The organism is Litchfieldia sinesaloumensis, assembly GCF_900156865.1.
GTDB lineage: Bacteria > Bacillota > Bacilli > Bacillales > Bacillaceae_L > Ferdinandcohnia > Ferdinandcohnia sinesaloumensis.
Window position 1 is genome coordinate 15,318 of sequence record NZ_LT732529.1, and the last position, 57,671, is coordinate 72,988.

The window sequence follows — 57,671 nt, forward strand, 5'->3', positions numbered from 1 at the left end:
AAGCATGGTGACATGTGCAGCTGACTGATACTAATCGATCGAGGACTTAACCAAAAAAGAAAAGCGTAGGCGACTGTACTGCCTCGACAAGCGCTGGAACTTCTGACCGAAAAGTCGATAGACTTTGACAGAAGAAGTGAAGTGACATCGAGAGGCTAGGAGCCGGAGCTAGACAAATCACTTCATGAATGTGCGTATGTTATCTAGTTTTGAAGGAATGAAAATTTCTTCTTGAAATATTTTTTAAAGATAGTATAATAATACTTGTCTTTACTTTATCTAGTGACGATGGCGAGAAGGTCACACCCGTTCCCATACCGAACACGGAAGTTAAGCTTCTCAGCGCCGATGGTAGTTGGGGCATTGCCCCTGTGAGAGTAGGACGTCGCTAGGTTTTGAAATGTTCCGCAGTAGCTCAGTGGTAGAGCTATCGGCTGTTAACCGATCGGTCGTAGGTTCGAATCCTACCTGCGGAGCCATTTGGAGAGCTGTCCGAGTGGTCGAAGGAGCACGATTGGAAATCGTGTAGGCGGTCAACACTGTCTCAAGGGTTCGAATCCCTTGCTCTCCGCCACTATAATATATTTAAAGCAGCAAGTTGGCCCGTTGGTCAAGCGGTTAAGACACCGCCCTTTCACGGCGGTAACACGGGTTCGAATCCCGTACGGGTCACCATTATGGAGGATTAGCTCAGCTGGGAGAGCACCTGCCTTACAAGCAGGGGGTCGGCGGTTCGATCCCGTCATCCTCCACCATTTGAATAACACTTAATATTATTATCGCGGGGTGGAGCAACGAGCGTTGCATCATTGAAATACTGCGAGTTGTCCCGACACATAACCTCCTTGAATTAGCTTTCAGAGGAAGGGACAGTCTGTTGCTAATAAAGCGCATGACAAAAACTATATATTTCTCATTATCGCGGGGTGGAGCAGTCTGGTAGCTCGTCGGGCTCATAACCCGAAGGTCGTAGGTTCAAATCCTGCCCCCGCAACCAAAAAAAGTTGTTGACTACAACTTGATAATATAGTAAGATAATATTTGTCTTGAAAAAGATAGCATCTAAAATGGTCCCGTGGTGTAGCGGTTAACATGCCTGCCTGTCACGCAGGAGATCGCCGGTTCGATTCCGGTCGGGACCGCCATTATAATATTAATGTGGCTCAGTAGCTCAGTCGGTAGAGCAAAGGACTGAAAATCCTTGTGTCGGCGGTTCGATTCCGTCCTGAGCCACCATATTTTTGCCGGTGTAGCTCAGTTGGTAGAGCAACTGACTTGTAATCAGTAGGTCGTGGGTTCGACTCCTATCGCCGGCACCATTCTTAATTTAATAGTGGAGGGGTAGCGAAGTGGCTAAACGCGGCGGACTGTAAATCCGCTCCCTCCGGGTTCGGCGGTTCGAATCCGTCCCCCTCCACCATTATTTCTTATTTGTAACAATTTATTCTAATATATATATTATATATCATAGGGGTATAGTTTAAAGGTAGAACGAAGGTCTCCAAAACCTTTGGTGTGGGTTCGATTCCTACTACCCCTGCCAATATGATTATGGCGATTGTGGCGAAGTGGTTAACGCATCGGATTGTGGTTCCGACATTCGTGGGTTCGATTCCCATCAGTCGCCCTTTTTTTATTTCATCAATCATTGGGCTATAGCCAAGTGGTAAGGCAACGGACTTTGACTCCGTCATTCGTAGGTTCGAATCCTGCTAGCCCAGCCATTATTTTTTTAAAATTATTTATAATGCGGAAGTAGTTCAGTGGTAGAACACCACCTTGCCAAGGTGGGGGTCGCGGGTTCGAATCCCGTCTTCCGCTCCAATGGCGGCATAGCCAAGTGGTAAGGCAGAGGTCTGCAAAACCTTTACCACCGGTTCGAATCCGGTTGCCGCCTCCATTATTTTATATTGAATGTAAGTGCTTTTTTATAATGTGCCGGGGTGGCGGAACTGGCAGACGCACAGGACTTAAAATCCTGCGATAGGTGACTATCGTACCGGTTCGATTCCGGTCCTCGGCATCTTTGGATGCTTTTTTATTTTTATTATACATGCCTGAGTGGTGGAATGGCAGACACGGTGGACTCAAAATCCACTGCCAGCGATGGCGTGCCGGTTCGAGTCCGGCCTCAGGTATCATAATTGTCGCTCATCTATGAGATGGAAAAACGATTCTTACACTTTGTAAGGATCGTTTTTTATTGTTTCGGAAATTATGGAATCCTACCTTTAATTAATTTATTACATCTTGCTCCATCGCCTAGCCCTCGAGTTTATAAGCCAATCCGTATTCCTTCGACAATTTAATCAGATTAATGTCCTGAAATGTTCCCCAATCGTTGATACTATACTACGTTGGGGGGACAGTCTCTTTTTGGGAATTATTTATTAGATTCATAGTGGTTTTTGTAAAATTTTAGTGTGTTCGAAGGGGTGAATTGTCAGTATTCTATATTTATTCATTTTAACCTTCTAAATTGGAAGTAGAATTAGTAGAATTGAAAAGGAAGCAGAGTGAGGTCTCGTGTAGGTAGTTGGCTACAATAAAAGTATAGCAAGGAGTATGATGATGAAAACTATTGAAACGACTTATGTTACCATCACAGATTCATATGTTAAAAGAGCTCAAAGTCATCTAGTACATTATCTATTACGTTTGGAAACGGAAAAATTTTTATTTGAGGTTTTTAAGGTCGCTACGCTCAGCCCATTAACGGATGAAGGGTATCAAGGGTGGGAGAGAAGTGATGATATTAACTTTCGAGGACACTTCTTTGGACATTTTATGTCAGCGCTTTCCTTGGCTTATCATGCAGAGAAAAGGGATTCGTTGAAGACTCAATTAGTAGAAAAAATGGTGGTTGCAGTAGCTGGGTTGGCACGTGCACAAGAACATTATGCTTTATATAATCCACAAAGTGCTGGTTATATTTCAGCTTTTCGGGAGGCAGCACTTGATAAAGTAGAAGGAAAGACGATATTGCCGGAAGACCAAGAGAATGTGCTTGTACCATGGTATAACCTGCACAAAATCCTAGGTGGGTTATTAGATATACATAAGTCACTAAAGGGAATAAAAGAAGATACGAGTCAAACGGCATTACAGGTTGCTAGCCAATTTGGAGATTACATTTACAATCGTATGAAGCGTTTAGTAGATAAAAAAAGAATGTTGAAAACTGAATACGGCGGAATGAACGATGCGCTATATCATTTGTTTGAACTTACGAAAAAGAAGGAGCATATGGTAGCTGCTACTTATTTTGATGAGGATGACCTAATTGAAAAACTAGCAAATTATGAAAATACCTTACCAGGAAAACATGCTAATACTACCATACCTAAATTAATAGGGGCATTAAAAAGGTATCAAGTTTTTCAAGACCCTTCATCTTATGAGCTGCTCTCCGAAGAGGAAAGAGAGAAACTAACAGTTTATTTTGAGGCTGCGAAGAACTTCTGGGATATCGTGATTAATGAACATACCTATTGTACCGGCGGTAATAGTCAAAGTGAGCATTTCCATGAACCCCATTCACTATATTATGATGCGGAAATCCGTAGTGGAGATTGCACATGTGAAACATGTAATTCTCACAATATGCTAAAACTAACCCGTAATTTATATGCTCTCACCAAGAACCCGAAATATTTGGATTACTACGAACGTACCTATTTTAATTCAATTCTGGCTTCTCAACATCCTGAAACCGGAATGATGATGTACTTTCAGCCAATGGGAGCTGGCTATAATAAAGTATATAACCATCCTTATGATGATTTTTGGTGCTGTACAGGAACGGGTATAGAAAGCTTCGCAAAGCTAGCGGATACTTATTACTTTCAAGAAAATGACCGTATCTTTGTTAATCAGTATATCTCAAATGAAGTGAACATACCTGATACTACGATTTGTCTTGTTCAAAACTCTAATCGAAAACAATTTTTGTCCACGTTCACTATCAGTACAGAAGATGGAGACTCTAATAAGCCAATCTATCTTGCATTGCGCATTCCGTCATGGACAAATGGATTTGAGTTGTTGCATAACGATGAATTGGCTGATTACGAATGGAAAGACGGATTTGTATATCTAAAACAGGCAGTTGGAGAAAATGATACCGTAGTTATTACATTTGCTCCCTCCTTGAACATGGTGTCCACATTTGATAACCCTAATTATGTGGCCTTTGAATACGGTCCATATGTATTGGCAGGTGGTTTAGGAAAGCAAAATATCTCTTCTGATAATCCTACGGGCATTATTGTTCGTGTAGGTACGAAAGAAGGTCAATTGCCTGATACATTAACAACGACCGTCAATAATTGGCGAAATCAATTTGCGGAACATATGCAGCCTATCGAACTTGAAGATAAGCTGATCGCCTTTCAAGTGAACAATATAAAAGAAAACATTATTTTTAGTCCTTATTATGAAATGCACGGAGAGCGCTACGGAATTTATTTTAACTTGTTAGATACAGATTCTAAAGTTGGTCAAAATGCATTGTTACAGAAAAAAGATAGATTAAAGGAGGAAGAGCTTATCTTAGCTGAATTACACAATTTTGATGATAATAACAGTGAATATGCTAAAAAAATCGCATACGCTCACTCTGAGGCCAATGCCTATAAGGGGAGACGCTTTCGCATGGCGTATGCTAATGGGTGGTTCAGCTATGAGTTTACTCTTGAAACCGCTGGGGACGTTTATTTGAAACTAGATTTCCACCGTCAAGACATAGGAAAACGGATGGACCTGATTTTGAACAGTCAAGAGATATGTTCAATCGTTGTGAATGAATTTACGGAAGGTGAATTCTTTTCCCAACAGATCTTATTGGATAAGGCGATTTTATCAAATGAGGGGAAAGTGGAAATAACCTTCAAAGCATCCGAGGAAGAAACACCAAGAGTCTTTGGAATTACCTTTTTTAAAAACAATCAATAATGAGAGTAGCATTTTAATATTGGGGTGCCTGTACCCCCCAGCCCGGTTAGGTAAATATACAGCTTAATAGTGATATATAAATTTAAGGTACAATTATTAATCCTAACTTTATGGTCAATATGAAAAGTCAATGCTTTGAGCAATCAGAGTGTTGACTTTTTTATTCATACAATATTAATAATCCAAAACACTCTGTAAATACTACCAATATGCTATAGTAAGAAAGCCTTCTAAGAAATAATCGGCATTATTATAAGAAAAGAGACGTGATTAGCCTTGCTGAATTTTTTACAACTTGGGATTCGAAAAGAGATTAACCATACATTAAAGTCATTAGGTATAGGAACTCCTACTTCTATACAAGAACGAACAATACCATCCGTACTTGAGGGAAAGGATGTTATTGCAAAAGCACAAACTGGAACAGGAAAGACATTGGCTTTTGTTCTTCCGATTCTTGAAAAGATTGATGTGAACAACTCGGATGTTCAAGCACTTATTTTAACGCCTACCAGAGAATTAGCTCTGCAAATTTCAAAGGAAATTAAGAAAATGATTGAGAACCTTGAGGGTGTCAAAGTGTTATCTGTATACGGTGGTCAGGATGTGGCGAATCAATTAAAAAAGTTAAAAGGTGCTCAGCATATTGTCGTTGCAACGCCTGGTCGGTTATTAGATCATATTCGCCGTGGAACAATTGATCTTTCAACGGTTGAGAGGCTTGTGATAGATGAGGCTGACCAAATGTTACTGATGGGTTTTCTTCCAGAGGTAGACGACATCATTAGTGAAACGTTCCCTTCTAGACAAACCATGCTGTTTTCAGCAACAATGCCTACCGAAATTCAAAGTCTTGCTAAAAAATATATGGTCAAGCCAGAGTTCATAGAGATAAAAGCCAAAAAAGTAACGGTTGAAGAGATAAAACAAGTTGTGATTGAAACAACTGATCGGAGAAAACAAGCCACTTTATTTCATTTAATCGACGAACACCGTCCATTTTTAGCGATTATCTTCTGTCGTACAAAGGCTCGTGCCAATAAGCTATACGAAGCATTAATCGCCAACGGATATGAAGCTGACGAGTTACATGGTGACTTACCACAGTCCAAGCGTGAGAAAGCGATGAAGCGATTTCGTGAAGCGAAAACACAGTTTCTAGTGGCAACAGACGTTGCTGCAAGGGGACTTGATGTAGAAGGGGTTACACATGTCTATAACTATGATATTCCTCATGATGTGGAAAGTTATGTTCACCGGATTGGACGAACGGGCCGTGCAGGTGGCGACGGGGTTGCCTTTACATTAATAGATCCTAAGGATATGGAGTTCCTCCGAATGATTGAAAAAGGAATCAATCAAAAACTGGACATACAAGTGATTAAAGGAGTCAGTATCCCTGATCGTGATGATTACCAGAGAGCAAGTGAGCAAATAAAAGAAAATAAACGTTCTGAAGGTAATAGAAGAGATGGAAGGAAGACTGCACCGTATTCTTCAAATAGAAAGCCTAATGATAGACGTTCAAAAAGCAATTCTAGCGATACGACTAAAGGTAGAAGACGATCTCGTTAAGAGTAATGATACAAATAGAGTGCCTTATACTTAAAATTAGGTAAGGAACCATTTCAGCGCCAAATTCAGGAGGATACACCTATGTTACATAAACAAATGGGAAAATACATTTCAACAGAGTTAATGAATAACCCATCGAAAAAAAAGATTGAACTTTATCAAGAGGAAAAAGAGTACATTGAAAAATATGAATTGATTCCAGATGACATTACATTCATTGAAAAAGATCCTACTACACGTTTCCTTGAAGCCTACATTGAAAGATGTGACAAAGAAACAGAAGAAATGCTCTCTAAAGAATCATTTCGTTTTTTAGAAAATTCGATTGTTTATCTTCAAAAACACAAGAACGAATTTCTATACTTTGAGTCTCAGTGGTTTGAAAAAATCGGTGTTGATGGGATTTCGTTTGAAGTGAATGATGTATTTGGAACATACTTCGTCATGGTAGGATTGAAGTTGCCGAAAAAAAATGGGCCATCTCTTAAAGAAAACTTAACTAAAGAATTAGATGGAGATGTAGCTAAATATGAATTGATGTTTAATCAAAATGATGGTTTATGGGACTTGAATTTCGCATTGAATTATGTGAATGGATTCAATGAGCAGATGTCATTAGAGGAAGCATTTCGGTTAATTTATCGATTTCTATTTAATCTAGTAGAAAGTGTAGAAGAAAGAAGCAAGAACGTGAATTAACTGTTATATCGCATTACTATCCATCGTATGATACCATTTATTTCTATACAAAAAAGGGGACGTGATTGAACATGATAAAAATTAACATACCTAATCCAGATATTACGATTACACAACGGAAACAAATTCCGAAAGAAAGTGAACCAGAAATCAAGTCTGTTTATGGATTTATTGATTTCCATCTTATACCTAGAGATAAAGGTGGTATTTTCTTATTTTTTGATAAAAATGATGAGCTTCTGTTTGTTGGAAAAGCGCGGAAACTACGTCAAAGAATTAAAAAACATTTCGAAGATACTGTTTCACCTATTAAGAATCACAGAGATCAGGTACATAAAATTGATATTTGTATAGTAGAAGATCCAATGGAACGAGAAATCTATGAGACATACGCCATTAATAAACTCAAGTCTAAATATAACGTTGAAAAAGTGTTTTATTAAAAAGGATGTATTAATCCTGGTGCCAGCCCCCTAGTACGGTAATCATTTATCTATCGGGGGTCTGGCACAATTTTTTCTTTTTATTAATAACCGTAATCCCAATCGATTGTCTCTTCATACCAAACAACTTTATCAATGGGGTCAAGTTTAACTTCTTTGTCATTAATGGTACATTTCAACTGTTTAGAATCTCCATGACTTACAAGCTCTTCATATATAACATGCTCAACGTCTTCTAATACTGTAACAGAGTGATTCTTATTGATTAATAATGCTGTACCTTTCATTACGTACACCTTCCTTGGAAGATTTATTTTTCAATCAATTACAGTATAGCTCCTTTACGTAATATAAAGATATTTTTGTGAATTAATTCACAAATCCTTCATATTTCTGTTTGAAATGTTGTAACAATCTAAGCGGCTGCGCTAAATCTAGTTATTAAAAATATTCTGTTGTGGATAGAAATGGTACTATTGTCATGTAGAGTCCATAAAATGAAGTGGAGGTGTAGTTATGAAGGAAATTCTTACTACATATATGGCTAAATATACATCGCTAAATGAGACTGAACAACATGCTATTCTTGATGCTTTAATTATAGAGACATTTGAAAAGGGGAGCCATTTGATTAAACAGGGAGATTCTCCAAAAGAAATATGTTTCTTTGTATTGAAAGGATGTGTTAGGAAATATCAAATTGCTGAGTATGGAAAAGAGATAACAACCCACTTTTTTACTGAAGAGGAAGCTATTTTGTTATTTGATGCTGAAAAACCTGAACAGGAATCCCCATTTTCATTAACCTGTGTAGAGGACTGTGTATTGGTTGTTGGTGACTTAAAGTCTGAACACGAAATGTATAAGAAGTATACAGAGCTTGAAACCATGTCACGGCGTATGATGGAAAACTATCTTTCCCAAACTCAACAAGAATTCGCAACCTTCATTCACTCTTCTCCAGAAGAACGCTATAAAACACTTATCAATAATCGACCTGATCTTCTCAAACGTGTTCCTCAACATCAATTGGCAAGCTACCTTGGTATGACGCCAGAGTCCTTAAGTAGAATTAAAAAGCGTATTCAATTATAAACTTTATTATTTTACACACATCTTAACTTAAGTCAATGCTACCTCTACATTTTTGAATTACAATCATGAAAAAGGATGATAGGAGGGGTGAGATGAAGGCAATTATCTCTGAACGGTATGGGTCCCCCGATACACTTATACTAAGTGAGGTCCCTGTACCTACACCTAAGGAAAATCAAGTTTTAGTAAGAGTTCGTGCATCTTCGATTAATTTTGGTAATTATGTCTTATTATCTGGAAAACCGCGGCTAGCCCGGTTGGTATTTGGGTTGATGAAACCGAAATATCCTATTCCTGGTGGGGACATGGCTGGAATCGTGGAGGCTGTAGGTGCTAACGTGACCCGATTTCATACGGGAGATGAGGTGTTTGGAGACTTATCTAGCAGTGGATTTGGTGCTTTTGCAGAATATGTTGTTGTCGATGAAAAGATATTGGCTTTGAAACCAACTAATCTATTATTTACAGAAGCAGCTGCCGTGCCCATGGCGGCTACCACCGCTTTACAAGCAATAAGGGATAAAGGGAAACTAAAGATAGGACAGAAAGTATTAATTCAAGGTGCTTCAGGTGGTGTAGGGACATTTGCGATACAAATCACGAAGGCGTCTGGTGCGGAAGTGACCGCTGTGGTGAGTACTAGAAACGTAGAAATCGCAAAGTCCATTGGTGCTGACAAAGTAATTGATTATAAAAAAGTAGACATTAAGAACCATCATCAGACTTATGATTTGATTCTTGGAGTGAATGGCAGCCAATCAATTACAACCTATAAAAGAATGCTAAAAGAGAACGGTGTATTTATTCATGTAGGTGGCGAAAGTAGTCAAATGTATCAGACAATGGTACAAAGATCTTGGTTATCCATGACTGGGAAAAAGAAATTTTCTACCTTTTTGCAAAGGGCGAACCAAAAGGATTTAGAGTTGATGAAAGAGCTTATTGAGGAGGGGAAAATAAAGCCAGTTATTGATAGCGTCTATTCTTTGAGTGATGTTCCAGATGCATTTCGATATTTTGAACAAGGACATTCTCAGGGGAAAGTGATAATAGAGATCTAAATGAATTAGTGCTTTACAAATCCGATAGAATAAATGAAAGATTATTAGAAATGTAAAAGGCCATAGCTCAGAGTATTGAGCTATGGCTATAGGGAACAGTTCAATCCCATTATGGTTCTTATCTTTTCCTCACTGGAATCCAAACCTCACTATAGGCGTAGCCTTCTCTATCTTTATCCATTTTGGTAAAAGAAAATGAAGGGACATTTATGACTTCATAGTCGGAAGAGGGAAGCCATTCAGAATATGTTTTTGCCATGGTTTCTTGTAGTGTAGATGGGAAGGGTCCTTCATTTGGGAAGATTGCCCATGTACATGCTTCAACTGATACTTTATCTAATTGGTCACTAATTTGATTTTCAGTTGTTAATACACCAATCATGTGTGTTAAGTCGCCTTCTTCTTTTACAAAATTGGCGTCAGCGTTGTACGATGCATTGACGATTTCATATGGTTCTATATTTTGAAGTGCTCGCATTTCTTCTTTTTGTTCGTCTGTAATGCTTTGAGCAAGCTTTACGATCTCGTTATTGACTCCTTCAAATTGCATCGGTACACGTTTACTTACTCCGACTAGATGAAATGCCGGTTTATCTTCGATTCTACATTCCATGGAAATTCCTCCTTTAACTGTGATGACGAATGAAAGTTTGGGAAAGGATTTGCTTACCCCTTTTTTAATGACATCCGAGGGCAAGAAACCACACCATTTTTTAAAGGCTCTAGTAAAGCCATCCACAGATTGATACCCATATTTAAAAGCGACTTCCGTTACTTTTTCTCCGTTCAATAAATCCTTATTCGCTTCTGCCAATTTCCTGTTTTTGATGTATTCACTTAGGTTCAATCCTGACAGATAAAAAAAGATTTTTCTAAAGTGATAGTCGGAAACCCCTGCATACTCGGAAATGCTTTCAAGAGGTAGGTCATCTGTTAAATGAGTTTCAATATAGTCGATCACCAGGTTTAATTCTTTTAACAAGTTATCCCTCCTTGTCATGTTTATATCATAGCAAAGCTGCTTTATTCGTACTCGACTTTATTAACATAAAATAGGTCGGAATTAAGGTCCAGACCCCATTGTACTGGTGTGGTACAGCACTTGGGGTTAGGCACTAGAGATTGCGTAATTTCTACTTTGAAAAATTCTGTAAAACGCTTACGTATAATGTATAGTTAGTTTAGGTACGATGGTTAACATCTAACCCGTAACCCGTAATGGGAGATGAAAGGGGAATTATTATTGGGTAGAATTATTTTAACGACAGAAAGTGGTGCGGATTTACCTTTAGAATGGACGAACAAACACTCTGTTCAAGTGGTTCCGATGCACGTTGTCATGGGTGATAAGGATTATTTAGATGGGGCGTTGCCAGTACAGGATATATATGAATATTATGAGCGAACCAAGAAAATTCCATCCACAACAGCAACAAATGTTTATGAATATGAGGAATTTTTTAAACAGATAAAAACAGATTATCCCGGTTGTATCATTATCCATATTGGTTATACATCTAAGGCATCTTCTTCATTCCAAAATGCCATTATTGCAACAGAAGAGTTAAATGATATTTACCTAATTGATGCGTTGAACGTTACAGGAGGACTAGCTACTATTGTGATGTATGCAGTAGGTTTAGTAGAGAATGAACCTACGATTGACCCAGAAATATTAGTGGGAAAAATCGAAGCTATTGTACTAAAATCCAGACTAGCATTTGTTCCTGGCAGTCTAGAATTTTTAAAAGCGGGTGGAAGAGTTAGTAACCTTGCTTATCTCGGAGGAGCTTTGTTAAAAATAAAGCCATGTATTGAATTAATAGATGGAAAACTCACGTCTACTAAAAAGTATCGTGGGAATATGAGTACCGTCACAGAAAAACTTATCCAAGATTATTTAACTCAATACGACATTGATAAAGGACAAATTTATTTAGTGTATTCCGTGGGCTTGGATGAAAAGATTAAAGCAAGAATGACCGACGTCGCAAAAGAACATGGATTTGAAAATATCAGTTGGATTCAAGCCGGCGCGATGATCTCTACTCATGCTGGACCAGGTGGATTTGGAATTGCCGGATTAGAAAGATAGAAAGATAAGCAGGGTATGGTCCTTTTGATATTTAATAATCTCAAGAACCATACCCTTCTTATTAAGCTTGTTGTCCTCTTTTTCGTATGATTAGAATTGAACCACCCATAACCAATAAAATACAACCTGCTAGAAGTAGTTGATATAGATTGGTTCCTGTGAAGGGTAGAAGATTTCCATTCTCAGTAGCTTTCCCTTGTTGATTTGTTGTTTCTTTTTGTTTCTTTGTTTTATCATTACTTACATCTTCAGCGTTTTTATCATCTTGATTATTATTCGACTTGTCGTTATTCGTTGAATCAGGGTTTTCACTCTTTGGCTTTTCTGGTTGCTCAGGCTGTAACTCTTCATCCTTTGGATGTTCAGGTTTCTGAGTTGGTGGATCCTCAGGGTCACCACCTGGGTTAGTACCAACTGCTTGTTTTGTGAAGGACCAAATGTCTGAGATTGTTTTTCCAGTGTGGTCATCTTCAGCTACGGCATACCATGAGTAGAGGTTTCCATCCTCTAAGCCTTGCCAAAGGGTCTCTGCCATTTCTCCACTTTCCACATTCTCCTCTTTGCCAATTTCTGTATCGGTATAGACATTTACAGAGAAGTAATCGGTCGCAACTTGTTTTTCAACAGCGCTTAAGTCCAGGTTCATAATAAACTCATCTTTTTCAGGATGGGTATCGGAATCATAATAGTTATAGTCATCTAAATATGGTGAATACGTATTGACGATGATTCGATTATTGTCCTGGTCAAAATGTAAGAGTCTCATATATCCTTGGCCACCTTCAGGACCAGCCTGATAATCTGCAAGCATTTGATATACTGTACGATCTGGTGTACCGTCACCGTTATCATCAATTTCATCAATTAAGGTTTGTGCTTCATGATAATGTCCACTTAATACGGCAAAGACATTTTCATTCGGAAGAACGATTTCATTATAGAGCTTTTCACCGAGTGGATGTCTTGTTCCAGTTGCTAGCAAGTATTCATGGAAATTCAAGATGGCCATTCGATCGGGATGAGCAGCAAGTACATCATTCACCCACTGAATTCCCTCATCCGTTACACCCCAACCAAGGTACACCATAATATAATCATTTCCATTCACCGAGATTAAATCATAATGTCCACGATTGTTAAGGTAGGAACCGCCATAATAAGGTTTGTCCTCAAAACGATCTGCACCAAAGTAACGATAATAATCGGTGTAATCGTTATTCACTTGATTGACATCATGGTTACCAGCCAAGACGCCATACGGGATATTGTGTTGATCTAACACGCCCATATATTGATCTGCGTAATTCCACTGGCTTTCGTCAGTAGAGATATTAACTAAATCTCCGGTATGGAAGACATATTCAATCTTCATTTCCTCTTGTTTCTCTGCAATCCATTGAGTTTGACGATCAAAGATATACGGGAAGCTCTCTGCATAATATTGAGTATCTGACATCCATACAAATGTATAGTCATACTCGTCAGGTGTGCTTGGAATTTCATCCTGAACTAGGACATTGACTTTACTGTCTTGTACAAATGCATGGACATCAACATTTCCTGTCAGTTCAAAATCATCTTCGCTAGCAATGCGGTAATCGATTAACGCCCAATCAGCGGTTTCATGATTCCACGCATACATGGACACTTTCCGTCCTTCTAATGACTTTCCTTTCCAGTTGAGTTCAACAATATCATCTTCATCGACAGATGAATCAACTGTTACATCAAAACGATGGTAAGGAAATTGTGTGTGTGAATTGTTCGTTAAATATTGTCCATCTTGTTCGGCTACAAGGGCAATATCCTCTTCTGTAAAGGCTTGCTCTCCTAATGGAACTTCAGTTTGTGGTGGCTCCGTATCTGAAGCATTTTTATAACCTTGTATATGTTCCGTTTGACTTGCATCATATTTGTATCCTTGATAGAAAGTGACATCAAGCTTATCGTTTGTCGGATCTGTTACTTTTACTTTTAAAATCGGGTCGCCATTGACGGTTGCACCATCCGTAGGTGATGCCGCTTCAGGCTTTTCAGGATTTTCATTCACAACTGAAAAGTGAACGATGAACTCTGATTGATTACCAACTTTATCGATTGCTGTCATGCTTAATTTGTGTTCTCCAGGTGCTAACTTTGCTGATGAAGTTTCGTATGGAAGTGTAATGACTTCATCATCGAGTTCAGCTACAAACAATTCAATACCTGCAATATCGTCAGTTACATTACCTTCAATTGTAAAAGCACCTTTGTACTCTTTGCCTTCAATCAGGTTCGTTTCAATAGATGGAGCGGTATTATCTACGATTACCATTTTTTCAAGCGTTTCGTCAGAATCCTGAACGGTCAGTAGATGTTCTCCATCTTCTACAGTTGTTGTATCCCATTTCACTGTTTTAGAGAGAGCATGCTTATCTGTAATTGTAAAATGAAAATCGACAAATGGATTGGCATCATTCATTTTAATGACTTGATTTGGATTGTTGTAACTCGAGTCTGCTAAAACTGTCCCATCTGACAAGACAAGACGAACATTTTTTAGATCATAATCATCACGGTTTTCAGTTGAATCTAGGTCAAACGGCGATGCTTTATTTCCGGAGCGAACCGTGATGGTATTATCTCCTAATGATAAGCGGTCAGGCTCGATCGGAATACTAAAGGTTTTCCATTGAGTCAACCAATCCTTATCCATTAAGTAGAGTACTTCTTCACCCATCGTGACTGCATTTTGGAAATACGTATTCAGGCCATTTACATCGAATGCAAAATACGCAGTTCGTTCCACAGAATGGTACGAATCACTTGTTAATTCTGTGTCATCTACTAACAGAGTGACGTTATCAGGAGCATCGTCAGCAGATGTACCTTTCAGAATCACATCACCAGTTACGATGTCGTCTTCGTTTACATTCAGACGAAGGCTTGATTGATCATAATCTGTTGTAATGTCGACACGATAGGTATTACTAGTAGTTTCATTCATTCCATCAGACGCGACAAAGTAATAGTCGACATAATCCTTCCCAATTAATTCAGGAGAGTAGATAATAGAATGAAAGAATCCACTATTAGAATCCTGCTGTAAAATTTTCATTTGATATTCTTTTTGATCCGACATTTTATAGAAAAGACGAACTGACTTAACTTCGTGGTCGTCGGTGACATTTGTAAAAATCTTAATATTGTCCTTTTCCGCGATTTCATTAACATCTGTTTGATTCTCAATCACAGGTGCAGCTGTATCTTCAACAAGCTGCACAGATTCTCGTGGAACTTGGTTTGCCTCCACAATTCCGGGAGTTGCATCTTTTATTTCTAGTTTGATTTGCTGTGTCGTCTGATCAGTGGGATATCCATAGAGAATACCTTTATCAGGATGGGTATCATCAACATTTGGTACATCATTATAGTAGGCAAGTGCCACTTCTTTATGAGAATTCGTGCCAATTACAATTCCCCGCATACTACCATTCGCCATTCCACCTGTATAAATGCGAACAATATTCTCGTTTTCTACTAAATTTGAGCCATAGTTTTGATTAAAATCGGTTACAGTAGAGTCACCATTTTGATCATTGATGATCCAAAATACGAGTGTTTTTCCTGCTGGTATGATGACATCTTCAGGAATAGAAGGCCATACAACATCTGTGCCTGGATCAGTGCCGTAGCGGTAGTAAATCTTATAATCTTTAAAATTAATATCTTGGTTGCTGTTGTTATAGATTTCAATGAACTCAAAACCGTCGGCAGAACCAACATTTGTGGAGTCTGGAACAACCTCTGTAACCAATAAGTGTGGGAGCGTACTGTAATCTATATTGATCTGTTTCACATTGATGCTGTATTCACTCGTTTTCGCAGACTGAATCCCATCTGAAGCCTCAATATAATAGAGTAAATCTGACGTTACGCTTGCAGCTGGAATCTCAGCAGAATATAGACTCGTGTCTTCTACACTTGGATTCATAGAAATGGAAGTGAATTTTTCTGCATCCTTTTCTTTATAATGTAGAGTCACTAATGGGATGGCTAAATTATCCGTTGCTTTCACCTCGACTTTTACAGGTGTATAGGCATCAACCTCGTCAACTGGGGTATGATCAATTACAGGTGCTTCGGTATCCATTGGAATCTCTGGTAATTGAACGGGAATTGATGGTACCTGTTTATCAGTAATCACACCAGGTGACGGAGGAGCCATGCCCTGAAATTTTTTCATTACTGTCCCGTGGTCAGGGTAGGCGTACTGGATAACGGCACCTGTATTATCGTTGTCGCTCCCCAAATAACTTGCAGAGATAACTTCTGCACCTTGTATATCTTTTAGAACCAACGCACGATTGCCACCATTCGCAAAGCCAGGGAAAGCATCGGTAAACACTACTACTTGTTCGTTTGTTAGCTCAAGACCAAAATGAGAGTTAAAGTCTGATAATGTTTTATTACCGTTATTAAACCAGAAAACAAGGGTTTCTTGTGGTGCAATTGTTATTGCTGGAATTTGGAAGGGAAGCTCAGTTCCACTATCCGTATAATGATAAATAAACGAATAATTTGTTAACACCTGGTGCTGATTCGAATTGTTATAGAGTTCAAAGTACTCGTAGTAATCCGTTCCTCCACCCTCAGAGTTTGGAGAAATCTCCGTAATCAAAATAGGTGGAAGTGAATCATAATCAGGTTCAACGATATCTTCGATGATTACTTCACTCGTCTCATTCTCAGGACTTTTTACACGATGATTTGTGTCCGTTACTTCGATGTAATAACGAAGTGTTTCATGTAGTAACAACTCTTTTGAGATGCTAGCTTGATAGATTTGTCCTTCAGCTTGAGTCATGGCCAATTTCTTAAACTCGCCGTTCTGTTCTAATTGATAATAAACAGCAGCGGAGAAATTACCATGATCGTCTGTAATGGTGGCAGAAATGACAAGATCTTCTTTTGCGCTCGCATTCGTGATTTGCTCATGTGTAATAACAGGTGCATGGTTTTCCTCTGTTACTACGACTTGTTCGGGAACCTGTTCAGTGACAATCGTGCCTGGTGTTGGTTGTGCATTTGTTTCATACTTTTCCATTTCTTTGCCGATGACAGGGAACTTGTACTGCACAACTAGTTCATCTCCAATGTCTTCTTTTAGATAATTGGCGATGAGTAAGTCATTACCAGCTTGGTCCTTGATTACGACTGCACGATTTCCGCTATTGTAAAAATTAGGCGGCCCGCCAAATTCGACAACATCGTCTTCTGTTAAACTTATTTGATACTTTAGATTGAAATCAGCTAGTGTTTTCTGATTCGAATTATGCCAAAATACAAGACTTTCTTTCGGTGCTAATGTAGTTGGGGCGAATTTCATATCTACATCATCTTTGCCACTTTCATCCGTATAGCGCAGGCTAAATGTATGGTGGTCTAATACAATCGGTTGATTTGAGTTGTTGTAGACCTCAAAATACTCATAATCGTCTGTTCCTGAATTATTAGGCATGATTTCAGTAATCAGTAGTGGAGGGAGTTGTTGATAATCAATCGCTTCTTTTACTTCCTCGATTGTTACTTCAGTTTCATTACCGGTTGTGGTTACATCTGCTTGTTCAGTACTAGACGTTTGTTCATCTTCCTTCTTAATGGAAGAATCAGCCTCGATGATTTCTGTGTTTTCGTTCGTGGCTTCTTCACTGTGCTGACTTTCTTTTTCTGTGGTTGGAGAAGCAGGATTTTCCGTACTTTCAGTATCGGAACTGCTATCGTCCGAATGGTTTTCTTCAGAGGTGACAGGTAAATCTTTTACATCAGTCTCCTGGTTCTCTGAATGGGAAAGGGAATCTTCTTGCTTTTGGTCTTGTTGATAGGAGTGTTCTTGTGAAATCGAAATTTGTGTAGCGTCTTCTGCCATTGCTGAAGGAACAGCTAAGCCCAAGTTGGAAACTAGAATAGCAACAGCTGTTGTAACGGCTAGACCTTTTTTTAGTTTTGCGTTTTTCCTCATAATGCCTCCTTAAAAATGTAAAGATGTTATGTATTCAACTACAGAATAACGACATAGTATTGAGGCAATTTAATAAAGATGTAAAGGTTATGTAAAATAATAAAATTTATGAATAAAAGTTAAAAATTAATTTAAATAGAACCTAGTCATTTGACACACGGATTGTACACCCTTTTATGTTATTTATAAAAGGGATAATACTATTAATGTGCAAGCACTTGAAAATCTAAGGTATAAGTTGTATGAAAAATCATGAATCCTATGATAAGATTAGTAAATTAACTTACTTTTGAACACATTCTTTGGGTAATCTATATAAATAAAGTGAAGAAGGATTAGAATGAAATACAATCAATCAAAAGCCCCTTCTATAATAAGGCAGGCTCTTCAAGTAAATAAGAAACCTTTTCCTTGGTTAAAAGCATTTAGTGCAGGGGTAGCTGCTGCTTTACCAGTTATGATTGGGCTCTTCTTTGGGAGTTTACAATATGGACTAATAGCGGGCTTAGGCGGATTTACCTTTTTATATGTATTCAACATCCCATATGCACAACGAGCTAAAAAAATAGGTTCAGTTGTTTTAGGTTTAACGTTTGTAACATACTTGGGGACAATTAGTGCCCCTTATCCGCTAGCGGTTGCAATCTTAATGGGTATTATTGGAGCTGTAGCCATTTTTATTTTTGGTGCATTGAAAATTGCGGGGCCGTCCGCTATCTTCTTTGTGCTCGTTTTTGCCATGGCTACAGGAATGCCTATCAATCCAGATGAAGCATTCCTAAGAGCTGGATTAGTATTCCTTAGTGGGTGTTTATCGTGGATTTTGGCCATGGTAGGGTGGCTTTATAACCCCAATGGTCCTGAGTCTGGTGTAGTGACTAGAGTTTATTTACAACTAGCTGAACTTATGGATTCTATTGGAACGAAAAGATTCAATGAGGCGAAGCATAAGATGATGCAAGTTCTAATTGAATCCGAAGAGACACTTTCAGTTAGTTATATTCCTTGGAAAACAACTGATATGTTTAACCGTTTATATCTATTAAATATGTTTGCAAATGAATTATTTATTTCGGTTGTAGAAAACTTTTCAAATATAGATAAGACGTTGCCTAAAGAATTCGGACAACAAGTCCAAATGATTGCAAATTCAATAAACAAGCGTGGTAAAAGGGAAAAGAGAGTGATCTTACAGCAAGAGAATATGGAAATGGAAATGCACGTAAGAAAGTTATTCGCTATTATCAATAATGCTAATGAAGTACTCGAAGAACCAATTGGTAATGTAGAAAGATCAATTCAGTTTGACAAAGCGTCTTTAAAAACGATTTTTATGGGGGCATTTGATAAAAACTCAATTGTACTCATTTCGTCCGTACGCTTCGGAGTTATCACAGCAATTGCTGCCATTATTGCTTATCAATTTGAGTTTGTTCGTTCTTATTGGGTACCGTTATCTTGTGTAGCAGTGATGTCAGGTGCAACAATTGTAGCGACATTACATCGTGCGATACAACGATTTTTAGGTACGATAATAGGAATTGCAATTGCAGGTATTATATTAACCTTTCATCCAACGGGTTTTGTAATTGCTTTGTTTATCTTACTATTAACATTTATTACCGAATTGTTTATTGTAAAAAACTACGGACTAGCTGCACTGTTCTTCACGCCAAATGCATTATTAATGGCTGAAAGTACAAGCCAAGGTTCATTTAATTTTACTTATTTTGCACAGGCTAGGTTTATTGACATTGTAATAGGGAGTGCGATTGGATTAGTCGGGGTCTATATAGTAGGTAGAAAGTCTGCTTCAAGCAGGATTCCGCATTTACTGAGTAAAACACTTCGAAGTCAAGCTCAGTTTCTTATGGTTCTATTTTCAAACCAGGGAGAAGGTTTTGATGCAAGAAAGAGCAGAGAAAGAATGAAAATGAGGACGAATTTAACTAATTTGGAGACTTTGTATAATACTGCCTTAGGTGAGATACCGCCTAATCGAAAGGCATTAGATTACTACTGGTCAATCTTATTTTCAACGAGGCATCTAGGCTATTTATTAGAAAAATGTTCAAAGGAAACTAGCAGGTCAAAGCTTTCCGATGAAAGATTAGCGCAACTATTATATTCTTTTGAAACAATGGCAAATGCTACGTCACGAGGTGTTCCGACAAAACAATTAACCATACCTGAGATAGACGGCTATCTTAGTATAAAGAAGGAAATCGAATTTCTACAAAAAGAACTAGCAACTAGGGTTTAGTACAAAAAAAATCACAAAAAGGAATGGAGTTTAGCCTACAGGTCAAACTCCATTCCTTTTTTTATTCTGGACTTAATATAGAACAGTCTAAAAAGGCTACTTCTTCAACTGTTGCTCTACAATATCTCCGACGACAGGCAGTTTATACCACTTACCTTGATAAGCCTGGTACATCAACAATATCCATAAGACTAAGGATAGTGGAGATGCAATCAGACTAATTAACCAGCCAATGATAGGAATGAAGGATAATACCGTAGTGATAATAAATATGGCAACGAATACAAAGATTGACTGTAAAGCATGGAAACGAACGAAACGGTTTTCTTTTTCAATCACCAGAAAGATAATCCCGGTGATTGGCCCCAACACATAGCTTAATAAGCCTGCCACATTATCAGTTAAACCTGTAGAAGTTTTGTCTTGATTTTGTGGCTCTTGGTTCTTTTTTTCCTCATCCATCTTTTGTCCCTCCTAACTTTCTCATCATATTGACATCTTTATATGACTATTGTACTTTTCTCAATAATATTCGGATTATTGTTATCGCAAGTCACTTTCTTGTTTGAATACAATTACGTAGACTTTGGAAAGGTAATGAAAAAGAATAAAAGGAGATTATCTATTGTGAATCCAGAATCAGGTCAAGCAACGAATGAAACAGTAGCAAAGCTCATATTGAAGCAATTAGAGATGTGGGGAGTAAAAAGGATTTATGGGGTTGTGGGAGATGCAATCATTGGATTAATGGATGAACTAGCAAAACAGGATTCCGTCCAATTTATTGCGGTTAAACACGAGTCAGTTGCTGCAATGATGGCTTCTGCTGAGGCGAAGTTAACAGGAAGGATAGGTGTTTGCCTTGCAACGATGGGCCCAGGGTTAGGAAATTTGCTTAATGGACTTGGTGATGCCTATATGGATAAGGCACCCGTTCTAGCTATTACCGGACAGGCTCCTACCAAAAAAATCGGAACTGACTATAAGCAATACCTAAATCAACAAGAATTCATAAAACCATTAGCAGAGTACACGACATTGCTTGCTCACCCTGATGCCGTTACAGATATATTGATTAAGGCGATGAGTACATCACTTGTCCGAGGAGCGGTTACACATCTTTCCATTCCTAAGGATCTCTTCTCAATGAACTCAAAAGCAAAACTTCATCATGAGCCAAAAACATTAAAGGGCAATTCTGTAATTGTTGAAAAGGAGATTGCACCTGTTATTGAACGAATGAAAACAGCTGAAAAACCAATGATCTTAGCAGGTCTAGGGGCAAAGGGGGCTGTTCGTGAAATAGAAAAATTAGCAGAACATTGGGGAGCTGGTATCCTAGTTAGTTTAGGTGCAAAAGGAGTCTTTCCACATTCAAGTAAGAACGTTTTAGGAGGAATCGGCCAAGGTGGGAATCCCCATGCAAAAGAGCTTTTTCAGCAAGCAGATGTTGTATTGGTAATAGGAAATCTTTGGTGGCCAGATGGTTATGTACCACTGGATACGAAAATCGTTCAAATCGATGTTGAAAAGGAAAATATCGGTAGGGGTATACCTGTTGAGCTAGGTATAATAGGTAAAGCTGAAACGATTGTCCCCTTTTTAACTGAAAATCTGCGGCCAGGATCAAGTAATCAAACTTGGTTATCGGACATTCAAACTGCAAAGGAAACATGGGAGAATGAAAATGAACAGGAATGTACTCAAACGACTACACCTATCCATCCGTCTCGAATTGTAAGAGCAATCGAGAATACTGTAAAGGACGATGCCATTATAACTCTCGATACAGGTGATGTAACGGTGTGGTTTAATCGTAATTTTCGGCCGACAAATCATAAGCTCACTTTTTCAGGAGAATGGAGAACGATGGGATTTGGTTTACCTGCCGCACTAGCAGCTAAATTATGCTTCCCTGAAAAGCAGGTCGTTGCAATTGTGGGTGATGGCGGAATTGAAATGACACTGGCTGATTTATTAACAGCCATACGTTATAAAATAAATATTACCGTCATTATCTTCAATAATCATGCGCTACAAATGGAGCGGGACAAAATGATTGCGAGCGGTAGTGAGCAAAAGGATGTTGACTTAACAAATCCTAACTTCGTAAAAATTGCCGAAGCCTGTTCCTGGAAAGGGTATTCGGTGGCTGAAGAAAATGACTTAGAAGATATTATAAAAAAAGCACTGCTGGAAGATGAACCAACTCTCGTAACGGTTGAAACAGCACCAATCTTCCATCCAGAAACCCAAGGCTAAATAGGGGATAAGAGTTTCTATTATCATTAGTGGCTAATAAATAAAATAAAAAAGTTCACGAATGCTGGTAATCCAACGTCTGTGAACTTTTTTTATTATTTAAAACGCAAACACATGGTTACCTATCGTTGTTGAAACAGTTCGACTTCTTAAATAGGTGCTTGATGTTTTATCAGGGTTGTAGAAAAACAAAGCTCCATTTGTTGGATCTTCCCCGTTGAGTGCCCGTTTTGCTGCTTCTCTGTTTTGTTCGGTGGGTTTAGCAGTATTGATTATTCCAGTTTCTGCTGGTGTAAATTGATAATACCCGTAGCTCTTTTCAAATAGTACCTCTTTGACTGAATTAGGGAATAAGGGACTCTTTACACGATTCATAATAACCGCACCAACGGCAACTTGCCCTTCAAATGATTCACCTTTCGCTTCGCTATGTATCATTTTCGCAAGCCATTCCACTTCTTCTTGGTTTTCTACTGTTTCTTGTTTGGCGGTGAGCGGTGTTTCGGCTGGAGCAACTGAAACCCCATTAGGAATCGTCAATATCTGTCCAATCGACAAAACATCTGACGATAAGTTATTTGCAGCCTTAATCGCATCAACTGTAGTCCCGTTTCGTTGGGCAATGCTATATAACGTATCACCAGAAGTAACTTTATGTGACGTTCCGTTTGTTTGAGTTGGAGTTGCTAGCCCAGTTGGAATCGTCAACGTTTGTCCAATCGATAAAACATCTGACGATAAGTTATTCGCTTTCTTGACTGCATCAACTGTAGTCCCGTTCCGTTTGGCGATGTTATATAATGTGTCTCCCGAAACTACCTGATGTGTACCGACATTTGATTGAGTAGGAGAAGCTTGGCCAGTGGGAATTTTCAAGGTTTGCCCGATACTTAATAGATTCGATGTTAAGTTATTTGCTGCCTTAATGGCATCAACTGTAGTCCCGTTTTGCTGTGCAATACTGTATAACGTATCACCGGTAACAACCTGATAGGTCTGCCCATTTGGTTGAATCGGGGTTACGGCAGGGTCTATCGGGATGATTAGTATTTGTCCGATTTTTAACAAATTTGAAGATAAGTTATTCGCCTTTTTTATGGCATCAACGGTAGTCCCATTTTTTAGTGCAATGCTATACAGTGTATCACCAGATGATACAGTATAGGAAGTAGAGTTAGTCTGTGTTTTTTTAATAGATGGTTCTGCTGCAGATGCCTGTGTTACCGGTAATGTTCCAAGTCCTAATGTAGATAAAAGCACGCCTCCCGCCATAATTTTAACAGTCTTAACCTTTAGGGTAGGAAACATTCTTTTTACAAACCTCTTGGCTACCACTTTCATATTGGTCTCTTCAATTTTTAGGGAGGTACCTAATTCACTAGAAAACTCTGTTAGATTTTCATCTACGTATAAGATAACCTCACAGCCGTCTTCATTTTCGTTTATCTTGTAATGTGTAAAAGGTTGCAAGTATTTCACCATCCAATTATCCTTTTCTACACATTACTATCCCCATGTTTTCTATTTTTACAAACTCATTTTTTTCTAATAATGCGAAAGCCATAATACACAGAGAATGCATTAGAGTCTCTATTGTGCTATTTTAATACATAGTGAATTTTTATCTCTTCCAACTCTTAAGGAGGCAGTATGAAACGGATATCAATTATATATACCGTATTAATTATTACTTTTATAACAGCGGTAGGGTTTTCAATTTATTTTTATAAACAAGTACAATCATATAATAAGGAAATGGAAGACGCTGTTTCCCCGGAGGTTTCCTTACCAAAACATCATTTTGTGTTAATTGTTGAAGAAATGAAACATGAGTATTGGCAATTAGTTGGAGAAGGAGCAAAGGGTGCCGGAGAAACGCATAATGTTATTGTTGAGTATATCGGACCAGAGAGGTCTAATCCAGAGGAACAGTTAAAGCTATTTGATAAAGCAATCATGTCAAAAGTGGATGGAATTATTGTACAGGGACTAAACGAAGAATTTACTACTATGATTAACAAAGCAGAGAGTCTAGGTATTCCGGTTATCACGATTGACACAGACTTACCCAAAAGCAAGCGCCACGCCTATATCGGATCAAATAATTATGTGGCGGGGCAATTAGCGGGAAAAGCATTGGTTGAAGATACAAACGGAATTGCAACTGTCGGTATCATTAGTGGTAGTTTAGAATATCCCCATCACAAGGAACGTGTAGAAGGGTTTAAAGATGTTGTGGAGCTAGTAGAGGGGATTGATATAGTAGAGATTGAGGAATCAAAGATTACAAAGGTTGAAGTAGAAGAAAAGGCCTATAACCTTTTAACCGAACATGAGAATATCACAGCCTTGTTTGGAACAAGTTCATACAACGGGATTGGTATCGTGAATGCAGCAAATTCTTTGGAAAAAGAACATGATTTGTATGTCATTACCTTTGACCCAATTGATGAAAATATGGAGTTATTACGTAGTGGAGACGTTAAGGCGATTGTGGAACAGAATCCTTTTGAAATGGGATATAGAAGTGTAGAAACAATGGTAGACATAATGAATGGCAAACAAATTCAAGAAGTTACTCATACCAAATCATCAATCATACGTAGTTCATCAGTAGAAGAGAGAGCAAGTGGTGGCTCCTCATGATAAAGATTAGGACGAAATTACTTATCTATTTTGCAACAATCTTATTTTTAATCGTTCTCTTGTTTTTCGTTCGTGATCAGAGTAACCAAAGAATCATGGAACTAAACAATGAAAATGATGCGTATTTGTTTCTCTTAAATGAAATCGCTAAAAAGACGAATCAAACATTTGATGCATTACAAATTTACGTTAATGAGCCTTTGCAAGAGAATTTGTCAGTCTATCAAGAAAATAAAGAACAGATAATTCAGCTTCAGCAAAGATTTTATGAAATAGAAAATGAAAGTATAGCAAAGAAAAATTATGTGAATCTCATGGTTAGTTTCCTGGAGCAAACGGAAAAGACAGTTGATGCAGTGGACAAGCAGGATATCGAGTCTTATTCTCTTCTTATAAATGAAGCAAATAAAACCTCTACCTATATTTATGAAGAAACTCTTGACTTAATAAATAATGAGCTTAGTCATTATCATGAATTATCAAAGCTAATGGGTAAAAAGATTTCGTCTATGAAAAAAATGAATATAACCATTCTTATTGGTATTATCCTTTTAAGCGTTATCTTCGCAATTTGGTTTTCTAATGGCATTACTAGAACCATTGAAAAACTTACTCGAGCAGCCCAAGAGATATCTGCAAGGCGATATACTGGGGAGGATGTTGTTGTCTCGAGAAAGGACGAACTCTGGTTTCTAACGAAGACATTTAATGAAATGAAGAGAAATATTCTCGAATCAATGAGTGAGATAGAAGAAAAAGCAAAAATGGCCCAATTACTAAAAGAAATGGAATTAAAAAGCTTACAAAATCAGATTAATCCTCATTTCCTTTTCAATACGTTAAATACCATTTCCAAAACCTCTTTTATAGAGGGAGCGGAAAAAACGAGCGATTTAATAGCCTCTATCTCGGCCCTGCTTCGTTATAATATTGGTAGTCTTGACCGGCAAACACTATTAAAAGATGAAGTGGATATTATTAGAGAGTACTTTTTTATTCAACAGTCGCGGTTTGGTGACCGTGTTGAGTTTATTGAAAACATTGATCCGAACTGCCTAAGCATCTCTATTCCTTGTCTAACGCTTCAGCCAATAGTTGAAAACGCATTTATCCATGGAATTGAAGGTATGGCGGAGGGAGCTAGAATTGAGTTAATTATTTACGAGGATAACGACTTTGTATGTATAGAGGTAAGGGACAACGGGGTAGGTATGGACTTAGAGACACAACAACGCTTGATGAATGTAGATGACAATATAGAAGCGAACGTGCCGAAAAAAGGAACCGGCCACTCAACTGGAATTGGTATGAGAAACGTAATTAGCCGACTTTCACTGTTTCAGAAAGAAAGTAAAGTTGAGGTTGTATCAAAAATAGGAGAAGGCACTACAGTTCGAATTAGATTGAAAAAGACGAATGGGTAAGAGGGGATTTCTTATGGTTACGGTCATGCTAGTGGATGATGAACAGGTTGAAAGAGAAGGTCTTAAGCTGATGCTTAGTAAAAAGCGGTCTAATTTTGAAATTGTAGCTGAGGCTAAAAACGGGAAACAAGCTGTCGATTTCGCAATGAAACATAAGCCGGAATTAATCTTTATGGATATAAAGATGCCTGAATTTGATGGACTAGAAGCTGTAAAGAGAATACAAACTGTCCTTCCACATACAAAATTTATTATGGTATCAGCATTTGATACATTTGATTATGCTCGGGATGCGATGAAATTCGGAATAAAAGAGTATCTATTAAAGCCTAGTAAAGTATCTGAAGTACTTGAGGCTTATGATCGAATGGTCGAGGAAATTGAGGGTGAGAAGAAAAAAGAAAGCGAAATCGCACAAATCAACCGCCGCCTAGAAAGGGCAAGCTCATTTATTGAGACAGAGTTTATTGTTTCATTCATTATGGATCACGTTCACGAATTTAATCAGAAAGATTGGGAAGAATGGTTAGACCTTGACTATAAACAAGGTTTTGTGGCTGTATGTACGTTTGAATCTGATCAGTCACAGCCTAGTCGGGAAGAAAAAAGCCATTGGTATCGCGTGTTGAAGCAGAGCATTCATGATCAATATTCTCATTGTTTAGTAGGTCCTTTGACAGGCTTTCAAGTACCTGTCTTACGATTTTTAACAGATGAAGAAATTACGGATCAAGCAAATAGAGAAGAATTTGCTAGATCCATTATTCATCAAGTTCAACATTCACTAAAAGGATGCCGTCTATTAGTAGGGATAGGAAGTATTATTTCTGATGTTAACCAGTTTTCTACTTCATATAAGGAAGCAATTGATGCCCTTGAGCTAGTTTATACTCAATCTAGTGCATCATATATGGTGTTTACTGAACGAATTAAGCAAAACCGCAAGGAATTAGTTCCTTTTGAAATCGAAAAAGAGTTAGTAGATGCCGTGAAAAAAGGGGATAGCCAGAAGGGGTTACACATGTTTGAACTTTACTTTCAGTCTATCCTACAAGCATCTGACCATAAAGTTAGAACGGTTCACAAGGCGATAGAGAATTTCTTTATTGTATTAGCACGGTCAATAAAAGAGCTCGGATTCGAAGAGGATATCGTAACAAGCTTGGGACAATTCGATACTTCCATACAGATAAAAGAAGCAGCTAAAACACATCTCCAGTTGATTATTGAACGTTTGGCAGAATATCGTGCGAATGGTGTACAAACACTGTTATTAAAGGCAAAGGAATTCTTGGATAAGAATTATGAAAAATCCATTTCCCTAGATACAGTTGCCGAACAAGTTGGAATTAGCTCGTATTATTTAAGTAAGTTATTTAAAGAAAGATTTCAACATACAATAATTGAGTATTTAACGAATATAAGACTAGAGAAAGCCAAAGAACTATTATTAAGTCGTGTGTCTTTAAAAGAAATCGCACTAAGTATTGGATATAAAGATCCAAACTATTTTAGTAGGGTGTTTAAAAAGGAACTTGGAATGAGCCCAAGTGAATATCGAGCGAAATATCAACGATAAACAACGATTGAACAGTCGTTGTTTTTTTGATGTGAAAAATTTTTAAACCTGCAATTAACTCAAAGTTTTATACGCACTATCTTGTCCGATTTGTATAGAAACGCAAGATAGTCTAGAAAATAGCAAGAAAGTGAAGATGAAAGCGAAAACAATAATGCGTTTACATGATAAGTTAATTACATAGAAATCAAATGTCATCTACCGATTAGTAAAAAAGAAAACGGAATCATAAACGATAGTATCTCGTTATGTAGAAGTAATCTTGGAATTTGGTGGATCACTATTATAAAGAGTGTAAGGGTTATCATAAAGAATCCTTTCCAAGGTAAGAGAGGGGGAAGAAAGAGGATAGCCTCTTTCAAAAACGCATATGAAAAAAAATAGTACTTTTTCAATTGTATTAATCACACTTGTTGCAACCCTTGGTGGTTTGTTATTTGGTTATGATACAGCGGTCATCTCTGGAGCAGAAGGAGCGCTTCAAACCTATTTTACAGATAGTTTAGGTTTAAGTTCGCTTGTGCATGGTATCACTGTATCAAGTGCATTAATTGGTTGTATTATTGGTGGTCTTGTATCAGGTTATATTGCTTCTAATATTGGAAGAAAATATTCACTCGTAGTAGCAGCTGTTTTATTTATTGTTTCAGCGCTTGGGTCCGCATTTCCAGAATTCTTATTTTTTACAAGAGGCGAACCTTCGATGGAACTACTGATTACATTTAATATCTATCGGATTATCGGTGGTATTGGAGTCGGGCTTGCTTCAGCTGTTTCACCAATGTATATAGGAGAAATATCACCTCCAAAAATTCGAGGAACTTTAGTATCATTAAATCAATTTGCCATTATTTTCGGTATGCTTGTTGTGTATTTTGTAAACTGGGGAATTGCCAAAGGTCAAACAATTGAATGGATCAATGATATCGGATGGCGCTATATGTTCCTATCAGAGACAATTCCGGCAGTCCTTTTCCTAGTTCTATTATTCACAGTACCTGAAACACCTCGTTATCTTGTTCTAAAGAACCAGGACGAGAAGGCAATGTCAGTACTTAATAAGCTATATGAAAAAGCTGTTGCAAAAGCAACGTTAGTTGAAATCAAATCATCTTTTGATAATAATAAAGCAAAATCAAAGCTTTTCTCATTCGGAAAGACAGTTGTTGTAATTGGAGTTCTGTTATCAGTGTTCCAGCAGTTCGTTGGGATTAATGTTGCCTTATATTATGCACCACGAATTTTTGAAAGCATGGGAGCGGGAAGAGATGCTTCTATGTTTCAGACAATTATTATGGGCTTAGTCAATGTTGTGTTCACATTGATAGCGATTTTCACTGTAGACAAAATTGGTCGTAAACCGCTTCTAATTATTGGTTCAGTAGGTATGACAATTGGGATGTTTGGAGTAGGTGGAATGGCCTTTTCAAACACAATTGGAATTGCTACATTAATCTTTATTATTATTTATACAGCATCATTTATGATGTCTTGGGGACCAGTGGTATGGGTACTTCTTTCAGAAATTTTCCCTAATAAAATTAGGGGTCAGGCCTTAGCAATAGCTGTAGCTGCACAGTGGGCCGCAAACTACTTTATTTCTTCCACTTACCCAGCGATGATGGAGTTTAGTGGAGGCTTAACTTACACATTCTACGGAATCATGAGTCTTCTTTCAGCAATCTTTGTGTGGAAGTTCATTCCTGAAACTAAGGGTCAATCATTAGAAGAGTTGGAGAATATGTTGAATCTCTCTAAAGACAAAGATCAAGAGAAATCACTAGATGAAGCAATTTAATTTCATAAAACGCGTGGTATGGTTTATGAAAACGCTCCACCGAAAAACGATAAACTGTATACCGTTTACGACTGAATATCAGAAGAAAAGCCAATCCACTGTACCGATTCCAATTAGCCCTTTCACAAAATTTAAAACGGGAATCTTAACAGATGAGCCCCCGGTAATTAAAGGTTGCTGTGGAAAAGTAATTTTACCTTCTTGTATTATTAAGAAACACTCACATTTGTGGGTGTTTTTTGATTAAAACCGTTGAGCACTTGTCTGTAAGGTATGATAGACTTAACGCATACGGAAAGACTATGAAAACTGGAAAAGATGCATATCCTGTTTTAGTAAAAAAGTTGAAAAAGGAGCCATTAGTATATGATTAAAGTTGTTTGTAGGATTAAATTAAAAGAAGGAGTAAGTGTAGAAGAATACCTTGCACTTGCTAAAGAAGTTATTATAGAAACTCGAAAAGAAAAAGGTTGTATCACATATACAATTAATCAAGATATCGAAGACCCATCCTTTATTTCTATGCTTGAAGAATGGGAAAATCAGGAGTCCCTAGATAATCACCTTAAAGCGAAACATGTTTTGGAAATTGTTCCTGAGCTTAGGAAATTACGAGAAAGTACAGAGCTTAACCTATATAAGGAATTGTATTAATTCCGCTTTGAATAAAAAAAGAAGCCAAGTCTGTTGAATTGGCTTCTTTTTTTGTAAAATAAATCGCGCATTTACTGAATTAAGTTATAAAAACAATCTTTCTAACTCTAATGGTTCGATATATTTTCCATCTTTATAGGCGCGCATATTTCCACCAGAGATTTCATCAATCAATACAATTTGCTTGTCATCGCCAGTACGTCCAAATTCGAATTTGATATCATATAATTCAATGCCTTTTGCAGCTAGTTCCTCTTTAACAATACCACCGATTTGCACGGTAAGTTCTTTTAATACTTGATATTCTGTCTTAGATAAAATGCCAAGCATGTCCAAAGCATCTTCACTTATTGGGGGATCTTCACGGACATCATCTTTTAAGGTTACTTCAACAAATGCATCCAAGGCTTGTCCTTCTTGGGCATATTGACCATATCGACGAAGAAAACTACCTACTGCACGATATCTGCAAATAACTTCAATCCCATTACCGAATACTTCGGCCGGTTTTACTGTCATCGTTGCTTGTTTGATATCAGCGTCAATATAATGAGTTGGAACATTTTTTTCTTTTAACACTTCAAAGAAGTATTGCGTTAATTTTAATCCTGCACGACCTGCACCTTCAATTGTTAGACCCACTGTATTAGCCCCTGGATCGAAGACGCCATCAACGCCAGTGACATCGTCCTTAAACTTTAATAGATAATGACTATTTTCTAATTTATACACATCTTTTGTTTTACCGCTATATTTTAGTTCCATGCCAATCCCCTCCTGAGTAGTCCACCAATATGATTATCATAAAAGTAAAACTATTGTTGTACAAGTGCAAATTATAAAAAAATGAGTTGGTAACGCTTAACTAGGTGACTTTTATTAAGAACGATATCTGAATAAAAAACTGATTATTCTAAATAATATTATCATTTTGGAAGGATATAAAAGATATCAATAGAATATATGTAGGAATAGGAGGGTGATATGATGAATCCATTTACTAATGAGTTGGATGAAAAAACAGTAGCTACCTATCCACAACGGCCACATGGTGGCAAATTGGTGAATCGTGTTCTTACTGGAAAAGCACAGGAAGAAGCGAGGGATAGAGCAAAGCAATTGCCGATGATTATGGTGGATTTGGAGGCAGTCATTACACTTGAAATGATTGCAACAGGGGTATTGTCTCCTAATGAAGGATTTATGGATGAGGAGGACTACAAGTCAGTTTTGACAAAAGGTAGATTAAAAAATGGCGTGGTATGGCCTGTGCCGCTAAGTTTTGCCCCAATTGGAGAACGAAACAAGCAAGTGATTAAGACACTCTCGGTTGGAGATGAAGTTGCTCTTGCAGATGAAACGAGAGAGCCTGTTGCAATTCTTACATTAACCGATATTTTCCACTATGATCGAGAATTTCGGGCAACCCATTTATTTGGTACCAAAGACCGTAACCATCCTGGAGTAGATTCAATCTACCGTCGTATGGGTGATACAGCTTTGGCTGGACCCATTCAATTGCTTCGCAGGGTGCATTGGGGGCCGTTTGAAGAAATTCGAATGGAACCGAGAGAAACATGGGAACTCTTTTATGAAAAAAAGAAGTTTAAATCTGTTGGTGGTTTTATTACGGGGGCAAATCCTTTACATCGTGGGCATGAGTATATTCATAGAAATGCTTTGGAAGAGTTAGACGGTTTGTTTGTTCAACCACTTGTAGAAATGGCGAAACGTGAATACACAAGACATGAGTTTCGAGTCTTGTCTTACCGCAGTGTATTGGATACATATTATCCAAAAGAAAGAACAATCCTTGCACCATTAAGAGTTACATATATATTTGCAGGTCCAAGGGAAGCTGTTCTACATGCTTTAATTATGAAGAACTATGGATGTACACATGCATTAATCGGACGAGATCATGCTGGTATTGGTGATTATTACGATAAGTATGCCAGTCATACCATTTTTGACGAATTCACACCGGATGAATTAGGAATCGACATTCGTTTGTTCCACGAGGTATTCTATTGTACACGTTGTGACACGCAAGCTACTGAGCAAACATGTCCACATGATGAACAATACCGGATTAACATATCGGGTACAGGTATTCGGGAATTATTGCGTTATGGGGTGCTGCCACCTAAAGAAATCGTAAGACCGGAATCCGCTCGAATTGCCATGCAAGGTGTACAGCCAAAAGGCGTAGATGAGAATGAAATGGCAATTTCACCAGTTGGTAAAACGATAAAAAGTATTTTTCCATATTATTTAACTAGGACAAGGATAGGTGGTCCAAAACGTAGACAAATGCTTGATGTTGAGGATCTGACAATTGATGATTTAGAAACAGTGGTTATGGATGCGCGAGAAAATGCGGATAAAATATATAAAGATATTTTTGAAGAATTTAGTTATGTATCAGATACACTTCGTAGTGTTCAGCCTGATTGGATAGCAGCCGCTCGCGAAGCGATTTACCACCAACAAGAAATGGTGGTTGAGTATATAGAAGAGAAAGTTAATAAAGCCCTAGATAAAGCATCTGATGAATTTATGTATCAAGATAAATCAGAAGCAGAGCGCGAATTAGAAGTAGCACGAAAAATATTTGATGATATCCCGTCACCGCTTCGTGCAAAAGACCTGGAATATCGAATTTGGAATCCATTACCTTATAAACGTTACCGTGGTAGTGATGAGTAGATTTGGAACAAATAAAACCACTCGCAAAAAAGCGAGTGGTTTTTTCGATGAAAGAATTATCTTATAAAAAGTCTTTTCGTAGTTCTTCAGGTGACCTTGGTGAAATATAGCTTGGAGCTACATCAAATACAGTTTTAGCACCGAATTGCTTTTCTTGGCTTAGTCGGTATGCTGCTCTTGCATATGCAACTAATACCGCTGAAGTAAATTCAGGATTGCTGTCTAGCTTTAGTGAGAATTCGTAAACCTGCGTAGTGTCTTCACTTGTTTTTCCACCACGAATTACAAATCCACCATGTGGTGCTTTTGAGTGGTCACGGTTTAATTCTTCTTCCGAGATAAAATTCACTTCTGTATCATAATCAGCAAAATAGTTTGGCATTGTCTTGATTTCATTTTCGATGGCTGCTTTATCTGCGCCTTCTTCTGCAACGATATAACAAACACGGCGGTGTTTTTCAGCAGTAGATAGTTCTGGGTTGGAACCACTGCGAACCTTATCCATTGCATCCTCAGAAGGAATTGTATATTGTACACCGTTTTTAACGCCTTCCACACGTCTAATTGCATCAGAGTGTCCTTGGCTTAAACCTTTACCCCAGAATGTATAATTTTCTCCATTAGGTAAAATCGAATCAGCCATCACTCGGTTGATTGAGAATAAACCTGGGTCCCAACCTACTGAGATGATTGCAGTTGTATTCTTTGCAGCTTCATTAACGGATTGGTAAAACTCAGGGATTTTTGCATGTGTATCATAACTATCAACAGTATTAAACATACTTGCAAAATGCGGAGTTTGCTCAGGTAAGTCTGTAGCTGACCCTCCACATAGCAGCATAACATCAATCTTACCTTGATAATCACTTGCATTAGATATATGCTCAGCCTTTACATTCGGCTCATCAAGAACGAGTGTTTGTGGATCTCTTCTCGTAAATACTGCTACTAATTCCATGTCAGGAGATTGTTTAATAGCTTGAATTGCACCTTTTCCAAGATTACCGTAACCAACGATACCTAGTCTAATTTTGTTGCTCATATACATTTCTCCTTTACTCTGCATTACTATCAAAAAAATACTATATAAGATATAGTTTTAAACCAGTTCATTGGTCCATATACTTAACTTTTTTTGACACTATTTATAATAATAGAATTAATCCTAATATGCCAATATTTTTGTCGATAAATAGGAAGTTTTTTTAAGTTAAGCAAATTAAAGGAAAGTCAAAAATAGCTATGATATTGTTAAAGTCATATATCTGGTGAAGATAAGGAGTGTTTTCTTTTGTCACAGCAGGATTTTACACAAGGTTCGATTAAAAAGCAGCTGGTGCTCTTTGCTGGGCCGATTATGTTGACTAATTTACTTCAGGTATCCTATCAATTTATTGATAGCTTGTGGGTAGGGAATTTATTAGGAGCGAATGCACTTGGTGCAATAACAATCTCTTCTACTGTTGTGCTTACATTATTGGCGTTCATAATTGGAATTAATAATGCTACTTTAACGATTCTTTCACAACAAAAAGGGCTGAATAATAAACAAGGATTAAAAAAATATGTAAATGCATTTGTTGTTGTACTGTCAACTCTTTCCTTACTCGTTGGCTTGTTTGGATTCTCTTTTTCAAAGCAACTCTTAACGTTTTTAAATACGCCCGAACAAATGCTACATGAGGCTAGTATATACTTAGAAATCAATTTCCTCGGTATTTTGTTCATTATGGGTTATAACTTTATTGGTACAGTGCTAAGGGCATTAGGTGATAGCAGAACACCGTTACGATTTGTTTTTGTAGCAGTAGTACTGAATGCAATACTAGATCCATTATTCATTTTTGTCTTTGGATGGGGGATTCATGGTGCAGCATGGGCGACGGTGTTAGCACAGGGGATTTCTTTTTTATGGGCATTAGGTTACACGTTACGGTATAAGCTTGTTCCGTATATGGTTCCTAAATTGCCGAGTAAGGAAGAAATTTGGTTGATATTACGACTAGGTATTCCTGCAGGATTGCAGATGATGGTGATTTTTGCTGGAATTACTGCGATTCTTTCGGTTGTGAACTCCTTTGATGGTGCTGTTGTAGCAGGATTTGGTGCTTCTCAAAGAATTGATAGTTTAATAACCATCCCAGCAATGGCATTGGGGACGGCTGTGAATAGCATGGCAGGACAAAATATTGGTGCAAACAAGTGGGAGCGGGTCCGTCAAATTGCAATCTATGGAACAATTTTTAATGTTGTCGTTATGTTGTCAATCGCGTTAGTTGTATTCTTATTTGCCGAAGGATTTACGAAACTGTTTATCCAGGATAAGAATGCAGTTGCTTTTGGAACAGACTTCTTAAAAATTGTAGCGTTTTTTTATCCGTTCATCGGGCTTAATTTTATCCTGAATGGGATCGTGAGAGGAGCAGGTGCGATGTACCAGGTATTGGTGCTAAACATTTTATCTTTTTGGCTCCTTCGGTATCCGCTTACCTATTTTTGCTCGAGTCTTATTGGGCAGAATGGAATAGCACTAGGTATTGGAATAAGCTTTGTTATTAGTAGTATCTTTTCCTTTTCGTATTATAAATGGGGAGGGTGGAAGAAGAAGGAATTGTTTCGTTCTAGTGCGGAGTAAAATCCTTTTCATCGAAGCTATGAAGAGGAAACCGTAAGAAAGAAACGGATCAAATCCACTTCATCAAAGCTATGAAGGGGAAACACTGTAAAGAATAAGATGAATGAAGAACCCCATTCCTTTATCTGGATGAAAACAACGACAAATGCCTAACATTTGTCGTTGTTTAATTTCCCTATAGAAGACTAAAAAAGATGATGACCGCTAGTGGAACAAGGACAATTAAATAGCCAATTGGGTTACCAAAGTTGATTGTCCAACCCACACCAAAGCGTTTTTCAACGAAGATGGATGGATCCTGTCTATTGAAGTAAAAGAGTCCACCGACCCATTGTGAATCATCGTCATAATCCGATACCTCGGAATCAGTTTCCTCAATGTTTATCTTATCTGAACGCCCAACTTTTATAGCAAATGCTACTGTAGAGCCTAAAGTCACAATAAGGAAAAGGATTGGAGCTGTCATTACAATTGTACCGTCTATTAAGTTTGGATGAATCGTTCTTAATTGAAAGAAAGAAAACATCGCTGTTAGTAAAAATGTAGTTAAAAACATCAGCCAACTCGTATATTTACGCAAAGTAAGCTGTCTAATTCTCGAAGCAGCGGTAGCTGTAGCGTTTAATTTTATACCAGATTTCTTTGTGCCAACATGAATACCGACAAACATGACCTGCATGACTAAAAGAATCACTGGAAGTGAAACTGCAGATACAGGGGTCTTTTCAGTAAAAGCATCCGCTTCTCCGTTTATTCCCCAGTGCGTTGGAATTTGCTCTGGAAGGAGGTCGTATTGTACGATTGTATACCCGATCACACCGATTGTAATTAATATTGGTAATAGATAAACATACCATGGAAGCATCTCATCTTGAGCACGTACAGATAAGTCTGCAATTCTAACTTGTGTTTCTGTGTTTTTCCAGGTTTTTTTCAATTGATTTGTTTTACCATTGAAATAAAAATAGAGTGAAAAGCTGAAAAGGATTATGGCAAATTGAATAATTGTTCCAATAAGGACAGACTGCTCATCAACTGGGTTACTAGTTAGAACCCAAAGTGTATAACAAGCTAAGGTTATTAAGGATAGCAGCGATACGAGCATGGAATACTTCTTTTTATATGAAGTTAGGGTTGGATTATTGATCTGTTTTTCGGGAACTGTTACACCAAAAATCACGGTCCTTTTTACTAGAAATGGGATAGCCGTTTGAATGGCGATTACTATGACGGCAATAATAAGAAAGATAGCTAGAGTCATCTGTTTTCCTCCTTGTTTTTAGTGTTATTTATATCGTCAATAATAGAAGTGACTAGTTCTTCAATCCGTTTTTTAGGCATTCCTACAACGATTGATTCAGCAATTAACAATTTGTAATCCTCTTTTAACCTATAAAGTGAGGATTCGTTGAAATCCTGCGGGGATGAGATGATGGCTCCCGACTTAGGCACGATTCGAATGATTCCTTTTTTCTCAAGTTGATGATAGCTTTTATTAACGGTATGCATATTAATACCAAGGTCTGCAGCAAAAGCCCTTACGGAAGGTAAAGATTCGCCAGGTTGCAAGGAACCTATTGCAATACCTTCGATGATTTGATTCGTAATTTGTTGATAAATGGGGATATCTGATTCAGGCTCAATCTGTATAATCATCTACCTACCAGCCTTTCTTGGGACTATGAACTAGTCCTGTTTTATACCTAATCTGTTATATATTTATTATAACAAATCTGTTCTATTTTATCTATAACAATGTGAATGGAATGATTTGTTTATAAGAAACTACTTGACCTAAATTGTATTCCGCTGTTAAAATGGGTTAATTATATTAATATAGTATTTTGTATATGCTCGAGAATATGGCTCGATCGTTTCTACCAAGCTACCGTAAAAAGCTTGACTACAAAAGGTTTATCAGGATACATTGAGTATCCTCATATTCCCTTTTGAGTATGCCTTGGTAGATTAGCTCTATCAAGGCATTTTTTTGTTAAAATAAATTTAAATGGGGAATATACGACTATGAAAAACTTTTTCGAGTTCAGTCTACGGAAAACAACATATAAACAAGAATTTATCGGCGGGTTAACTACTTTTCTATCAATGGCATATATACTTGTTGTTAATCCGCTTGTACTAAGTGAATCTGGTATGGACAAGGGAGCGGTATTTACGGCGACTGCCATTACGGCTGTAATTGGTTCCTTGTTAATTGGGATACTTGCGAATTATCCAATTGGGATAGCACCCAGTATTGGTTTAAATTCATTTTTTACCTATTCAGTTGTTCTGGGGATGGGGATTCGCTGGGAAGTGGCCTTAACCGGTGTATTCATATCTGGTATTTTATTTGTGTTGCTTAGTGTATTAAAAATCCGTGAAAAAATAATTAATGTGATTCCACAGGATTTAAAATATGCGATTGCTGGCGGAATTGGATTCTTCGTGGCCTTTATTGGATTAAAGAATGCAAAAATTATTGTGGGTAGCGAAGCAACCTTTGTATCATTAGGAGAGTTAACATCAGGTTCAACTGGTCTTGCGTTGTTTGGGTTTATTATTACATCTGTTTTACTCGTGAGAGGTGTACGTGGTGGAATTTTTTATGGGATGGTCATTTCTTCAATTGTGGGAATGATTTTTGGGATTATTGAAAAACCAACTCAAATTATTGGAAGTATTCCAAGCCTTGAACCTACATTTGGTGTTGTTTTTACAGAGTTACCAAATGTTTTTACTCCTGAATTAATTATTGTTATTTTTACATTCTTATTTGTAGGATTCTTTGATACTGCAGGGACGTTAATCGCAGTGGCGAGTCAAGCTGGAATATTGAAAAATAACAAGATTCCGAATGCAGGACCTGCTTTATTGGCTGACTCTTCCTCTTCAGTTATTGGTTCGATTCTAGGAACGTCAACAACAGCATCCTTTATTGAATCAACAGCAGGTATTGCTGCAGGTGCGCGAACAGGTTTTGCTTCTATCGTTATCTCAGGTTTATTCTTTTTGTCGCTCTTTTTCTCACCATTATTAGCCGTGGTTACATCAGAAATCACTGCCCCAGCTTTAATTATAGTGGGGGCAATGATGGTTGCAGAGGTTCGACATATTAATTGGACGAAGTTAGATATTGCGATACCAGCATTTACAACAATTATCATGATGCCACTCACATTCAGTGTTGCAACAGGAATTGCTCTTGGATTTATCATGTACCCTGTTACCATGATAGCATTGGGAAGATATAAGCAAGTTCATCCGATTATGTATGTACTATTTGTTACGTTTATTGCCTATTTTATTTACCTATAAAATATACCCTCGCTAATTGCAGCGGGGGTTTTGTTTTTCCTTACAACATGTATTTTGTTAAAATATTCCTTAGTAGCTAAAATGAGAAAATTTCTGTCCATGAAGGAGGGCAGGGACGAGGGACCTGTCCCTCTGTCCCAAAATATGATGAGGATATTACTGGTTGAGGATGATAAAACGATTGCGTCTGGGTTAGATTATTCGTTGAAGCAGGATGAATATGAAACGATTGTTTGTCATAATGTCGAGGATGCAAGGAAGTTTATTGGTGAGAATTGGAACGGGATCGATTTGTTTTTATTTGACTTATCATTACCGGATGGTACGGGGTATGAGTTATGCGAGTTGGTGAAGAAACAGGGGGATAAGCCGGTTATTTTTTTAACGGCTTTAGATGATGAAGTCAATGTTGTCATGGGACTAGATATGGGAGCGGATGACTATATAACGAAGCCATTTCGTATTCGTGAGTTGCTTTCGCGGATTAAGTCGGTGTTCCGACGCTATAATGTCCAAGCTGCAACCCAGCCAAGAAATGTGATTGATATAGAAGATATTCGAATTAATACGTTAGAAGGAAAGGTATATAAAAAGGGGGAGGAGGTACTACTCACTGCGCTAGAGTATCGTCTATTCTTGATTTTCGCAAATCATATTGGGCAAGTCCTCACTCGTACGCAATTGCTTGATCGTATCTGGGATGTAGCAGGTGATTTTGTGAATGATAATACGTTGACCGTCTATATTAAGAGGTTGCGAGAAAAGCTCGAGGATGAGCCTCAAAGCCCAAAAATTATTAAAACAGTCCGTGGGATGGGCTATAAGGTCGGTGACTAATATGGTGCGTAATCGGGAAATTCAGTTATTTCTCCTATCACTAGTTACAATATCGATGGCTACAACCATTCTATCTTACTTTCTATTTTCTGGATGGGTTCCTCTCTATGTTTTTGTCACAACCATCCTGATTGCTGGATGTAGTTTGGTTTTTACAAGGTGGAGATATCGTGAAATAGAAAAGCTTTCAGGCTATTTAAGGAGGATAACGAGTGGCGATTACAGTTTAGATGTAAGGGATAATCATGAGGGTGAACTTAGCATTTTGAAAAGTGATATTTATAAAGTGACTTTGAAATTATCAGAGCACAGTGCACTATTACAACAGGATAAACGTAAACTTACAAATGCCATTTCTGATATTTCGCATCAATTAAAAACACCCCTTACATCAATGATGGTTATGGCTGATCTATTGGGGGATGCAAAACTAGATGATACAAAACGAGCTGAATTTACGAATAACATCCGGATTCAGTTAGAGAGAATAGAGTGGTTAGTATCTTCATTGTTAAAGCTTTCGAAAATAGATGCTGGGACGGTTTCTTTTAAAAAGGATACGATTTATGTATCTGAATTAATAGAACGTGTAGTTCATCCTGTTGCGGTGCCAATGGATATTAAACAGCAAAGCCTTCATATTTTAGGAGGCAAAGAGGTTACCTTTATTGGTGATTTTAATTGGACAGCAGAAGCACTAATTAATATTCTAAAGAACTGTGTCGAGCATACACAGGAAGGTGGAGACATCTCTATTTCATTTTCAGATAACACTCTATTTACCGAAATTATTATTGAAGATAACGGAAAAGGGATTGCTAAGGAAGACCTTCCCTATATTTTCAAGCGTTTTTATAAAGGAAAAAATGCAAGTGAAGATAGTGTAGGGATTGGCCTAGCAATGGCACATAGCATAGTTAATAGTCAACATGGAGATATTGAAGTGAAGAGTAAAATAGGAGAAGGGACCAAGTTTATTATAAAGTTCTATAAACAGGTTATCTAGTTGGGACAACGTAGTGAGTCCCTTGTATCCAATTGAAAGTGAATAAATTGTCACTTTGATAGTCACTTTAGAGTCATCTTAGGCAGATATACTAAAATCAACATCGAAATTATGGAGGTTTACGAATGAATATATTACAAATTGAAAATCTGTCTAAGGTATATGGAAAAGGTGATACAGCAGTTAAGGCACTTGATAATGTTTCTTTTTCAGTAAAAAAGGGAGAATTTGTTGCAATCATTGGTCCGTCTGGTTCAGGGAAATCAACATTACTACACCTACTTGGTGGTGTTGATCGACCATCTAGTGGTAAGGTTCTCATTGATAATACGGATATTTATGAATTAAATGAAACACAATTAGCGATTTTTAGAAGAAGACAAATCGGGTTAATCTATCAGTTTTACAACTTGATCCCTATTTTAACTGTAGAAGAAAACATCACATTACCTATGTTACTAGATGAGCATAAGGTAGATCCGAAGCAATTTGCGGATATCGTCAAAATTCTAGGTTTAGAACACCGCTTGAACCATCTACCTAACCAACTATCGGGTGGTCAGCAGCAGCGTGTTTCGATTGGGCGTGCTCTCATAAGTAATCCAGCCATTATGCTAGCAGATGAACCAACAGGTAATTTAGATAGTAAGAATAGTGGTGAAATCATTGAGCTTTTAAAAATGTTCAATAAAACCTTTAATCAAACCCTACTTGTGATTACCCATGATGAGCGAATCGCCCTTCAAGCTGACCGTGTCATTTCGATTGAAGATGGACGGATTGCGAAGGATGAGGTGATACGTCCATGAACATCATCAACAAACTGACACTTCGACATCTCAAGGAAAATAAACGAAGAACCCTTGTTACGGTTATTGGTGTCATCATTTCGGTTGCTATGATTACTGCGGTTGCGACTCTGGGTGTTTCGTTTTTAAACTTAATGATTCGCGACCATATTGCAGGGAATGGTGAATGGCATGTTAAATATAATGAAGTCAACGCAGAACAAATAAAGGCGATTGAAAAGGATAGCCAAACAAAGAAATTAGCTCTCTCAAAGAACCTTGGCTATGCAAACCTTGAAGGATCGAAAAATAAGAGTAAACCGTATTTGTTTTTTAAAGAATATAATACAGCGGGGTTTCAGCAATTTCCAATTGAGTTAGCAGAAGGACGGCTACCCTTAACAAATAATGAGGTTGTCATTTCTGAAGAAATTGCCACCAATGGTAAGGTGAACTATAACATCGGTGATCAATTAACCGTTGATATTGGTAAAAGGTTGGTTCTTGGAGAAGAACACCCACTAGGTCAGAATTACTCCCTGCAATTTGATGAAAATGGAGTAACAGAAGAACTTAAAATTGAAACAATGGCTACATTTACAATTGTAGGGACTATTAAACGACCAACCTGGGAACCAGCATGGTCACCAGGATATACTGTTATAAAATATGTAGATGAAAAAGCGTTAGGTACTACTCAAACCGTAGATGCGTTAGTTACATTAAAAAAAGTAAACGGATCGTTATATGACCATGCAGGGTCAATAGCAGAAAAGAATGAAATCAATTCTGTTTCGTTTAATGATGATTTACTACGTTATTATGGAGTCACGGATAATGATAACCTGCGTATGACTTTGTTTTCATTAGCGGGAATTGTCATGGGGGTAATCATAATTGGCTCGGTTGCGTTAATTTACAATGCCTTTGCCATTAGTGTTTCTGAGCGATCTAGGCACTTAGGTATGCTATCGAGTGTGGGTGCAACAAGGAAACAAAAACGAAACTCTGTCTTTTTTGAAGGCGCAGTGATTGGTGCAATTAGTATTCCAATAGGAATCTTTTCAGGAATCGCCGGAATAGGAATTACTTTCTATTTTGTTAATACCTATCTTACAAATGCATTAAATGTTACGGAGAAACTAACCGTTATTGTAACACCAGCTTCGATTTTAGTGGCGTGTTTGATTTCGATTGTCACGATATTTATTTCAACCTATGTACCTGCCAGAAAAGCTTCCAAGGTTTCTGCAATTGATGCTATTCGTCAAACACAGGATATCAGGTTGTCGAGTAGGGCAGTAAAAACGTCTAAACTGGTTCGTAAGCTTTTGGGAATGGAAGCAGAAATTGGATTGAAGAATCTAAAGCGGAATAAGAAAAGATACCGAGCGACGGTTTTTTCACTAGTAATAAGTATTGTCCTGTTTTTAACGGTTTCTTATTTTACAGGTAATCTGACTAAATCATTAGAAATGACTCAGGATGATATAAGTTTCGATATACAAGTAATTGGTAGTCATATGGGAAAAGAGGATTTACAGCCTTTGACATCTCTTTCGTATGTAACAGATTCGACTATCGTTCAAACAATTTCGTTAAGTGCTGTGATTGGTGTAAATCAACTTCCGACGGTTTTACAAGAACAGGTTGAAAATGATCCGTCCATCCTACAAGATGGGAAATTTAATTATTTTGTTAGATTGTATGGATTAGATGATAAAAGCTTCCAGACATACGTAGAAAAAATCGGGGCAGAATCTACACAATTTGAGAATGTAGAGGAACCAACTGCTATTCTTATTGATTATATTTCCTACCAAGATTATAGTACTGGGAAATTTATCGAAACAAAATCAATTCACACAAATGTAGGGGAAACATTTGATTTATACACCATTTCCTATGATGATCAAGAAGAGCAACAACTGGTGAATAAGATGACTATTGGCGCACTAACTGACCAGATTCCGATGGGCGTTTCGACTAGTAGTGCAGGTGGGATTGATTTGATTGTGTCAGAAGATGTCTTGAATCAGTTTGTTTCAAAAAATGAGAAACTTAAAAATGATATTCAAGCTGAATTATATATGAATTCATCAAATCCAATGGGTACGCAGGAAGAACTAGACAAAGTCACTGATTCCAATACTCATATATACAATGTCTTCCAGAGAAGACAAGAACAAGAGAATCTAATTGTGCTTATGTCTGTTTTCACCTATGGTTTTATATCATTAATTTCACTTATTTCAATAGCAAATATTTTTAATACGATTTCAACAAGCATCTCACTCCGGAAACGTGAATTTGCAATGTTACGTTCAGTGGGAATGACACCAAAAGGATTTAACAAGATGATCAATTACGAGAGCATCTTTTATGGTGTAAATGCACTTTTATATGGATTACCGATTAGCTTAGTCGTCATGTATTTAATCTATCTGTCACTTGGAAACACATTTGAATATGGATTTAGTCTTCCGTGGCTAAGTATCATTTTTGCCATATTCATTATTTTTATCATCGTAGGCGCAGCCATGATGTATTCTATACAAAAAATAAAGAAAGAAAACATAATAGATGGATTGAAACAGGAGAGTATTTAAGTCACACCCTCTATCAAAAGGGCTAGACCACATATGTGGTTTGGCTCTTTTTTGTATCCCCATAACCTTCTCGTTTTAAACGAATCACTTTAGAATGTTAATCACTATTTTAAACAGTGTTTTAGGAAGGAGTGGACGGAAGTTATTTGATATAATAAACTCTACACGTGTATAACTTGAACGTCATACCATCAAAAAGACTAAACATACATACTATGGAGGGGAAATATGAAACTCATTAGTGATTTTCTTTTAGAATATGATTTAGATCCTACACTAGTTAGATACCTTTCGGTTATCATCATGATTCTTTTTATCACATTTATTTGTATTGTAGCTAATTTTATAACCAAGAAGGTAATTATCCGAGTAATCACAGGGATTGTAAAAAGATCTAAATTCCGTTGGGACGATGTGCTTCTTGAACGAAAGGTATTCCGTAGACTGTCACATATAGTTCCAGCAATTATCATTCATACCTTCGCTCATAATTTCAAGGAGCCTTATGAGCAATTAATTGAGATGGGCGTCAATGTCTATGTCATTATTGTGGCATTAATCATCATTTCAAGTGTTTTAGATGCAGCAAATGATGTTTATCAAACCTATGAAATTTCTAAAACAAGGCCAATTAAAGGTTATATTCAAGTTGTTAAAATTATCGTAATCATATTTGGAGCCATTTTAGTTATTGCGAACCTTATGGGAAAGAGTCCTCTTATTCTGTTAAGTGGAATTGGTGCGTTATCTGCTGTATTCATGCTAGTTTTTAAAGATTCTTTATTAGGCTTAGTTGCTGGCATTCAGTTAACTTCCAATGATATGGTTCGAGTAGGTGACTGGATTGAAATGGCGAAGTATGGGGCAGATGGTGACATTATCGATATCTCTTTAAATACAGTTAAGGTACAAAATTTCGATAAAACCATTACGACGATTCCAAGTTATGCTCTTATCTCTGATTCATTTATCAACTGGAGAGGCATGCAGAACTCCGGTGGACGTAGGATTAAACGATCATTATTTATTGATACAGCTACTATTTCGTTTTGTACGGAAGAACTGATAGAAAAGTTTAAAAATGTCCACTATCTAGCGGATTATATTACGCATAGAGAACATGAAATTGAAGAATACAACGAGAAGAATCATATCAATCGTAGCAATCCAGTGAACGGAAGAGCTCTAACGAATATTGGAGTATTTAGAGCGTATATTAGCAATTATCTTCAAAACCATCCTGGCATCCATAAAGAGATGACATTAATAGTTCGACAGCTAGCTCCTACAGAGAATGGGCTGCCACTTGAAATCTATGCATTTACGAATGATGTAAGATGGGATGTATACGAAACGATACAAGCTGATATATTTGACCATCTCTTTGCAGTTGCACAAGAGTTTGGGCTACGTGTATTCCAAAATCCATCAGGAAATGATTTGAGAACACTAAAGCTAGAATCAGAAGAAAGTGGAAAAATGAAAAGCACAGAAAATTAAAGCGGGAGTGGGACACAGGGACAGGTACGTTGTCCCACTTTTTTTGAGGAGATAATGCCTTCTATTTTACACAAGGAGAAGAACATGAAAGCAAAGTTTATTTTTATTTTAGTCATGCTTATTTTTGGTAGCATTGGTTTGTTTGTTCGGAATATTGACCTCTCATCGAGCGAAATCGCTTTATTTAGAGGTGTAATTGGAAGCTTAGTTTTAATCCTAGCTAGTTACATAGTAAAACAGAAGTTTACTCTACGTATTTCCAAACGAAATCTTATTTTACTACTCCTATCAGGAGCTGCTCTGGGCTTTAATTGGATTTTTCTATTTGAGTCATATCGTTATACAACGATTTCTAATGCAACGCTAAGTTACTACTTTGCTCCAGTATTTGTAATGATTCTTGCACCATTGTTGCTGAAGGAAAAGTGGACCTGGTTAAAAGGGATTAGTATCGCACTTGCATTTTTTGGATTGCTTTTGGTTGTTAACCCAGGAACTGAATCAATCGTAGGAATGTACAATCATCCGGTTGGTATTATGTATGGTTTATTAGCTGCAGCCCTTTATGCAAGTGTGATTTTAATGAATAAATTTATCAAAGATCTGTCAGATTTCAACACAACGATTATGCAGCTTTTGACAGCTTCTCTTATCTTACTTCCGTACGTGCTAACTACGGTAAATGTAAATTACTCTGGCTTAAGTATAAAATCAATCAGTCTCTTACTTATAGTAGGGATGATTCATACGGGACTTGCATACCTTTTATACTTTTCAGTATTAAAGAAATTAAAGGGGCAGACAATAGCTGTACTAAGTTATATTGATCCGATTTCTGCTGTGCTTTTGGCAGCGGTTATACTAAATGAAAACATGAACGTTGTACAAATGGTTGGTGGAATTCTAATCTTGGGTTCTACTTTCATTAGTGAAGTAAATTGGAGAAGGGTTATGGTGTCGAAAAACAACTGATAAATCATGCTCATTACAAAATACAGTTGTCCTAGGGAGGGGTAATTTGGATTTTTTAGTGAAAAGAAACTGGAGAATTATAAAAGAAATCATAGCCGGACTAAAGAAAAGTTGGAGAACATTTCGTAGTTTGAGAACTAGGCGTGAACGAGTAAGAATGTTCCCGCTTCTATATTCTAACGTCGTCTTCCTGCTAGGATTTCTTGCAAGTTGGTACGTTAGCATTCTATTTATTGGGGTAGGAATTTTTATGGGTATTTTCCTAGGTATAACAAACCGACCTCATTATTTTTTCTTATTGCTATTACCGTTTGTTGGACTAATAACATTAAAACTTACACAGTTGTATTGGACCCGTTTATATCCGCGCTATCGAAAAGAGTATATTCAGACCCTCGAATTTACTTTACAAGAGAAAAGTGGAGAGCGTGATGGGCAGGAACTGTAGAGTGAAAAGTTAGGAGCGGAATATAAACAAATATGAAATTATGAATTTTAAGGATAAGAATTTGAAGGGACTCTCTAAAAGTAAAGGAGAGCCCCTTTTTTCTATTTTATAATGTCATCAATTATCCCATATTCTTTTGCTTCTAGAGCACTCATGTAGTAGTCACGTTCGGTATCTTTGGCGATTTTTTCTACAGGTTGGCCAGTACGCTCTGACATAATTCGATTGACATGCTCACGCAGTTTGAGGATGCGTTTGGCTGAAATATCAATCTCAGTTGCCTGCCCACGGGCACCACCTAAAGGTTGATGGATCATAATCTCACTATTCGGAAGTGCAAACCTTTTCCCTTTTGTACCGGCTAGTAAGAGAAGAGCCCCAAAGGATGCAGCCATCCCTGTACAAATGGTTCGTACGTCCGGCTTAATATACTGCATTGTATCAAAAATAGCAAACCCTGCAGATGTTGAGCCGCCAGGACTGTTGATATAAATTGAAATATCCTTATTAGGGTCATCCGCTGCTAAAAATAATAACTGTGCTACGATACTATTTGCCACGGCATCATTTATTTCGTCTCCAATTAAAATAATTCGATCTTTTAAAAGCCTTGAGTAAATATCATATGATCGTTCACCACGACTTGATTGTTCAATCACATATGGGATTGTTCCCATCTTAAACCCTCCTTTATTTTGCTTGTATTGGATTATGCAGCTATAGAGACGGTTCTTGAAGTACATTTAAAACGACTTGGTCTTTGCATTATGCAACTAGGACTCTGATTTTTGGAAATCGCATGAATAGTAGGAAGGTTCCTGATAATGATGGAAGGATCTTGAGTTCTAAAAGAATCATGGAATATTTTTTGGATTTTCTCTTTGTCCTGTTCGGACCAATACTTCTCGATTACTGTATTTCTTTCTATTTCCTCATTATTGGCAAGTCTGTGTTTTGCTCGATAAATTGTGGCTTTAACAGCTGTTTCATTTATTTTGAGAGACTTTGCTATTTCAGAAGTTTGAAAATTGAACCCTTCCTTTAAAACAAAAATAGTTGCTTGCTTCGGAGTTAGCTTTTGCATGATTTGCTGTATAACATCAAAACGCAAATCTGTATGATGGGTTTCTTCATATCCAGAATCAGGAATCTCCTTAATTAACTCTTTGTTACGTTTACGGATAGTATCAATCCACTCATTTCGAGCGATTTTATTTAATAAAGGTGTAGAGATAGTAGATTGGTGTCGATAATGTTTCCAAGCCTTAATTAAAGATTCCTGAACGAGATCCTCACTATCCCAGCAATTATGGGATAGAAACTGGCAATACTGTCGAAGCTTCGGATAAAACTCTTTGAGGTTTTCTTCGTTAAATGGTTCCTGCTGTTCCTCAAAATCCTCTGAACAATGCCTAAGTTTACTATACAAAACAATCACTCCTTCAACGCGTCTCTACTTAATTAAACGAATATAAGCTTAGAAAAAGATACGGGGTAAGAAAATTTTATTTGTAGTTGTTAGATTAATTCGATTATATGTGAGATGAAATTCTTCAACAATAAATGATTAAGGATTATTGTTATAATATACAAAAAGTAAAAAGGTGAACTCATTATGTTACGAAAACTTTCTCAGGATAAGCATCGGCAACCATACAATGGGCCAATTACAATCACAAGAATCCAAACAGGTGATATCTTAGATAGAGAGACCGATGATTTTGCATTCGGACCTTTAAGTATCATTGATCATGCAGTTATGAAGAAAGGTTTAACAATAAAGATGCATGAACATGTGAATGATGAAATCTTAAGTTATGTATGGCAAGGTACCATGCATCATAGGGATTCTTCTGGTTTGGAGGCCGCTGTGACTCCTGGCAACTTAATGTTGATGAATGCAGGAAAAAGCTTTTGGCATGAAGAAAAAGTTAAAAATGCACATGTCGAGATGCTTCAAATTTTTGTTCGACCACAAAAAACAAATCTAGAACCAACCATTCAATTCCATACTAAGCCTGTGAGAAATCATGATTGGTATTTGATGGTAGGTCCGGAAGGCAGTAAGGCACCCCTAATCGTTAGACAAAATGTATATATATTTGATGCACACCTGAAACAAGGTGAACAATTAGATGTCCCTGTTTATCATGGATTAAAGCCATTTCTATACGTAGTGGATGGTGAACTTACTGTTGGTGGCTTAACGATTCGAAAGATGGAGGCTGTGACGAATCTGAAGGAGGAGTTGCCTTCTATTCTGGCGGTAGCTGAAACAAGCGTTGTATTATTTTTAGTTGACATGGATGCAGAAGCGTCCTTGAAAGGTACTATTAGCGGGAAGGAATTTCCTCGTCCTAAAAGATGAAAAGGAAAATCTTGTGCTCCAAGTTTTTTGCCGCAAGAGCAAGGTCTTCTTTCAGTAATTACAAGCCGCTTCCACACTTCGTTAGAGGAGACTCAAGCTACAAGCCTGGGGAAGGCATCCACCTGAAGTGGAAATCGATGGTATATAAACAACAAAGTTTATAAAATAGCCTATTTTTAAAATAGTGTTGACAATCTACCAACAGGAGCGTATTGTATATTTTATAACTAAATATTTCGAAATTTTCTTATCCAGAGAGGTGGAGGGACTGGCCCTTTGATACCTCGGCAGCGGACTATTAAAGTACTGTGCCAATTCCAGTAGCAAAAAGCTAGAAGATAAGAAGAGCGGTACTTTCATTATATTCAACCCTCTTCTTGTTATCTAGAAGAGGGTTTTTGTTATGAATGAAAAAGTGCAAGACCCCGTACATAGCATCTATTTGGGCATTGACCCGAAATAAACAAACTAGGAGATGGGTAAAATTGACAAAGACATTAGTAAAGACACCATTTAGAGCAGATCATGTAGGAAGTTTATTACGTCCCGAGAGTATTCATAAAGCTAGAAAAGAATTTCAAGCAGGAGAAATTAGTGCACAGGAGCTTCATAATATCGAAACAGAGGAAATTAAAAAAATCGTAGATAAACAAATTGAAGTTGGCCTCCAAGCCGTAACAGACGGAGAGTTCCGACGTAGATTTTGGCATACTGATTTCTTGGAGCATTTAAACGGTGTTGAAGGTTATGTTCCGGAAACTGGATTTAAATTCAAAGGTGAAGAAACAGAACGATATGATGTGCGAGTTACTGGTAAGATTTCATTTAATCCAGACCACCCACATGTGAAAGATTTCATTCTGTTTAAAGACATTGTAGGGGATCGTGCGGTTGCGAAACAAACAATTCCAAGTCCAAATCAATTGTTTAATGCAGGTATTCGTAACAAGGAAATTTATCCAAACCTTGAAGACTACGCTACAGATATTATCCAAACATATCGCGATGCTATTAAAGCTTTTTACGAGGCTGGTTGTCGTTACCTACAACTTGATGATGTTTATATAGCAGGACTGAATGCACCGGAAATTCCTTTTAATGATAGTGGTTCTAGTCGGGAGGAACTAATTGAATTAGCATTAAAGGTAGCGAATGGTGTCCTGGAAGGTAAACCGGAAGATTTAACAATTACAACGCACCTGTGCCGTGGGAATTACCGCTCTCATTGGGCATTCGAGGGTAGCTACGCAAAAATTGCACCTACGCTTTTTACAAAAGAGAAAGTGGATGGCTTTTTCTTAGAATACGATGATGATCGTTCAGGAGATTTCACTCCGCTAGAGTATATACCAAATGATGGTCCTCGTGTAGTTCTAGGTGTGTTTACATCTAAGCGTGGAGAATTAGAGGCAAAAGAAAATATAATTGCACGTGTGAAAGAAGCATCTCAATTTGTACCACTTGAAAATTTATGCATTAGCCCACAATGTGGATTTGCTTCAACCCATCATGGCAATATTTTAACTGAAGATGAGCAATGGGCGAAACTAAAGTATATTGTAGATATTTCAAAAGAAATCTGGGGATAAAAAAGTGGAGTGAACACTAATTGTTCACTCCCATTCCATCTTTTTTTTAACATTAAACCAAGTAAACATAGGTGAAAACTAAATATTAATATGTAGGGGGATTGTAATATGAATAAAAAATGGTCTTGGTCAGTATTTTTTCTTGCTATTGTTTCATTGGTGATTGTAGGGTGTAGCAGTGATAATTCTTCAGGTGCATCATCTGATTCTAATAAAAAAATTCGAATTAGTTTTAATCCTGGTCCATATAGTGACCAGTTTAAGAAAGGTGTAGCCCCTTCCCTTGAGGAAAAAGGATACACGATTGAATACAAGGAATTTACAGATGGTATTCAACCAAATGTGGCGGTTGCAAATGGTGAACTTGATGCAAATGCCCATCAACATACATTTTATCTTGATTCAATTAATGAAAGAGAAAAGCTTGATTTGACTGGTGCCGTTCAAATACCGACACCGCCGATGGGATTATATTCGAAAAAGCATAGTAGCTTAGAAGATGTAGCGGATGGTGCACAAATAAATGTACCTAATGAGCCACCCAACTTACTTCGTGCTTTAACGATTTTACATGAGATTGGCTGGATTACGATTAACGATGATATTGACCCTCTACAGGCATCCTTAAATGACATTAAATCGAATCCACATAATTTAGATTTTGTCATGACGGATCCTGCTCAAGGTCCACGTGCACTTGAGGATGTAGATTTTGCTGCAATCCAAGGGAACTTTGCAGTAGCAAACAATATTAAACTGACAACTGCCCTTGCTCATGAAAATATGACCGATCCCAATGTTGTCATTGTGGCTGTGGATAAAAAGAACCTAGATAAACCGTTTGTGAAAGACCTAGTCGAAGCCTACCATTCAGAAGAGTTTAAGGAGTATATCCTCTCAAACCCAGATTATGAAGGCTACCACTTACCAAAATATTTTAATGAATAAACGAGTACAACATACTATTTTTCTTCGATGAAAGGAGCCGTTCAGTTTGAATTTCAAAGCGTCCACAATAGTTGAAAGGTTACCGATCCATTATTTTAGTTCTCTGCATGAAAAAGTAGCCGCTTATCAGGAGAAAGGAATCGATATTATTAATTTGGCAAACGGCTTCCCTGATTTGCCGACACCAGAAACGATAGTTGGGGCATTGAAGGACGCTGTAGATAATAAGGAAAACCATGGCTATCCCTCATTTTATGGTAAAGAAAAAATGAGGGAAGCCGTTGCAAAGTTTTATAGACGGGAATATGGGGTGGAATTAAATCCTGAAACAGAAGTTATGGTCTTTCAAGGTTCAGGTATTGGAATTACAGGAATTCCCCAATCACTGCTGAACCCAGGAGATTATCTTCTTACTACAGATCCTGCTTATCCTGCATATAAAGTAGCCGCTGCTCTTTCAAAAGCAAATTACTATGCCATCCCTGTTCATGAACAGGATGGCTTTTTACCAGATTATACCTATGTACCAGAGGAGATTGCACAGAAGGTAAAATTATTAATCTTAAATTATCCAAACAATCCTACAGGAGCACTCGCAACTCCTGAGTTTTTTAAAGAGAGCATTGCTTTTGCGGCAAAGAACGGTTTTCCAATTCTTCATGATTTTGCATACGGGGCTTTTGGCTTTGATGGCAAGAAACCAATCAGTCTGCTACAAATCCCTGGAGGAAAAGAGTATGGGATTGAAACATATAGTGCTTCGAAAACCTTTAATATGGCAGGATGGCGCTTTGGATTTGCAGTAGGGAATGGATCCATCATCGAAGCATTTAAACGATTTCATTCACATTCGTATAGCACGGTATTTGGAGCCATTCAGGATGCAGCGATTACGGCTCTCAATGCTCCGCAGGATAATATTGATAGACTGAGAGATTTATATGAACAACGCCGAAACGTTTTCGTGCGTGAGTTACGTCAGATTGGGTGGGATGTTTCATATCCACAAGGAACATTCTTTGCATGGTTAAAAGTACCCGAAGGATTTACATCAAAAACATTTACCGAGCTCCTTTTTGAGAAGGCACATGTAGCGGTTGCTCCGGGAGAAGGTTTTGGAGAATATGGTTCCTCTTATGTTCGTGTAAGTTTAGCAAATAAAGAAGAGATATTGCTTGAGGCTGTTAAGAGGATATCAAAATTAGAGATTTTTAACTAACGGAGGGAAATTTGATGATCGAGATAAAGGATGTTTTTAAAACATATCTACGAAAAGGTATATCCAATGAAGCCCTCCGTGGCGTATCTCTTTCTGTTGAAGAAGGGGATATATTTGGTGTTATTGGTTACAGTGGTGCAGGTAAAAGTACATTAATTCGGATGGTGAACCGATTGGAAAGCCCTACAAGCGGTCGCGTATTTGTTGGTGGTGAACCACTTGACCAATATAGTGAAAAAGAATTGCGAGAGGTAAAAAAAAGAATTGGGATGATTTTCCAACACTTTAATCTTCTTGAAACGAAGACTGTCTTTGATAATATCGCACTTCCAATGATTCTATCAAAGAAAAACAAAATAGAAATTCAAAACCGTGTGATGGAATTATTGGATTTCGTAGGACTAAGAGATAAAGCTGAAAGCTATCCAAAGGAATTATCTGGCGGACAAAAACAAAGAGTGGGGATTGCACGTGCTTTAGCAAACAATCCTTCGATTTTACTATGTGATGAGGCGACTTCGGCACTTGACCCTCAAACAACGCAATCTATACTGGAAATTCTGAAAAAAATAAATGAAGAATATAAAATTACCATTNTTCGAAAAAGCATAGTAGCTTAGAAGATGTAGCGGATGGTGCACAAATAAATGTACCTAATGAGCCACCCAACTTACTTCGTGCTTTAACGATTTTACATGAGATTGGCTGGATTACGATTAACGATGATATTGACCCTCTACAGGCATCCTTAAATGACATTAAATCGAATCCACATAATTTAGATTTTGTCATGACGGATCCTGCTCAAGGTCCACGTGCACTTGAGGATGTAGATTTTGCTGCAATCCAAGGGAACTTTGCAGTAGCAAACAATATTAAACTGACAACTGCCCTTGCTCATGAAAATATGACCGATCCCAATGTTGTCATTGTGGCTGTGGATAAAAAGAACCTAGATAAACCGTTTGTGAAAGACCTAGTCGAAGCCTACCATTCAGAAGAGTTTAAGGAGTATATCCTCTCAAACCCAGATTATGAAGGCTACCACTTACCAAAATATTTTAATGAATAAACGAGTACAACATACTATTTTTCTTCGATGAAAGGAGCCGTTCAGTTTGAATTTCAAAGCGTCCACAATAGTTGAAAGGTTACCGATCCATTATTTTAGTTCTCTGCATGAAAAAGTAGCCGCTTATCAGGAGAAAGGAATCGATATTATTAATTTGGCAAACGGCTTCCCTGATTTGCCGACACCAGAAACGATAGTTGGGGCATTGAAGGACGCTGTAGATAATAAGGAAAACCATGGCTATCCCTCATTTTATGGTAAAGAAAAAATGAGGGAAGCCGTTGCAAAGTTTTATAGACGGGAATATGGGGTGGAATTAAATCCTGAAACAGAAGTTATGGTCTTTCAAGGTTCAGGTATTGGAATTACAGGAATTCCCCAATCACTGCTGAACCCAGGAGATTATCTTCTTACTACAGATCCTGCTTATCCTGCATATAAAGTAGCCGCTGCTCTTTCAAAAGCAAATTACTATGCCATCCCTGTTCATGAACAGGATGGCTTTTTACCAGATTATACCTATGTACCAGAGGAGATTGCACAGAAGGTAAAATTATTAATCTTAAATTATCCAAACAATCCTACAGGAGCACTCGCAACTCCTGAGTTTTTTAAAGAGAGCATTGCTTTTGCGGCAAAGAACGGTTTTCCAATTCTTCATGATTTTGCATACGGGGCTTTTGGCTTTGATGGCAAGAAACCAATCAGTCTGCTACAAATCCCTGGAGGAAAAGAGTATGGGATTGAAACATATAGTGCTTCGAAAACCTTTAATATGGCAGGATGGCGCTTTGGATTTGCAGTAGGGAATGGATCCATCATCGAAGCATTTAAACGATTTCATTCACATTCGTATAGCACGGTATTTGGAGCCATTCAGGATGCAGCGATTACGGCTCTCAATGCTCCGCAGGATAATATTGATAGACTGAGAGATTTATATGAACAACGCCGAAACGTTTTCGTGCGTGAGTTACGTCAGATTGGGTGGGATGTTTCATATCCACAAGGAACATTCTTTGCATGGTTAAAAGTACCCGAAGGATTTACATCAAAAACATTTACCGAGCTCCTTTTTGAGAAGGCACATGTAGCGGTTGCTCCGGGAGAAGGTTTTGGAGAATATGGTTCCTCTTATGTTCGTGTAAGTTTAGCAAATAAAGAAGAGATATTGCTTGAGGCTGTTAAGAGGATATCAAAATTAGAGATTTTTAACTAACGGAGGGAAATTTGATGATCGAGATAAAGGATGTTTTTAAAACATATCTACGAAAAGGTATATCCAATGAAGCCCTCCGTGGCGTATCTCTTTCTGTTGAAGAAGGGGATATATTTGGTGTTATTGGTTACAGTGGTGCAGGTAAAAGTACATTAATTCGGATGGTGAACCGATTGGAAAGCCCTACAAGCGGTCGCGTATTTGTTGGTGGTGAACCACTTGACCAATATAGTGAAAAAGAATTGCGAGAGGTAAAAAAAAGAATTGGGATGATTTTCCAACACTTTAATCTTCTTGAAACGAAGACTGTCTTTGATAATATCGCACTTCCAATGATTCTATCAAAGAAAAACAAAATAGAAATTCAAAACCGTGTGATGGAATTATTGGATTTCGTAGGACTAAGAGATAAAGCTGAAAGCTATCCAAAGGAATTATCTGGCGGACAAAAACAAAGAGTGGGGATTGCACGTGCTTTAGCAAACAATCCTTCGATTTTACTATGTGATGAGGCGACTTCGGCACTTGACCCTCAAACAACGCAATCTATACTGGAAATTCTGAAAAAAATAAATGAAGAATATAAAATTACCATTATGATTATTACACATGAAATGAGTGTTATACAGAAGATTTGTAACAAAGTGGCAGTAATGGAAAATGGGAGAATCATTGAGCAAGGGAACGTGCTAGACGTTTTTGGCAATCCACAACATCAAACGACAAAAAGTTTTGTAGAGACAGTGATTCATAATTCAATCCCAAACAGCGTGCTCAAGGCGATACAAACAAATGGAAAGCAGCATATCTATAGATTGAAATTTGTTGGAAGTTCCGCATCAGAGCCAATCTTGACGAATTTAATCCGTAATTATGAAATTGAGGTAAATACGTTATTTGCCACAATGACAGAAATTCAGGATACGACACTTGGAAATATGATTATCAATATGGATGGCAACCATTTAGTGATAAATCAGGCTGTTTCATATTTAAGGAATCAGGGTGTACTTGTAGAGGAGATGGAGAATGTTGAATACAATCATTACTTTGGATCAACTAATTCAAGCGCTTTATGAAACAGTAGTAATGGTAGGAATATCATTGTTAATTGGTGGATTAATTGGGATTGTAATTGGGATTACGCTTGTAGTGACAAGACCAGGTGGGTTGATACCAAATACTTTTATCTATCATCTAATGAACCCAATCGTGAACATATTTAGATCTTTGCCATTCATTATTTTACTTGTTGCAATCATCCCTTTTACACGTATGATTGTTAATACTTCAATTGGAACGAGTGCTGCTATTGTACCATTAACGATTTTCATAGCCCCTTATATTGGTCGACTTGTTGAAAACTCGTTGCTCGAAGTGAACCCAGGGATCATGGAGGCAGCAGATTCAATGGGGGCAACACCTTTTCAGGTGATCTGGTATTTTATGTTACCAGAGGCGTTTGGCTCGCTCATATTAACAATGACTACTGCAACGATTGGATTAATTGGAGCGACTGCGATGGCTGGTACTGTTGGTGGCGGAGGTATTGGAGACCTAGCCATTTCTTATGGGTATCAACGCTTTGATACATTTACAATTATTGTGACCGTTGCCATTTTGGTTATCGTTGTCCAAGCCATTCAGTCGATAGGGAATGTATTAGCACGGAAAGCACGTCGCGATTAAAAGGCAAAAAGGTTCTTTCAGGAGGAATTCGCTATGTATTGTATGGATTTAACAGGAAAAGTAGCTATTGTTACAGGTGGTGCACAGGGAATTGGAAAGGCAATTGTGGACGCCTTTTTGGAGTGTGGAGCTAGTGTAGCTGTAGCAGATAGGGAAGTAAAACAGGAAAATTCCCATGAACACTTAGTTTATTTTAA

43 protein-coding genes, 16 tRNA genes, 1 rRNA gene, 1 pseudogene and 2 riboswitches (1 of these 63 only partly in view) are annotated in these 57,671 nt (G+C 37.6%); of the genes and pseudogenes, 50 read left to right on the forward strand and 11 right to left on the reverse strand.

Annotation, left to right across the window (positions count from 1 at the left end; translation table 11 throughout):
- The first annotated feature begins 278 nt into the window (after positions 1-278).
- From rrf to CZ490_RS00195, 21 genes are all read left to right on the forward strand, one after another.
- Positions 279-394: ribosomal RNA gene (gene rrf, locus CZ490_RS00095) — 5S ribosomal RNA — on the forward strand.
- A gap of 10 nt (positions 395-404) precedes the next feature.
- A tRNA-Asn gene (locus tag CZ490_RS00100) sits at positions 405-479 on the forward strand.
- Between the two features lie 3 nt (positions 480-482).
- Positions 483-574 (forward strand) — tRNA-Ser (locus tag CZ490_RS00105).
- Between the two features lie 26 nt (positions 575-600).
- A tRNA-Glu gene (locus CZ490_RS00110) sits at positions 601-675 on the forward strand.
- Positions 676-679: 4 nt separating this feature from the next.
- Positions 680-755, forward strand: a tRNA-Val gene (locus tag CZ490_RS00115).
- A gap of 165 nt (positions 756-920) precedes the next feature.
- Positions 921-997 (forward strand) — tRNA-Met (locus CZ490_RS00120).
- A gap of 72 nt (positions 998-1,069) precedes the next feature.
- Positions 1,070-1,145, forward strand: a tRNA-Asp gene (locus tag CZ490_RS00125).
- Between the two features lie 15 nt (positions 1,146-1,160).
- Positions 1,161-1,236 (forward strand) — tRNA-Phe (locus CZ490_RS00130).
- A 7-nt stretch (positions 1,237-1,243) separates the two neighbouring features.
- Positions 1,244-1,319, forward strand: a tRNA-Thr gene (locus CZ490_RS00135).
- A gap of 16 nt (positions 1,320-1,335) precedes the next feature.
- Positions 1,336-1,420, forward strand: a tRNA-Tyr gene (locus CZ490_RS00140).
- Between the two features lie 49 nt (positions 1,421-1,469).
- Positions 1,470-1,543 (forward strand) — tRNA-Trp (locus CZ490_RS00145).
- Positions 1,544-1,554: 11 nt separating this feature from the next.
- Positions 1,555-1,627, forward strand: a tRNA-His gene (locus CZ490_RS00150).
- A gap of 22 nt (positions 1,628-1,649) precedes the next feature.
- Positions 1,650-1,724: transfer RNA gene (locus tag CZ490_RS00155), tRNA-Gln, on the forward strand.
- A gap of 25 nt (positions 1,725-1,749) precedes the next feature.
- A tRNA-Gly gene (locus CZ490_RS00160) sits at positions 1,750-1,824 on the forward strand.
- 2 nt (positions 1,825-1,826) lie between these two features.
- Positions 1,827-1,900 (forward strand) — tRNA-Cys (locus tag CZ490_RS00165).
- 37 nt (positions 1,901-1,937) lie between these two features.
- A tRNA-Leu gene (locus CZ490_RS00170) sits at positions 1,938-2,023 on the forward strand.
- A 32-nt stretch (positions 2,024-2,055) separates the two neighbouring features.
- Positions 2,056-2,138, forward strand: a tRNA-Leu gene (locus CZ490_RS00175).
- A gap of 433 nt (positions 2,139-2,571) precedes the next feature.
- Positions 2,572-4,953 (forward strand): glycoside hydrolase family 127 protein, encoded by a 2,382-nt coding sequence (locus CZ490_RS00180; protein ID WP_159439877.1) that lies wholly within the window; start codon positions 2,572-2,574, stop codon positions 4,951-4,953.
- A gap of 276 nt (positions 4,954-5,229) precedes the next feature.
- Positions 5,230-6,528: a DEAD/DEAH box helicase gene (locus tag CZ490_RS00185; protein ID WP_077616978.1), complete on the forward strand. Its 1,299-nt coding sequence runs from the start codon at positions 5,230-5,232 to the stop codon at positions 6,526-6,528.
- Positions 6,529-6,609: 81 nt separating this feature from the next.
- Complete coding sequence (locus tag CZ490_RS00190; RefSeq protein WP_077616979.1) at positions 6,610-7,227, forward strand: branched-chain amino acid aminotransferase; 618 nt, start codon at positions 6,610-6,612, stop codon at positions 7,225-7,227.
- 65 nt (positions 7,228-7,292) lie between these two features.
- Entirely contained in the window at positions 7,293-7,670 is a 378-nt protein-coding gene (locus tag CZ490_RS00195; protein ID WP_234987145.1) for a nucleotide excision repair endonuclease, read from the forward strand.
- Positions 7,671-7,753: 83 nt separating this feature from the next.
- Here CZ490_RS00195 and CZ490_RS00200 read toward each other — a convergent pair whose 3' ends face one another.
- A complete protein-coding gene (locus CZ490_RS00200) occupies positions 7,754-7,957 on the reverse strand; it encodes a hypothetical protein (protein WP_077616981.1) in 204 nt (67 codons plus the stop codon).
- 229 nt (positions 7,958-8,186) lie between these two features.
- Here CZ490_RS00200 and CZ490_RS00205 point away from each other — a divergent pair, with 229 nt between their 5' ends.
- Positions 8,187-8,765, forward strand: a complete 579-nt coding sequence (locus CZ490_RS00205; RefSeq protein ID WP_077616982.1) for a Crp/Fnr family transcriptional regulator — start codon at positions 8,187-8,189, stop codon at positions 8,763-8,765.
- Positions 8,766-8,857: 92 nt separating this feature from the next.
- Positions 8,858-9,826 carry an NAD(P)-dependent alcohol dehydrogenase gene (locus tag CZ490_RS00210; RefSeq protein WP_077616983.1) on the forward strand — a complete coding sequence of 323 codons (969 nt, stop codon included), beginning with the start codon at positions 8,858-8,860 and terminating at the stop codon, positions 9,824-9,826.
- Between the two features lie 118 nt (positions 9,827-9,944).
- On the opposite strand, the gene CZ490_RS00215 is transcribed toward CZ490_RS00210, so the two are convergent.
- Complete coding sequence (locus CZ490_RS00215; protein ID WP_077616984.1) at positions 9,945-10,808, reverse strand: AraC family transcriptional regulator; 864 nt, start codon at positions 10,806-10,808, stop codon at positions 9,945-9,947.
- Positions 10,809-11,069: 261 nt separating this feature from the next.
- On the opposite strand from CZ490_RS00215, the gene CZ490_RS00220 reads away from it, so the two are divergent.
- A complete protein-coding gene (locus CZ490_RS00220) occupies positions 11,070-11,921 on the forward strand; it encodes a DegV family protein (RefSeq protein WP_077616985.1) in 852 nt (283 codons plus the stop codon).
- A 61-nt stretch (positions 11,922-11,982) separates the two neighbouring features.
- Here CZ490_RS00220 and CZ490_RS00225 read toward each other — a convergent pair whose 3' ends face one another.
- Positions 11,983-17,922 carry a lamin tail domain-containing metallophosphoesterase family protein gene (locus CZ490_RS00225; RefSeq protein WP_077616986.1) on the reverse strand — a complete coding sequence of 1,980 codons (5,940 nt, stop codon included), beginning with the start codon at positions 17,920-17,922 and terminating at the stop codon, positions 11,983-11,985.
- A gap of 340 nt (positions 17,923-18,262) precedes the next feature.
- On the opposite strand from CZ490_RS00225, the gene CZ490_RS00230 reads away from it, so the two are divergent.
- Positions 18,263-20,185: an FUSC family protein gene (locus CZ490_RS00230; RefSeq protein WP_077616987.1), complete on the forward strand. Its 1,923-nt coding sequence runs from the start codon at positions 18,263-18,265 to the stop codon at positions 20,183-20,185.
- Positions 20,186-20,281: 96 nt separating this feature from the next.
- Here CZ490_RS00230 and CZ490_RS00235 read toward each other — a convergent pair whose 3' ends face one another.
- Positions 20,282-20,647 carry a DUF4870 domain-containing protein gene (locus tag CZ490_RS00235; RefSeq protein ID WP_077616988.1) on the reverse strand — a complete coding sequence of 122 codons (366 nt, stop codon included), beginning with the start codon at positions 20,645-20,647 and terminating at the stop codon, positions 20,282-20,284.
- Between the two features lie 165 nt (positions 20,648-20,812).
- On the opposite strand from CZ490_RS00235, the gene CZ490_RS00240 reads away from it, so the two are divergent.
- A complete protein-coding gene (locus CZ490_RS00240; RefSeq protein ID WP_142255312.1) occupies positions 20,813-22,447 on the forward strand; it encodes a thiamine pyrophosphate-binding protein in 1,635 nt (544 codons plus the stop codon).
- Positions 22,448-22,546: 99 nt separating this feature from the next.
- Here the strand turns inward: CZ490_RS00240 and CZ490_RS00245 are convergent, their stop codons facing one another.
- Positions 22,547-23,929 (reverse strand): LysM peptidoglycan-binding domain-containing protein, encoded by a 1,383-nt coding sequence (locus tag CZ490_RS00245; RefSeq protein ID WP_077616990.1) that lies wholly within the window; start codon positions 23,927-23,929, stop codon positions 22,547-22,549.
- Between the two features lie 168 nt (positions 23,930-24,097).
- Here CZ490_RS00245 and CZ490_RS00250 point away from each other — a divergent pair, with 168 nt between their 5' ends.
- From CZ490_RS00250 to CZ490_RS00275, 5 genes are all read left to right on the forward strand, one after another.
- Entirely contained in the window at positions 24,098-25,093 is a 996-nt protein-coding gene (locus CZ490_RS00250; RefSeq protein WP_077616991.1) for a sugar-binding protein, read from the forward strand.
- Positions 25,090-26,517, forward strand: coding sequence for a sensor histidine kinase (locus tag CZ490_RS00255; RefSeq protein WP_077616992.1), 1,428 nt, complete (start codon positions 25,090-25,092; stop codon positions 26,515-26,517). Before CZ490_RS00250 ends, CZ490_RS00255 begins: the two co-directional genes overlap by 4 nt.
- 13 nt (positions 26,518-26,530) lie before the next feature.
- A complete protein-coding gene (locus tag CZ490_RS00260) occupies positions 26,531-28,096 on the forward strand; it encodes a response regulator (protein WP_077616993.1) in 1,566 nt (521 codons plus the stop codon).
- 370 nt (positions 28,097-28,466) lie between these two features.
- Complete coding sequence (gene xylE / locus CZ490_RS00265) at positions 28,467-29,894, forward strand: D-xylose transporter XylE (protein ID WP_077616994.1); 1,428 nt, start codon at positions 28,467-28,469, stop codon at positions 29,892-29,894.
- 366 nt (positions 29,895-30,260) lie between these two features.
- On the forward strand, positions 30,261-30,548 hold the full coding sequence (locus tag CZ490_RS00275; RefSeq protein ID WP_077616996.1) for a putative quinol monooxygenase: 288 nt from the start codon (positions 30,261-30,263) through the stop codon (positions 30,546-30,548).
- An 84-nt stretch (positions 30,549-30,632) separates the two neighbouring features.
- On the opposite strand, the gene CZ490_RS00280 is transcribed toward CZ490_RS00275, so the two are convergent.
- Positions 30,633-31,313, reverse strand: coding sequence for a phosphoribosylaminoimidazolesuccinocarboxamide synthase (locus tag CZ490_RS00280; RefSeq protein ID WP_077616997.1), 681 nt, complete (start codon positions 31,311-31,313; stop codon positions 30,633-30,635).
- 222 nt (positions 31,314-31,535) lie between these two features.
- On the opposite strand from CZ490_RS00280, the gene CZ490_RS00285 reads away from it, so the two are divergent.
- On the forward strand, positions 31,536-33,257 hold the full coding sequence (locus CZ490_RS00285; protein ID WP_077616998.1) for a sulfate adenylyltransferase: 1,722 nt from the start codon (positions 31,536-31,538) through the stop codon (positions 33,255-33,257).
- Positions 33,258-33,318: 61 nt separating this feature from the next.
- Here the strand turns inward: CZ490_RS00285 and CZ490_RS00290 are convergent, their stop codons facing one another.
- The gene (locus CZ490_RS00290) at positions 33,319-34,299 is read right to left on the reverse strand and encodes a diaminopimelate dehydrogenase (RefSeq protein WP_077616999.1); all 981 of its coding nucleotides are present in this window, start codon (positions 34,297-34,299) and stop codon (positions 33,319-33,321) included.
- 249 nt (positions 34,300-34,548) lie between these two features.
- On the opposite strand from CZ490_RS00290, the gene CZ490_RS00295 reads away from it, so the two are divergent.
- Entirely contained in the window at positions 34,549-35,892 is a 1,344-nt protein-coding gene (locus tag CZ490_RS00295; protein WP_142255313.1) for an MATE family efflux transporter, read from the forward strand.
- A 175-nt stretch (positions 35,893-36,067) separates the two neighbouring features.
- Here the strand turns inward: CZ490_RS00295 and CZ490_RS00300 are convergent, their stop codons facing one another.
- Together CZ490_RS00300 and CZ490_RS00305 are read right to left on the reverse strand one after the other, a co-directional pair.
- Positions 36,068-37,153 (reverse strand): DUF1648 domain-containing protein, encoded by a 1,086-nt coding sequence (locus tag CZ490_RS00300; protein ID WP_077617000.1) that lies wholly within the window; start codon positions 37,151-37,153, stop codon positions 36,068-36,070.
- The gene (locus CZ490_RS00305) at positions 37,150-37,548 is read right to left on the reverse strand and encodes a GntR family transcriptional regulator (protein ID WP_077617001.1); all 399 of its coding nucleotides are present in this window, start codon (positions 37,546-37,548) and stop codon (positions 37,150-37,152) included. The genes CZ490_RS00300 and CZ490_RS00305 overlap by 4 nt, the downstream gene beginning before the upstream one ends.
- Positions 37,549-37,716: 168 nt before the next feature.
- Positions 37,717-37,818: riboswitch (purine riboswitch) on the forward strand.
- Positions 37,819-37,917: 99 nt separating this feature from the next.
- Between CZ490_RS00305 and CZ490_RS00310 the strand changes: the two genes are divergently transcribed.
- The 7 genes from CZ490_RS00310 to CZ490_RS00340 all read left to right on the forward strand — a co-directional run bounded on the left by CZ490_RS00310 (position 37,918) and on the right by CZ490_RS00340 (position 46,922).
- Entirely contained in the window at positions 37,918-39,210 is a 1,293-nt protein-coding gene (locus tag CZ490_RS00310) for an NCS2 family permease (protein ID WP_077617002.1), read from the forward strand.
- A gap of 147 nt (positions 39,211-39,357) precedes the next feature.
- Positions 39,358-40,047, forward strand: coding sequence for a response regulator transcription factor (locus CZ490_RS00315; protein WP_077620890.1), 690 nt, complete (start codon positions 39,358-39,360; stop codon positions 40,045-40,047).
- Between the two features lies 1 nt (position 40,048).
- Positions 40,049-41,053, forward strand: coding sequence for a sensor histidine kinase (locus CZ490_RS00320; RefSeq protein WP_077617003.1), 1,005 nt, complete (start codon positions 40,049-40,051; stop codon positions 41,051-41,053).
- A 125-nt stretch (positions 41,054-41,178) separates the two neighbouring features.
- Entirely contained in the window at positions 41,179-41,862 is a 684-nt protein-coding gene (locus CZ490_RS00325; protein WP_077617004.1) for an ABC transporter ATP-binding protein, read from the forward strand.
- Positions 41,859-44,450: an FtsX-like permease family protein gene (locus tag CZ490_RS00330; RefSeq protein WP_077617005.1), complete on the forward strand. Its 2,592-nt coding sequence runs from the start codon at positions 41,859-41,861 to the stop codon at positions 44,448-44,450. The genes CZ490_RS00325 and CZ490_RS00330 overlap by 4 nt, the downstream gene beginning before the upstream one ends.
- A gap of 228 nt (positions 44,451-44,678) precedes the next feature.
- Positions 44,679-45,950, forward strand: coding sequence for a mechanosensitive ion channel family protein (locus tag CZ490_RS00335; protein WP_077617006.1), 1,272 nt, complete (start codon positions 44,679-44,681; stop codon positions 45,948-45,950).
- 84 nt (positions 45,951-46,034) lie between these two features.
- The gene (locus tag CZ490_RS00340) at positions 46,035-46,922 is read left to right on the forward strand and encodes a DMT family transporter (protein ID WP_077617007.1); all 888 of its coding nucleotides are present in this window, start codon (positions 46,035-46,037) and stop codon (positions 46,920-46,922) included.
- Between the two features lie 549 nt (positions 46,923-47,471).
- On the opposite strand, the gene clpP is transcribed toward CZ490_RS00340, so the two are convergent.
- Together clpP and CZ490_RS00355 are read right to left on the reverse strand one after the other, a co-directional pair.
- A complete protein-coding gene (gene clpP / locus CZ490_RS00350) occupies positions 47,472-48,047 on the reverse strand; it encodes an ATP-dependent Clp endopeptidase proteolytic subunit ClpP (protein ID WP_077617009.1) in 576 nt (191 codons plus the stop codon).
- A gap of 32 nt (positions 48,048-48,079) precedes the next feature.
- The gene (locus CZ490_RS00355) at positions 48,080-48,799 is read right to left on the reverse strand and encodes a sigma-70 family RNA polymerase sigma factor (protein WP_159439878.1); all 720 of its coding nucleotides are present in this window, start codon (positions 48,797-48,799) and stop codon (positions 48,080-48,082) included.
- Between the two features lie 186 nt (positions 48,800-48,985).
- Between CZ490_RS00355 and CZ490_RS00360 the strand changes: the two genes are divergently transcribed.
- The 10 genes and pseudogenes from CZ490_RS00360 to CZ490_RS00405 form a co-directional block, all read left to right on the forward strand.
- A complete protein-coding gene (locus CZ490_RS00360; protein ID WP_077617011.1) occupies positions 48,986-49,738 on the forward strand; it encodes a pirin family protein in 753 nt (250 codons plus the stop codon).
- A 244-nt stretch (positions 49,739-49,982) separates the two neighbouring features.
- Positions 49,983-50,083: riboswitch (SAM riboswitch) on the forward strand.
- A gap of 140 nt (positions 50,084-50,223) precedes the next feature.
- On the forward strand, positions 50,224-51,327 hold the full coding sequence (locus CZ490_RS00365) for a 5-methyltetrahydropteroyltriglutamate--homocysteine S-methyltransferase (protein ID WP_077617012.1): 1,104 nt from the start codon (positions 50,224-50,226) through the stop codon (positions 51,325-51,327).
- Positions 51,328-51,435: 108 nt separating this feature from the next.
- Positions 51,436-52,275 (forward strand): MetQ/NlpA family ABC transporter substrate-binding protein, encoded by an 840-nt coding sequence (locus CZ490_RS00370; protein WP_077617013.1) that lies wholly within the window; start codon positions 51,436-51,438, stop codon positions 52,273-52,275.
- 46 nt (positions 52,276-52,321) lie between these two features.
- Positions 52,322-53,494 carry an aminotransferase class I/II-fold pyridoxal phosphate-dependent enzyme gene (locus CZ490_RS00375; RefSeq protein WP_077617014.1) on the forward strand — a complete coding sequence of 391 codons (1,173 nt, stop codon included), beginning with the start codon at positions 52,322-52,324 and terminating at the stop codon, positions 53,492-53,494.
- Positions 53,495-53,508: 14 nt separating this feature from the next.
- A pseudogene (locus tag CZ490_RS00380) lies at positions 53,509-54,090 on the forward strand (methionine ABC transporter ATP-binding protein); the annotation flags it as partial.
- A 47-nt stretch (positions 54,091-54,137) separates the two neighbouring features.
- On the forward strand, positions 54,138-54,566 hold the full coding sequence (locus tag CZ490_RS00385) for a MetQ/NlpA family ABC transporter substrate-binding protein (RefSeq protein WP_077617016.1): 429 nt from the start codon (positions 54,138-54,140) through the stop codon (positions 54,564-54,566).
- Positions 54,567-54,612: 46 nt separating this feature from the next.
- Positions 54,613-55,785, forward strand: coding sequence for an aminotransferase class I/II-fold pyridoxal phosphate-dependent enzyme (locus tag CZ490_RS00390; RefSeq protein ID WP_077617014.1), 1,173 nt, complete (start codon positions 54,613-54,615; stop codon positions 55,783-55,785).
- A 14-nt stretch (positions 55,786-55,799) separates the two neighbouring features.
- A complete protein-coding gene (locus CZ490_RS00395; RefSeq protein ID WP_077617017.1) occupies positions 55,800-56,864 on the forward strand; it encodes a methionine ABC transporter ATP-binding protein in 1,065 nt (354 codons plus the stop codon).
- Positions 56,815-57,474, forward strand: coding sequence for a methionine ABC transporter permease (locus CZ490_RS00400; protein ID WP_077617018.1), 660 nt, complete (start codon positions 56,815-56,817; stop codon positions 57,472-57,474). The genes CZ490_RS00395 and CZ490_RS00400 overlap by 50 nt, the downstream gene beginning before the upstream one ends.
- A gap of 33 nt (positions 57,475-57,507) precedes the next feature.
- A protein-coding gene (locus tag CZ490_RS00405; protein WP_077617019.1) for an SDR family NAD(P)-dependent oxidoreductase crosses the window boundary here: on the forward strand, positions 57,508-57,671 show its beginning. Its footprint extends 601 nt past the window's final position; 164 of the gene's 765 nt are visible here — the first part of the coding sequence; its start codon is at positions 57,508-57,510; the stop codon falls past the right edge of the window.

Excerpts from the sequence above, each read along its gene's own strand:
- CZ490_RS00325 (WP_077617004.1), top strand. The coding sequence starts at position 41,179 with ATGAATATATTACAAATTGAAAATCTGTCTAAGGTATATGGAAAAGGT.
- CZ490_RS00290 (WP_077616999.1), bottom strand. The coding sequence starts at position 34,299 with ATGAGCAACAAAATTAGACTAGGTATCGTTGGTTACGGTAATCTTGGA.
- CZ490_RS00300 (WP_077617000.1), bottom strand. The coding sequence starts at position 37,153 with ATGACTCTAGCTATCTTTCTTATTATTGCCGTCATAGTAATCGCCATT.
- CZ490_RS00260 (WP_077616993.1), top strand. The coding sequence starts at position 26,531 with ATGGTTACGGTCATGCTAGTGGATGATGAACAGGTTGAAAGAGAAGGT.
- CZ490_RS00210 (WP_077616983.1), top strand. The coding sequence starts at position 8,858 with ATGAAGGCAATTATCTCTGAACGGTATGGGTCCCCCGATACACTTATA.
- CZ490_RS00360 (WP_077617011.1), top strand. The coding sequence starts at position 48,986 with ATGTTACGAAAACTTTCTCAGGATAAGCATCGGCAACCATACAATGGG.
- CZ490_RS00225 (WP_077616986.1), bottom strand. The coding sequence starts at position 17,922 with ATGAGGAAAAACGCAAAACTAAAAAAAGGTCTAGCCGTTACAACAGCT.
- CZ490_RS00320 (WP_077617003.1), top strand. The coding sequence starts at position 40,049 with ATGGTGCGTAATCGGGAAATTCAGTTATTTCTCCTATCACTAGTTACA.
- CZ490_RS00255 (WP_077616992.1), top strand. The coding sequence starts at position 25,090 with ATGATAAAGATTAGGACGAAATTACTTATCTATTTTGCAACAATCTTA.
- CZ490_RS00310 (WP_077617002.1), top strand. The coding sequence starts at position 37,918 with ATGAAAAACTTTTTCGAGTTCAGTCTACGGAAAACAACATATAAACAA.
- CZ490_RS00205 (WP_077616982.1), top strand. The coding sequence starts at position 8,187 with ATGAAGGAAATTCTTACTACATATATGGCTAAATATACATCGCTAAAT.
- clpP (WP_077617009.1), bottom strand. The coding sequence starts at position 48,047 with ATGGGAACAATCCCATATGTGATTGAACAATCAAGTCGTGGTGAACGA.
- CZ490_RS00190 (WP_077616979.1), top strand. The coding sequence starts at position 6,610 with ATGTTACATAAACAAATGGGAAAATACATTTCAACAGAGTTAATGAAT.
- CZ490_RS00285 (WP_077616998.1), top strand. The coding sequence starts at position 31,536 with ATGAATCCATTTACTAATGAGTTGGATGAAAAAACAGTAGCTACCTAT.
- CZ490_RS00180 (WP_159439877.1), top strand. The coding sequence starts at position 2,572 with ATGAAAACTATTGAAACGACTTATGTTACCATCACAGATTCATATGTT.
- CZ490_RS00340 (WP_077617007.1), top strand. The coding sequence starts at position 46,035 with ATGAAAGCAAAGTTTATTTTTATTTTAGTCATGCTTATTTTTGGTAGC.
- CZ490_RS00315 (WP_077620890.1), top strand. The coding sequence starts at position 39,358 with ATGAGGATATTACTGGTTGAGGATGATAAAACGATTGCGTCTGGGTTA.
- CZ490_RS00245 (WP_077616990.1), bottom strand. The coding sequence starts at position 23,929 with ATGGTGAAATACTTGCAACCTTTTACACATTACAAGATAAACGAAAAT.
- CZ490_RS00230 (WP_077616987.1), top strand. The coding sequence starts at position 18,263 with ATGAAATACAATCAATCAAAAGCCCCTTCTATAATAAGGCAGGCTCTT.
- CZ490_RS00235 (WP_077616988.1), bottom strand. The coding sequence starts at position 20,647 with ATGGATGAGGAAAAAAAGAACCAAGAGCCACAAAATCAAGACAAAACT.
- CZ490_RS00370 (WP_077617013.1), top strand. The coding sequence starts at position 51,436 with ATGAATAAAAAATGGTCTTGGTCAGTATTTTTTCTTGCTATTGTTTCA.
- CZ490_RS00200 (WP_077616981.1), bottom strand. The coding sequence starts at position 7,957 with ATGAAAGGTACAGCATTATTAATCAATAAGAATCACTCTGTTACAGTA.
- CZ490_RS00305 (WP_077617001.1), bottom strand. The coding sequence starts at position 37,548 with ATGATTATACAGATTGAGCCTGAATCAGATATCCCCATTTATCAACAA.
- CZ490_RS00275 (WP_077616996.1), top strand. The coding sequence starts at position 30,261 with ATGATTAAAGTTGTTTGTAGGATTAAATTAAAAGAAGGAGTAAGTGTA.
- CZ490_RS00335 (WP_077617006.1), top strand. The coding sequence starts at position 44,679 with ATGAAACTCATTAGTGATTTTCTTTTAGAATATGATTTAGATCCTACA.
- CZ490_RS00280 (WP_077616997.1), bottom strand. The coding sequence starts at position 31,313 with ATGGAACTAAAATATAGCGGTAAAACAAAAGATGTGTATAAATTAGAA.
- CZ490_RS00400 (WP_077617018.1), top strand. The coding sequence starts at position 56,815 with ATGTTGAATACAATCATTACTTTGGATCAACTAATTCAAGCGCTTTAT.
- CZ490_RS00330 (WP_077617005.1), top strand. The coding sequence starts at position 41,859 with ATGAACATCATCAACAAACTGACACTTCGACATCTCAAGGAAAATAAA.
- xylE (WP_077616994.1), top strand. The coding sequence starts at position 28,467 with ATGAAAAAAAATAGTACTTTTTCAATTGTATTAATCACACTTGTTGCA.
- CZ490_RS00250 (WP_077616991.1), top strand. The coding sequence starts at position 24,098 with ATGAAACGGATATCAATTATATATACCGTATTAATTATTACTTTTATA.
- CZ490_RS00395 (WP_077617017.1), top strand. The coding sequence starts at position 55,800 with ATGATCGAGATAAAGGATGTTTTTAAAACATATCTACGAAAAGGTATA.